The sequence below is a fragment of the Heterorhizobium halophytocola genome (assembly GCF_017873095.1).
Lineage (GTDB): Bacteria > Pseudomonadota > Alphaproteobacteria > Rhizobiales > Rhizobiaceae > Allorhizobium > Allorhizobium halophytocola.
The window spans coordinates 1-55,369 of the sequence record NZ_JAGGJU010000006.1 but is presented as its reverse complement, the minus strand read 5'-3'; the positions used below and the strand labels follow the sequence as shown (position 1 = coordinate 55,369).

Here is a 55,369-nt window from a genome sequence, read left to right as displayed (position 1 = left end):
ACGTCGCCAAGCGCGAAGATGCTCGGCACATTGGTGCGCGAATATTCATCGACCTTGATCGCGCCCCTAGCATCGACCTCGACGCCGGCAGCCTCGAGCCCGAGACCATGCGTTGCCGGATCGCGGCCGAGCGCCAGCATGATCTGGCCAACCGACAGGGTGCCGCTATTCTTGGTGCGCGCGCTCAGCATGCCCCCGGCGGTCTTTTCGACCTTCTCGATGACGTCGTGGCAGAGGATGCGGATACCCTTGGCCTCCATCGCCTCGTGCAGGCCGCGGCGCATGTCGATGTCGAAGCGCGAGAGGATTTCCGCGCCGCGATAGATCAGCGTTGTGTCGACGCCAAGCCCGGTGAAGATATTGGCGAATTCGACGGCGATATAGCCACCCCCGGCAATCAGGATCGACTGCGGCAGCGCCTCCAGGTCGAAGGCCTCGTTGGAGGAAATGCAGAGCTCGTGGCCGGGCAGCGCCTCGTGCGGATTGGGCGTTCCGCCGACGGCAACGATGATCCGCTCGGCGGTCACTTCCCTGCCGCTATCGGTCAGGCGCACGCTGTGGGGGCCGGTAAGCTCCGCACGGGTCGACAGGATGTCGGCGCCGGCATTCTCCAGCCCCTTGCGGTAGAGCCCTTCGAGCCGGTCGATTTCCTTGTCCTTGGCCGCGATCAGCGCCGACCAGTCGAACTTGCTCTCGCCGACCGTCCAGCCGAAGCCCTCGGCATCCTCGAAATGCTCGGCAAACTGCGAGGCATAGACGAACAGCTTTTTCGGCACGCAGCCACGGATGACGCAGGTTCCGCCATAGCGATATTCCTCGGCGATCGCGACCCGCTTGCCCAGACTGGATGCCACCCGCGCGGCGCGCACGCCGCCGGAGCCGCCACCAATGACAAAGAGGTCGTAATCGTATGCGGACATGGCTGGGCTCCAGGCTGAAAGGGCGACCGGCAGGGGAAAAGGTGAACGGTCGTCTGAAATGGGATGAGGCCCGACGGATGCCGGGCCTCGACTAACATAGGGACTGGATGCGGGCCTGTTAAGGCTTCGGTGCCTCGGCGGTCGAAGCGCCTTCCTTGCCGACCAGCTTCAGCATGTCTTCATTGGTCTGCTTGTTCAGGTCCCGCGCGATGCCGGATGCCCAGATATCGGCGGCCTTGGCCATTTCGCGCAGCGCGACGGGGCCGTCCTTGATGAACTTCTTGCCGGTGTCGCTGTTGTAGAAATCGGCGATCTGCTTCAGCTCTTCCGCGGTGAAGGACTTGGCGTAGACCGACGCGGCTTCCTGCTCGAGATCGGCGCGACGCGGAGCAAGCGCCAGGGCGTTCTTGTCGACCGAGGCGGAAATTTCTTCCTCCAGGTTCGGATAGGTGAGGATCAGCTCGCGCTTCTGCCGATCCGCCAGGCCCGGCAGGATGTTGTCGAACTGGTTGGTCAAGCCAAGCGCGGAAATCGCAGCGCGGGCTGCCTGGATCTGTTCGTCAGACGCGTCCTGTGCCTTGGCGGACACGCCCAGCAGAACCGATCCGATCACCAGGGCGGCCGAGGCGGCGCGACCGAAGCTTGTTTTCCTCACCATGAATAATGCTCCTGTTTAGACCTGTTTTTCGACCACGCGCGCCCCTTGGGGACCGGCAATAATCGCAAGGGTGGCCAGATTGATGAATAGTCCGTGTTCCACGACCCCGGGGATGGCGTGGAGCGCGTGCCCTAGCGCCTCTGCATCAGGAATGCGGCCAAATGATGCATCGAATATGAAGTGCCCGCCGTCTGTCATGAAGGGACCGTCATGCGATCCGCGCAGCGTCAGATCGCCGGTCAGGCCCAGCCGCTCGGCCGCGCGCTCGATGGCGATCCGGGTCGATGCCTGGCCGAAGGAATTGATCTCGATGGGCAAGGGGAAAGCGCCGAGCGTGTCGACCATCTTGGTTTCGTCGGCAATGACGATCACCTTGGATGACGCAGCCGCGACGATCTTCTCGCGCAGCAGTGCACCGCCGCCACCCTTGATCAGCCGCAGCGCCGGATCGACCTCGTCGGCACCGTCGATGGTCAGGTCGAGTTCCGGCAGTTCGTCGAGGGATTTCAGCGAGACACCGAGTTCGACACAGAGCCTGGCGGTGCGCTCCGATGTCGGTACGCCTTCGACCGACAGGCCGCCTGCCACTTTCTCGGCCAGCAGGCGGACGAATTCTTCCGCCGTCGATCCCGTACCGATCCCGAGCCGCATGCCATCTTCGACATGCGCCAGTGCCGCCTGCGCGGCTGCGATCTTCATTTCGCGGGCGTCCATCGCGCCGTTTACTCCGTCCGTTTCCGTCGAGATGCTGTTTACACGGCTGATTGGCCGAGTGAAAGCCCTTTTCGGGCGCCGTCAACGACTTGCAATCAAGAGCCCCTTCCCCTAATCGCCGGGGGAACCGGAAAGAGGCCCAGAGCATGTCAGACACCACTGCCACCATCGTCTTCGATCTCGACGGAACGCTTGTCGACACGGCGCACGACCTGATCGACAGCCTGAATTTCACCATCGCAGCCCACAACCTGGCGCCGGTGACCTATGACGACATCACGCATCTTGTCGGCCATGGCGCCCGGGTGATGATCGAGCGCGCCTTTGCCCTGCGCGGCATCGACCTGCCCGCCGAGGCGCTCCCGGCGATGATGCAGCGCTTCGTGGCGCATTACGGGGAAAACATGCCCGGCCATAGCCGTCCCTTCGACGGGCTGACGGAGGCGCTGGAGCAGCTGCGCCAGGCCGGCTACCGGCTGGCCGTCTGCACCAACAAGATGGAGAGCCTGGCGCGTCCGCTGATCGAGAGCCTCGGTCTCAGCGGCCATTTCGCGGCGATCAGCGGCGGCGACACCTTCGCCCAGCGCAAGCCGCATGGCGATCACATCCGGCTGACGGTGGAGATGGCGGGCGGCGACCCGAGCGAGGCGGTGATGGTCGGCGACAGCATCAACGACATTCTCGGTGCCCGCAATGCCGGCGTGCCGTCGATTGCCGTGCCCTTCGGCTATTCGGACGTGCCGGTCGAGGAGCTCGGCGCCACCTGCATTATCGCAAGCTACAACGAATTGACGCCCGAACTGGTCGGGCGTCTGTTGTCGTCACGCTAGTCTGGAGGCGGCAGCGGGTCTTGTCAGACCCCGCTCTCCCGCACGCTGCTCGTCGCGTCAAAGGCCTTCTGCGTATAGGCATCGCGGTCGTAGACGTCGTTGAAATACTGGATCTTGCCGTCCTTGTCCGGCCAGGCCGTGAAATAGGCGACGTAGACCGGGATATCGGCCTTGACCGGCAGAGCCTTGTTCTGGCCGCCTGCAATTTCCGACGCCACGTGGTCGACGCTGGTGCCGAGCACGGCAGCGGCCATTTCACGCGGATGCTGGAGCCGGACGCAGCCATGGCTGAGGGCCCGTGCATCGCGCTGGAAGAAGCTCTTCGACGGCGTATCATGCATGTAGATCGCATGGGCGTTCGGGAACAGGATCTTCAGCTCTCCGAGCGCATTCTTGCCACCCGGCGGCTGGCGAACGCCGACCGACTTGTAGCTGGAATCGTTCCAGTTAACCTGCGTCGACGATACCTTGCGGCCCTTGTAGGTTGTCTCGTAGCCGATCTGGTCGAGATAGCCGGGGTTGCGACGCAGCTTGGGCAGATATTCGTTGACGATGATCGACTGCGGAATGCCCCAATAGGGATTTACTTCGACGGTCTCGATCTTGTCCTGGAAGAAATAGGTCTGGGTGCGCGGGCCGCCGACAACGACGCGCATCGACAGCTTTTCCTTGCCGTTCTCGGCATAGACCGCACGATAGGCCGGCTGGTTGATGAACACGTAGCGCTGGCCGAGATCGTCCGGCAGCCAGCGCAGCTCTTCCATCGCCACGATCAGCTTGTGGATCTTTTCCGCATTGCTGTCACCGACAAGCTTGCGCACGGTTGCCGGGCCGACGACACCGTCCGGCTTCAGGCCGACTTCCTTCTGGAAGTTCTTGACCAGGCCGACCAGTTCCGGCGTGTAGTCCTGACCGTCGGTATAGCTTGCAAGCACGACCGCGTTGTCGGTCTTCAACGAATCCGAGCCGGACCGCTTGATCGCGGCAACGACGTTCGGCAGTTCGGCATCCTGCTGGCCGGGCTTCAACAGCAGGTTGGCGTCGATCTCGATCCGGTTGGTATTGCCGTCCTGTTCGCGCAGGCGGGCAAGCTCGTGCTTCATCGCCTGAAACTGGGAGCTCTGCGGATCGCGGGCCCGAAGATAGGCGGAGACATCCGGGCTCAGCCGCAACAGGTTGAGCACCGGCTTCAGCTTCACCGGCTTGCGCTTGAAATCGTAATAGTCGGAAATCTTGTCCGGCTCGATGCGACCGCGCTGGGTGTCGGCCACATAGGTCAGCGCCTTGGACGACAGGGCCACTTCGAACTGCATCAGGCCGCGACGGTAGCCGTCCTCGTCCGTCGCCTTCAGCGCGTCGTTCGGCATATCGACCGCGTAGTCACGCGGATCGAGACCGACCGTGTCGGCCTCGGCGAGAAACGCCATGACGGCCTTGGCCTTGTCGTTGACGGCTTCGCCATCGGTCCACAGTAGCGGCTTCTTGGCGCTGTAATAGGCTTCGACCGCATCGGCCACATCGTCGGTCGTCTTGACCTTCACCTCGGACAGATAGGCACGGCCGTTCTCGTCGGCCGAGATCGAAGCCGTGGTGGTGACGTCGGAGGCGGTCTCTGCCGCAAACAGCGATGCCTTGACCAGCCGAAGCCCGTCCGGGCGATAGGCCTTGTAGGTCGGACCGGTCACCGTCGGCAAAGGCTCGGGATCGTCGTCGAACTGCGGCGCAGCCGGGTACCGTTCCTGACCGAACACGTTCTGATTGCCGCGGACCTGTTGGTGACCACCCCGTCCCGGGCCACCGCGCAGGATGTCGAGCAGCGTGGTAGCGCTCGCGGTCGAGGTCATCAGGGTGGAGGCGGCGATGGATGCGACCAGCGCGGTCGCCCAGACGGATTTTTTGGTCGAGTAATGCAATGTAAATTCCCCAATCGACCGGGTCATGCGGCCTGTCCGGAGTGTTGTTTGCTGGTGGCTTGGCGTAGCCCATCGGACCACAATTGGAAAGCGTAGCCCACATAACAAGTGCCGCGAAACGTCACATCTGCGTGACACCGTGACAGATGCGCAACGACGCTTTCCACCAGCCCGATGTTAGCAAAGCCTCCGGTTAAGTTTCAGTTAACGCGAACACTCGAATTCTCGTCAATCAACAGGATGGCGGGACCGTGACGCCGCCCTTTCGACCGGTGATTCGCTCCCCCGGCGGACGGAATTTGCGCAGCTGAAGGACGGAATGGTTTAACACCGCAGAGGCTTTCCTATATCAGTCGGATAACCTCTCTCCGCCGTCCCGGACGTCCGTGCCCCCACGTCCCGGTCGGCACCCGATGTTTCCCCTCGCCCGCCGTTGCGGCGAGCCTCAAGCCCCGCAAGGAGACTGATCCCATGTCCTCAACCCGCACCGAAACCGACACATTCGGACCGATCGAGGTTCCGGCGGACCGCTATTGGGGCGCGCAGGCCGAACGCTCGCGCGGCAATTTCAAGATCGGCTGGGAAAAACAGCCGCTGTCGGTGGTGCGCGCGCTCGGCATCGTCAAGCAGGCGGCCGCCCGTGCCAATATGTCGCTCGGTGGCCTCGAGGGCCCGATCGGCAATGCCATCGTCAAGGCGGCCCAGGAAGTGATCGACGGCAAGCTCGACGATCACTTTCCGCTGGTCGTGTGGCAGACGGGTTCCGGCACGCAATCCAACATGAACGCCAACGAGGTGATCTCCAACCGCGCCATCGAAATGCTGGGCGGGACCATGGGCACCAAGAAGCCGGTCCATCCGAATGACCACGTCAACATGAGCCAGTCGTCGAACGACACCTATCCGACGGCCATGCACATCGCCTGCGCCGAGCAGGTGACGCACCACCTCATTCCCGGCCTCAAGCATCTGCAGCAGGCGCTCGACGCCAAGGCGAAAGCCTTCGCCGACATCATCAAGATCGGCCGCACCCATACGCAGGACGCCACTCCACTGACGCTCGGCCAGGAGTTTTCCGGTTATGCCGCGCAGGTCGCCTCGGCGATCCGACGCATCGAGACGACGCTTGATGGCCTCCTGGAACTGGCCCAGGGCGGCACCGCCGTCGGCACAGGCCTGAATGCACCCAAGGGTTTTGCCGAAAAGGTCGCGGAAGAAATTGCCGCGATCACCGGCCTGCCCTTCGTCACCGCGCCGAACAAGTTCGAGGCACTGGCTGCACACGACGCCATGGTCTTTGCCCATGGCGCGATCAATGCGGCGGCTGCCGCCTGCTTCAAGATCGCCAACGACATCCGCTTCCTCGGCTCCGGTCCGCGCGCCGGGCTCGGCGAATTGGCACTGCCGGAAAACGAACCGGGCTCGTCGATCATGCCGGGCAAGGTCAACCCCACCCAGTCGGAAGCGATGACGCAGGTCTGCGCCCATATCTTCGGCAACCAGGCGGCGATCACCTTTGCCGGCAGCCAGGGCCATTTCGAGCTTAATGTCTACAATCCGATGATGGCCTATAACTTCCTGCAATCGGTCCAGCTTCTGGGCGATGCGGCGGTCTCGTTCACCGACAATTGCGTGGTCGGCATCGAGGCGCGGGAGGACAACATCAAGAAGGGCGTGGAGAATTCCCTGATGCTGGTCACCGCGCTCAATTCGAAGCTCGGCTACGATGCCTGCGCCAAGATCGCCAAGACCGCGCACAAGAACGGCACGACCCTGCGCGAGGAAGCCGTCGGTGGCGGCTATCTTACCAATGAGGAGTTCGACGAATATGTCCGGCCGGAACTGATGATCGGCCCGAAATAAGCGTCAACGCGCGCCCTGCACCGCCGGTCATGCCGGCTCGGCGGTGCAGCACACGACCTGGTCGCGCCCGCCATCCTTGGCAAGGTACAGCGAGGCGTCCGCCAGGCTGAGCAGGCGCTGCAGCTCGGGCGAGCCGCTCTCGCTGGTCACCACACCGAAGCTCGCGGTCACCGCCCCGCGACCGAGCGGCGCGATATCGCTGTCCCGCAGCAAAAGCCGCAGCCGCTCGGCAATCAAGCGGGCATCGTCATGGCCGGTGGCGGGCAGCACGATGACGAATTCCTCGCCGCCCATGCGGGCAGCAAAGTCGCTCGGGCGAATATGGCTGCGCAGCAGATTGCCGATCGCCACCAGCACCCGGTCGCCGATCTGGTGGCCGTGGCGATCGTTGATCGCCTTGAAGTGATCGATATCAAACATCACCAGACTGACGACATTCTGCAGGCTGTCTTTCTGTACAAGACTTTCCGCCCCCCGCTCCATCAGGGCCCGGCGATTGGCAAGGCCGGTCAGCGGGTCCTCCGTCGCCTCTTGGCGCAGCCGCAGGATCAGCCCGTCGAGCTCGCGCGTCAGTTCCGATACCTTGCGGTCCAGTTGCCCCACTTCGTCACCGCGCTTGGCGGCCACCGACGTCATCGGCTTGCCCTGACGGTAATCGTCGATGGCCCGGGTCAAGCGCATCAGCGGGCTCAGCAGCAGCCAGGTCAACCCGAGACAGAACAGCGTGCCCGCAAGCGTCGCCGAAAGCAGCACCCAGAATGCCGGATCGGAAAAGGCCGCGCGCATGCTGCCGAGATAGACCAGCATGGCGATCAGCGGCAGGTGGACCGACACGAAGCTGACGGCGAAAATCTTGGCCAGAAGCGACCGCGACATCACGGCAACGACAGATCTTCCGATGGGCATGCATACCTCGAAGCATTGCGAACAGGGGCCCATGGTTAGAGACAGCCGGCGCCCATGGAAAGCAGAGCGTCGCAGAAAAAACCGGATAGAGCCACGAAAGGCATCAGCGGTGCGGCCGGATCCTGCAATCGCTTCGGCCAATGGATACATCGCAGCCGCAGCCTGAAAGCCCGTAAAGCCCGGACGGCATGCCCCGTAATGTGACAGCCTCGCCTGCCTGCGGCCGCGCCGGTAACGGCGTGCTCACCATGGTGCCCATGCATGCGCCCGCTGATTGCAATTCAGGCCGATTTCGGAGCCGGCGGGGATTTCGAATTGCATCGCGATCCGCTAATATGATTCGCATGGTTCACCTCTCGAAAAAGACCCTGACCGTCTATCTCGACCCGGACATGCTGGACCGGATCGAGGCGCTCGTGGCGCGCGGGCTTTATCCGAATTCGAGCGCGGTTGCCGCAGAGGCCTTCAGTCTGCTGGAAAGCGAGCTCAAGCAGCGCGCCTTCGAACAGCAGTTGCGGCGAGCCTATGAGGTGTGCCAGGCAGCCAATATCCCACCCGCCCGCAGCATGACCGCCTTTCTCGAAACGCTCGGCGACAACGCCTGAAAGCCTGTCCTCCGCCTGCCGGAGCAAGGGGTGCGGCAAATGTGGCAGAGATTAAGGCAGACATTGCAATTCCCGCGACTGGCTCGTAAAGCGACGGCAACGATTCATTCCAGAGGAATCTCATGGCCGACGATCTCTTTCCCCTTGGACCCGACCAGACCCCCTACCGCCTGCTGACATCCGACCACGTCCAGACCGCCAGCTTCAACGGCCGGGACATGCTGATGGTCGAGCCGGAAGGGCTGAGACTGCTGGCGGAATCGGCACTTTCCGACATCAACCACCTGCTGCGGCCGGGCCACCTGAAACAACTCGCCTCGATCCTCGACGATCCCGAAGCGACCGACAATGACCGCTTCGTTGCCTATGACCTGCTGAAAAACGCCAACATCGCCGCCGGCGGCATCCTGCCGATGTGCCAGGATACCGGGACGGCGATCGTCATGGCCAAGAAGGGTCGCCGCGTGTTTACCGAAGGCGGCGACTATGCGGCGCTCGCCGCCGGCGTGCGCGACGCCTACGAACACCGGAACCTGCGCTATTCGCAGCTGGCGCCGCTGTCGATGTTCGAGGAAAAAAATACCAAGACCAACCTGCCGGCCCAGATCGATATCTACGAGGAAGGCGAGGACGCCTACAACTTCCTGTTCATGGCCAAGGGCGGCGGCTCCGCCAACAAGACCTTCCTTTACCAGGGCACGCCCTCGCTGCTGAGCAAGGAGCGGATGATCGACTTCCTGAAGGACAAGATCCTGTCGCTCGGCACGGCAGCCTGTCCTCCCTACCATCTGGCGATCGTCATCGGCGGGCTGTCGGCGGAAATGAACCTGAAGACGGTCAAGCTCGCCTCCGCCCGCTATCTCGACGAACTGCCGACGCAAGGGTCCGAAAGCGGCCATGCCTTCCGCGACATCGAGATGGAGAAGGAGATCCACAAGCTCACCCAGTCGCTGGGTGTCGGCGCCCAGTTCGGCGGCAAGTATTTCTGTCACGATGTGCGCGTCATCCGTCTGCCGCGGCACGGCGCCTCGCTGCCGATCGGTCTTGGCGTGTCCTGTTCCGCCGACCGCCAGGCCAAGGGCAAGATCACCAAAGACGGCATCTTCCTTGAGCAGCTGGAAACCGATCCGTCGAAATACATGCCCGAAATCGACGAGAGCGCCCTCTCCTCCTCGGTCGTCAAGGTCGATCTAAACCAGCCGATGGCAGACATTCTCGCCGAACTCTCGCGACATCCGGTCAAGACCCGGCTTTCGCTGACCGGCACGATCATCGTTGCCCGCGACCTTGCGCATTCGAAGATCCGCGAACGGCTGGAAAACGGCGAAGGCATGCCGGAATACATGAAGAACCACCCGGTCTATTACGCCGGCCCGGCCAAGACACCGACCGGGTATGCGTCCGGCTCCTTCGGCCCGACGACGGCCGGCCGCATGGACTCTTACGTCGACCAGTTCCAGTCCTTCGGCGGGTCCATGGTGATGCTGGCCAAGGGCAACCGCTCGCGCGCCGTGCGCGAGGCCTGCAAGTCCCATGGCGGCTTCTATCTGGGCTCGATCGGCGGCCCGGCCGCGCGTCTCGCCCAGGACTGCATCCGCAAGGTCGAGGTGCTCGAATATCCCGAACTCGGCATGGAAGCGGTCTGGAAGATCGAAGTCGAAGACTTTCCAGCCTTCATCGTTACCGACGACAAGGGCAATGATTTCTTCCAGGAATTCAATCTCTAGTCGCAGCCGGCAGGGCAAGAACACAACGACACCGACCCGGGCACTATTGCCCGCGTCATCGAATACGCAAGTACGGACAACAAGAAGACCACTCATCAACTAGAGTCGATTCAGGCGCGCGCCAAATAATACTGAAAAAGGAAAACTTAAACCTTTCCCAATGATTTGCGCGTAAGAGAATATCGATTGCTGAAATGACTCAAGGCTTCCGGGGGGATGCCGATGACAACAACAAGCAGGCCGACAAAAGCGTCGAATGCGGACATTCCGACGCAGGTTATGTATGCGATGCGGACGATGGGGATCGCGCCCATCCCGCGGAACTACGAACTATTTTACGAGGTTTTCATCGGTGCGAACCCGGCTCTGAGCCGTGATTTTGCAGCGCTCGGATCCCAGGTCACCCAGGCGGATCTGGATGCATTGGGAGAGGCCTATTTCGCGCGCCCGCAAAGTGTGGTCGTCGAGGGCATTCACGGCCGCATCAGCGACGAGCTTGAAAACCTGCTGCACATGCTCAAGCAGGAACAGACCTCGCTCGACAGCTACCACCGGGTGCTCGGCGAAACCTATCGGCGGATCACGTCGAAGAGCAATACCAGCGCCGATATCCTGCGCAATGCCATCACCATCCTCACGGAGGCGACGGACCGCAAGAAGCAGCAGGGCGAGACCACCGCCAACAAGATCACCCGCCGGTCGCAGGAGATGGACAAGGTCCGCCAGGAACTCGACGAGTACAAGCGGATCGCCAATACCGATTCGCTGACGCGGCTTGCCAATCGCCGCGCCTTCGACGAGCGGCTGGCCCTGGTCTATTCCGCCGTGCAGGACGGCCGCCCGCGTGCGCTCATCCTGCTCGACATCGACCACTTCAAGCGGATCAACGACAGTTACGGCCATCCGGTCGGCGACAAGATCCTGGCAACCGTCGCCAGCGTCCTGCGCGCCAATGTGCGCAGGGACAGCTTCATCGCCCGCACCGGCGGCGAGGAATTCGCCATCATCATCGAGGGCATCGGTGCCGACGAAGTGCTCTGCCTGTGCGAGCGCATCCGGCTGTCGCTGGAAACGACGCAGTTCAAGAATTCCAAGGCCGGCTATAATTACGGACCGATCACCATTTCGCTCGGCTATTGCATGGCGTCGCAGGCGCAGGGCGACAGCGATCTGTACGGCCGGGCCGACATCGCGCTGTACCGCGCCAAGCAGGAAGGCCGCAACCGAACCTGCGCCTTCGAAGAGGACCACGACATCGAGGCGACCAAGAACTGGATGCTCTATCGCCGCTGAGGATGGGGACCCGGGAAAGACGGTCAGCTGCGACAATTACCACATGGTCTGGGCCGCCCGCGCGGCCCATTCGCGGTCATAGGTCTCCTGGTCGAATCCGGCCTTGGCCGCCTTCAGCAGTGCGCCAGGCGTCGGCAGAGACTGCGGATCGATCACCCGGTCCTGCGCCCACAGCCCGGCCCGCATGACGGCGCGGGCGCATTGGAAATAGGCTTCCACAACCGTGACGACCACCACCGTGCGCGGATGCTTGCCGTCGCGCTCGAAGCTTTGCAGCAGGTCCGGCGCCACAGACACCTCGCCCGTACCGTTTACCCGCATCACCGTGCTGGAACCGGGGATCAGGAACATCAGGGCGACGCGCGGGTCGCGGACGATATTGGCAAGCGAATCGATCCGGTTGTTGCCGCGCCAGTCCGGCAGCAGCAGCGTGCGCTCGTCCGCGATCCGGACAACGCTCTCCTCGTCGCCACGCGGCGAACAGTCGAGCCCCTCCGGCCCGACGGTGGCAAGCGCCATGAAGGGACTGGCGCCGATGAGCGTCTGGTATTCCGCCGTCAGGACGCGGGTGACCTTGGCGACGGAAGCCTCCGTCGGTTCGGCGGCATAGATCGCCCTCAGGTCTTCGATGCTGCGCAGAATGGTCATGCCCGGAATCCCTGTGCTGTTTGCTCTCCCCGTCCTAGGCGGGGGCCATTGCAATTTTATGACCACCTTTCAGACCGTTGCAAGCGGCGTCTGGTATTGCCGGATCATCAGGAAACGGGCGATCTCGGCCGTCACATCGGGCGCGCTGACGATGCGGCGGTGCCCGTAGCCATTGGCCCAGTGGAAGTCGATATGGCTGCCGATGCCTCCGTAACGGCGGGCGTGATGCGGTCCGACCTCCTTGTCGTCTTCGGCATGCACGACAAGCATCGGCCGCTTCGCCCGTCTGGCGACGTTCGACATGTCGAAATCGCCGATCGGCCGACCGCCGACTTCGGCGGCGCGATCCAGCAGGGCCGCCCGCGACGCGGCATCGAGGCCGATCATGGCGGAGAAGTCGGCAAAGACCTCCCCGACCTCCGAGGGCGCGCCGATCAGCACCAGCCGGTGCGCCATCAGCGGCGGCACATGCCGGAACAGGCCGCCGACGGCCGCCATCACCGACAACCCGCCGAGGGAATGGGCAACCACCGCGTCGAAAGGCCCCTGCTCGCGCTCGACTCCGACAATGGCTTCCGCCGCCATCGCGATGTTCAGCGCCCTACCATAGGAGCGGCCGTGTCCGGGCAGATCCATCAGCACCACATCGGCGCCGTGCGCCTGCAGGCCGGATCCGAGTTCGGCCAGATATTCGGCGCGCGAGCCCCAGCCGTGAACGACGAGAATCTTCGGTGCCTTCAGACCGGTTGTTAGCCGATAGGTTGCGATCTCCCCGCCGGGCACGGTGACCATGGCGTGCTGCGCACCGGATAGCCGCGCCCTGCCGGAGGCGAGGACTGCGGCGGCCTTTTCGCCCTTCGGCTTTCGGGACGGTGTGCGGCAAAACAGGAAAAACGCCAGACGTCCCGCAGCCCGCGGCGATATCTTGCCCAGCCCGCCAAACCCGATCCGGGTGACCTTCAGCCAAAAGGATGCCATAGTCGGATTCCCGTTTTATGTTCAACGTTGAACAATAAAGTACAAGCATGAACAAAAATCAAGCTCTTCCCTTCGAGCATCCGCGCTTTAAGAGCTGGATCGCGGTCGGCCGCGCCTGTCAGCTGATGCAGCAAACCATGGCACGGCTGCTCGCTCCCCTCGACATCAAGCCGCCGCATCTGGATATTCTGGTCAATCTCTACCGTTTCGAAGGCATCTCGCAGCAGGAATTGGCCCGCAAGCTGCTGGTCGGCCGCTCGAACATGAGCATGCTGCTGCCGCAGATGGAAAAGCGCGGCCTGCTGGAGCGGCGCGGCGATCAGAAGGACAAGCGGGTGCTGCGGCTATATCTGACGGAGGACGGCCGCGCCCTGACGCTGAAGGCCATGGCGATCCAGACGGACGTGATCGAGCGGTCGCTGTCGGTCGCCCCGATAGAGCAGTGCCTGCAGGTGGCGGAGGTGATGGAAAAACTGGCAGCGCGGCTGCAGGCAGACGAGGACGAGGCTATCGCCTGACACCTTGACGTGATGTCAGCGCGGATCGCGCTGCAGGCCCTTTTCGGCGAGCGACTTTTCGTAGTCGGCGAATTTTTCCGCGCCGGTCTCGCCGAGTTCCCGCAGATAGATCCAGGTGAAGATGCCGGTATCGTGGCCGTCGTCGAAGCCGATACGGACGGCGTAGTTGCCGGTCGCGGTCATCGTTAAGATCGCCACATGCCGCTTGCCGGGCACGGTCACCTCCTGCCCCGGCCCATGGCCCTTCACTTCGGCCGAGGGCGACAGGACGCGCAGCATCTCGGCCGGCAGGGTATAGGTCGCACCGTCATTATAGGTGACCATCAAGGACTTTCGGTCCTTCGACACTTTCAGTTCTGTTGGCCAGGATAGGCTCATCGGACCGCGGCTCCTTCGATTGTCTTGCGCTGACCTAGTGCGCCCGGCCATCCTGCACAAGACAAATTGATCATAGGACGCCAATGGTTTCCTTGACGTGGGCAGTCGGGAGAACCAGATTATGGTTCAACCTCATGGAGATCCGACTTGGAACACGGCACAGGACAATTCGGCGATGCTGCGGCCCTTGGCCAGAGCGCTGCCCCGATGATCGACCCCTTTGGTCGCGCCGTCACCTATCTGCGGGTCTCGGTGACGGATCGCTGCGATTTCCGCTGCACCTATTGCATGGCCGAGCACATGACTTTCCTGCCGAAGAAGGATCTGCTGACGCTCGAAGAGCTCGACCGGCTTTGTTCCGCCTTCATCGACAAGGGCGTGAAGAAGCTGCGGCTGACCGGCGGCGAACCGCTGGTGCGCAAGAACATCATGCATCTCGTCCGATCGCTCGGCCGCCATCTCGACAGCGGCGCGCTCGAGGAACTGACGCTGACCACCAACGGCTCGCAGCTGCCGCGCTTCGCCTCGGAGCTTTATGATTGCGGCGTGCGCCGCATCAACGTCTCCATCGACACGCTGGACCCGGACAAATTCCGCCAGATCACCCGCTGGGGTGATCTCGACCAGGTGATGAAGGGTATCGATGCTGCGCAGGCCGCCGGCCTCAAGGTCAAGCTCAATGCGGTAGCGCTCAAGGGGTTCAACGAGGACGAAATTCCCGACATGATGCGCTTCGCGCACGGCCGCGGCATGGACCTGACCCTGATCGAGACCATGCCGATGGGCGAGATCGAGGAAGATCGCACCGACCGCTACCTGCCGCTCTCCCAGGTTCGCCAGAGGCTGTCGGAACAGTTCACGCTGACTGACAACGCTTACCGCACCGGCGGCCCCGCCCGCTATCTCGATGTCGCCGAAACAGGTGGCCGGCTCGGCCTCATCACGCCGCTTACCCATAACTTCTGCGAAAGCTGCAACCGCGTGCGCCTCACCTGCACCGGCACGCTCTATATGTGCCTCGGGCAGGACGATGCGGCCGACCTCAGGACCGCACTGCGCGCCTCCGAGGACGACGCCTATCTCTCCAACGTCATCGACGAGGCGATCGGCCGCAAGCCGAAGGGGCACGACTTCATCATCGACCGGAAGAGCAAGGGCCCCGCCGTCTCCCGCCACATGAGCGTCACCGGCGGCTGACACCGCCCTGCCGGATAGCTGACAGGAACAGCGCCGATTGCGTCTCCGTAGACCTGCGAGAACCCTCTATACTGACCAGCGCTCTGCCTCGACATAGGTTTTGGCCTGGCGGCCACCGGTCTTGAACTTCTCGATCTTCTCGGAAAGCGTCGTCACACGGTCGCGCAATCCTTGAATTTCGGCGTTGTTCTCCTCGACCATGGCCGCATTGCGCTGGGTAATCAGCTCGACATCGTTGACCGCCCTCGACACCTCGCCGATGCCGTCGGCCTGCTGGCGCGCTTCGCCGCTGATCTTGGCGACCAGCGTGCGCACCTCGCCGATATTGGCGATCATCGTCTGCAGCGCCGTGCCGGTCTCCTCGACCAGCGCCACGCCATTGCGCACCTGCTGGCCGCTGGATGAAATCAGCCCGCTGATCTCCTTGGCGGCACCGGCGCAGCGCTGGGCCAGTTCGCGCACTTCCTGGGCGACGACGGCAAAACCCCGGCCCGCCTCGCCGGCCCTGGCCGCCTCCACGCCGGCATTCAACGCCAGCAGATTGGTCTGGAAGGCGATCTCGTCGATGACGCCGATGATCGTCGCGATCTTTTCCGAAGACCGGCTGATCTCGCCCATGGCGGCCACGGCCTTTTCCACCACCTCGCCCGAGCGGCTGGCATGGCTGGCGGTCATTTCCACCGTGCTGGAGGTCGAGGCGGCACTGGTGGCCGTCGAACGCACCACTTCGTCGAGATGCTTCAGCGCATTGACGCTCTCTTCGAGCGCCGCCGCCTGCTGTTCTGTCCGGCGGGCCAGATCGTCGGCCGATACGGCCAGATTGCCGGTGCCGGCATTGATCTCGTCCGCCGTGATCCGCACGTCGAACAGCGTGGCCCGCAGGGCGTTGACCGCTTCGTTATAGGTTTCGGCCATGGCGATGAAGTCGCGCGACAGATCGGTGCGCATGCCCTGCTCCAGATCGCCTCTGGACAATGCCCCGAGCACCGCCGAGAGCGCATCCAGCGCATTGCGCTGCTCGGCCTCGACCCGCGCCCGTTCGGCTGAACTGCGTTCCATCTCGGCGCGGGAGCGTTCACGCACCGCCTCGGCCTCCTGCTCGAGGCGCCGATTTTCCACCGCCGCGTCCCGAAAGACCGTGACCGAGCGGACCATGTCGCCGATCTCGTCACCGCGATCGCGTCCCTCGATCGGTACCGACAAGTCGCCACCGGCAAGCCGGCCCATCACATCGGTGATCTTTTTGAGCGGTGCGCGCAGGGTTTCGACCAGCATCAGCCCGCCGGCAATCGCCATCAGCGTGCCAACCACCATGGCGATCACCGAGATCGTGCCGGAGCGTTCGCTGTCGGCGCGCCCGCTTTCCTGCGCCTGGGAGACGAAGCCGTTCAGCGCCGTCATGCCGTTGGCGATGGCGCCCTTGCCGGCGGTGCGGGCATCCGTCCAATCTTCCACGTCGCCCAGCAGGGCATCCCCATGAGCCACGATCGAGGCGATGACCGGCGCGACACGTCCGGCGAAATCGCGCATGCTGCTATTGGTGCCGCCGGTGCGTGAGACCTCTGCCGCCGCCGCCGTATAGGCATCCAGCCGCTCCTGCACCACGGCACGGGTGTCGGCGCTCGGCGCCAGCCGCAGGCGTTCGATATGGATGCCGAGCGTATCGAGCACCCGCAACGCGTCCTGGGCATGGCCCAGCAATTCCTTCTGCTCGGCGACGAGCTTTTCGAGCGAGACGAAACGCCCGGCCGCCGTGTCGGCATTCTTCGCCGCCTGCTTGGCCAGCCGGTCGCCCTGCGGCACCAGTGCAGCGATGATCGGCGTGGCGCCGGCAATCTTCATCTCTGCCGGCGCGTCGTTTGCGGCAATCGCCTCGAGCTTGGCGTTCAGATCGCCGACCTTGCCCATGGCCTTCATCGCCTTGTCGGAGACGCTCTCGCCCGCTTTTGCCAGTTCCTTGCCGATGGCCCCGGCATAAAGGCCGATCAGACCGGCGCGCTTGTCAGGCTCGCCCGCCTTGTCGAAGGCCGCCTGCAGCTTGGCGATTTTCTCGGCGATCCCCTGATACCCGGCGGAATCGAAGAGCAACCCCTTGGCGAATTCTTCCTTCTCGACGAAGTTGTCGCGAACGATGGCGATCTGCTTGTCGACCTTTTCGCTCTCCGCCTTCAGGTCGGCGAGATCCTTTTCGAGGGCCTCGCTGATCTCCAGGCGGTCGGCTGCCGTCGTCCAGAGCCGGGTCACCGAATCGGCCATGGCCGGTGCGACCGCGCGGACATTTTCAAGCAGGGACGCGTCCTGCTGGCCCTGAACCAGACCTTCGAGCTGGACAATGCCCTGCTTCTGCTTGTCGATCGCGGCGGCCAGCGCGTCACGGCTCTCTTCGGTCGGCTGCAGGGTAAAGGCCTGGAAGGCAGACTGCAGGTCCTGCAGGTCGCCGATATTGCCGATCGTCGCGCGCGTCACGGTCATGTGCCCGTTCAGCACCCTGGCCGTATGGTAGCCGAGAAGCCCCACCCCGGCCATCAGCAGCACCAGCGGCACGACGAACAGCAAGACCTTGGTGACGATGCGTCGCCCGCGCAAAAGCCTGTCGATAAAAGTCATCGCTACCCCATTGCGCCGTGCGGCGATCGCAGTTGTCCCCAAGAATAGGAGACAATGTCCACGTGCAGGGTTGAGATTTCCCTAAACCCCGAGGGCCAGTACCTTCGGGCAAATTCTTGCCGGCCGGTATGTGCACGCACAATTGTCGTCTTGAAGAACTTGTTTCGTCGATAGACTTGGCTATGAGTAAGACCGGAGCGAGGGGACGAATTCATCACATGGCATTGTCGAACAATACCAGGGGCGCGCTGCTGATGGCGCTCGCCATGGCCGGTTTCACCTGCAACGACGCCCTGACCAAGACGCTGGCCGCCGACCTGCCTGCGGGGCAGATGATGCTGGTGCGCGGCGCGATCATGACCTGTCTGCTCGTCGTGATCGCCGGTCAGATGGGCGCGCTCAGGCAGTTGCGCACGCTGCTGCAGCCGATGGTTTTCCTGCGTGTCGGCTGCGAAAGCCTTGCCACCATCGCCTTTCTCAGCGCCCTCGGCCAGTTGCCGCTCGCCAATATCTCGGCCATTCTCCAGTCGCTGCCGCTGGCGACCACGCTCGGTGCCGCGTTGATCTTCCGCGAGCCGGTCGGCTGGTATCGCTGGGGCGCGATCATCGTCGGCTTCTGCGGCATCCTGCTGATCGTCCGTCCCGGCGCGGAAGGCTTCACCACGGCATCGCTGCTGATGCTGGTCAGCGTGTGCGGCGCCGCCGGTCGCGATCTGGCGACCAAGCGCGTGCGCGCCGGCACGCCGTCGATCGGGGTCACCCTGGCCACCGCATCGGGGGCTGTGCTGGTCGGCAGCTTCATGCTGGTGCCGACCGGCGGCTGGCAGCCGATGTCCGGCAATGCGCTCGCGGTACTGGCCATCGCCGCGCTGCTTTTGGTCGTCGCCCACCAGTCGATCGTGCTGGCCATGCGCACCGCCGATGAAATCTCGTTCATCGCCCCGCTGCGCTACACCAGCCTGCTCTGGGCCGTCTCGATCGGGGTGCTTGCCTTCGGCGAGCAAGTCGATCCGCTGATGGCGCTCGGCGCCCTGGTGGTCATCGCCTCCGGTCTCTACACGTTTTACCGCGAGAAGAAGCGCAAGCTTCCCCGGCCGGTGGCGCAGGAGCCGACCCCGACATCCTCGGCACTCTAGCGGCACCGGCCGGCCTTGCCCGTGGACAATGCGGCACCGGTGCTGGCGCGGGACGCGCAGGTTTCCTAACGTCACCTCATGGACACCTGTCCGATGGAGATCAGCATGCCCTCACCCCGTCGCCTCGCCGTCATCCTTTCCGGCGGGCTCTCCCGTCGCATGGGCGCTGACAAGGTCGGCGTGCGCCTTGGCGGGCGGCCGCTGCTCGCCCATGTGATCGAGAGGCTCACCCCGCAGGTGGATGCAATGGCGCTGAATGCGCCGCAGAGCCCCACAGGCTTCGAAGCGCTCACTCTGGTGCCCGACACCCTGCCCGACCGCCTGGGGCCGCTTGCCGGCGTTCTGGCCGCCCTGCGCCATGCGCAAGACCTGGGTATCACGCGCGTCCTGACCGTCTCGATCGACTCCCCCTTCCTGCCCGGGGATCTGGCCGATCGCCTGGCAGCGCGTGCGGAGGATTCCCTCGCCATTGCCGTCGCCGCATCGGGGGGACGGAGCCATCCGGTGATCGGGTCCTGGCCCGCCCGGCTTGCCGATGAGCTTGAGGCATGGCTTGCCGACCCGGCGCATCGCCGCGTGACCGATTTTCTCGCCCGCCACGCCGTTGATGTCGTTGAGTTTGCGCCGCTCGTCCTCGGCGCACATGCGGTGGACCCGTTCTTCAACATCAATACGGCCGAAGACCTGCGGCTGGCAGAGACCTTTCTTCAGGAGCCTGAACCATGACAACGCCCCGCGTCTTCGGCATTTCCGGCTGGAAGAATTCCGGCAAGACCGGGCTTGCGGTGCGGCTCGTGGAGGAATTCACGCGGCGCGGCTACCGCATCTCGACGATCAAGCATGCCCATCACGACTTCGATATCGACAAGGTCGGCGCCGACAGCTACCGCCACCGGCAGGCCGGCGCCCATGAAGTGACGATCGTCTCCGGCACGCGCTTTGCCATCATGCACGAGCTGCGCGGCGAAGCCGAACCGAGCTTCGAGGAAATCCTGTCCCGCATCGCGCCCTGCGACCTCGTTCTGATCGAGGGCTACAAGCGCGAGCCGATCCCCAAGGTCGAGGCGCGCCGGCTGGAGGCGAACAACCGCGAACCGCTGGCGCCGAGCGATCCGCACATCGTCGCGATAGCGGCCGATCACCCGGTCGACGACGACCGCCTGCCGGTGTTTGATCTCGACGACACGGCCGCGATTGCCGATTTCATCAGCCGGACGATCGGCCTGCCGCCGCTCTGAAAAGCGCCTGCTTCAGGCAACGAAAAGGCCGCCGGTGCAGCACCGGCGGCCTCAGCTTGCTGACAAACCTCTTTGAGGTCTCCGCGCAGCTTGTTTGATTCCGATCCGTTCTGGTTTCGATTCAGAGACGTTCCGTGAATCTGATGGGAAGGCTAAAGCTGAATAGGGTTTGTCAGCAGTCTGAGGCCGCCGGTGCAGCACCGGCGGCCTTTTTCTGTTCTCACGATGGCCTGTCGTCTCAGTTCTTCGAGGCGACCGGGCGAACCAGCGGCGTTACGCGGCGGATGGTCACGCGGCGGTTTTCCTGGGCCGGTCCATCGGTGTTGACCTTCAGGAACTGCTCGCCGTACCCCTGCGTCACCATGTTTTCCGGCGGGATCGAATAGACGTCGGTCAGGACGTCGGCAACTGCCTCGGCCCGCTTGTCGGAGAGCACGAGGTTCGATTCGTCCGAACCGACGGCATCGGTATGGCCCTCGATCAGGAAGGTCTCTGCCGGATCCTTGTCGAGCGCCTTGTTGATGGCGTCGGCAACTTCCTTCAGCGTGCCTGCCTTGTTCATCGAGATTTCGGCACTGCCGGTGTCGAAGGTGATCGTGTCGAGGTCGATGCGGCGCATCTTGTCGCGAATACGGGCCGAGTTACGGACCTCATCGACGGAATAGACGCGTTCGACACGCTCGACCGGCGGCTGCTCCAGGAACTTGTAGTAGTCGCGGTCCGGATCTGTGGTCGTGTCGATGATGTAGTCACGCACCGGGATCTGCAGCACCATCGGCGGCAGGTCTTCGGCCGGGTCGCGATAGACCGGACGACGGTCGTCGTCGGCGTAGTAAAGCTCCGGCGAGAAGAACAGCACATATTCACGGCCGCGGCGGTCGATGCGCGAACGCTGGACGAGATCGCCGTAGCGGTTGCGGATCGAGACGATCTGGTCGCCATTCTCCTTGGTCACCGTCTCGCGAACGCGGCCATTCGGCAGCTGATCGTATTCCGGTGCCCGGCCATAGCGCTCGAAGCGGCGGTTGTCGTCATGACGCACGACGATATTGTCGCCGAACTCGATGATCAGGCGATTGTCGACCTGGCGGCTGTCGCCATCGTCATAGCGGTCGCGGTAGCGCGGACGCTCCGACAGACGCTTGCCCTTCTCTTCGTCGACCTTGGCGATCGGACGCTTGGAATCAGCCTTCACCTGCGCCTCTGCATCGGACTTCGGCGGCGGACGACGTTCCACCTCTTCGCGCTGCTTGCGACGCTTTTCCTCGCGGGCATCGCCCTTGCGGCGGTCACCGCCATCACGGCGGAACGAACGCTTGTCGCTGTCGAGCACGGGCGCTCCGTCCTCGACCGGCAGCACAACGGTGTCGTTGGTGGCCGACGGATCCTTGGCGATCTCTTCCTTGCGGGCCTGGTCTTCCGGGGTGTTGCCGGTCGGCGAAGCTTCGGAAGCCGCGGCATCGGTCTTGGACGCATCGTCAGGCGAAGCGGCAGGTGCCAGCGTGCGCTGTTGCGCCTCAGGCTGCTTCTGCTCCTCGGTCTGCTTCTGCCCTTCGGCCGGCATCCGCTTCTTGCGCGGCGCCTCGGCCTTGGGCTCTTCCGCCTTCGGCGCCTCTGCCTTTGGTTCTTCCGCCTTCGGCTCCTCGGCCGACTTGGCCTCCGGTGCGGCCTTCAGTTCTTCAGGCTTTTGCTCCGGCGTGGCAACGGGTTCCTCGGCAGCCTTCGGCGCGGCGTCCTGCGTTTCGGCCTTGGGCTCTTCGGCCTGCGGCGCGGCCTCGCGGGTCTCGGACTTCTTCTTGCGCTTGCCTTCCTGCTTGCGCGCACCGTCACTGTCTTCCGGTGCGGCAGCCTTGGGGCTTACCTCGGGCTCTACAGCCTTGGGCTCCGGCGCGGCTTCCGGCTCGGGCGCAGCTTCGCGCTTGGGAGCGGCTTCGCGCTTCGGCTTTTCGGCCTTGGGTTCCTCGGGCGCGGGTGCCGGTTCGGCAGCCTGCGGCGCTGCCTGCTCGGGCTGGGCTGCGCCCTGATCGGCCTGCGGCTCGGCGTCCTTGTGCTTGCGGCGCTCGCCGCCTTCACGCTTCTTCTTGCCGCCCGGCTGGCAGTCGGCCGCGTCCTGGCCGTCGGCACAGGGTTCGGCCTGGGCGAGGATGATCCGGCCCTCAGCGGCACCGGGTGCTGCGGCGAGCGCATTGAGGCCGCCATTGGCGGCGGCCGGCGCGGCAACGGCACTGACCGGCATTGCAAACGGCGTTCCTGCCTGCAGCGACAGGGCCGTGAAAGCCAGAAGCGCGGCGCGGCTCGTTTTCCATTTCGTTGACATGGGATCTCCTCTCCTTGGAGCTTTTGTTTTTGGTGCGCCGGGCGCACCATCTCCTGTCCGTCGGCAAGCCGATCTCGCAGGTATGATTTCGGAAACATGGGGAGCCGCGGCTGAATGCGACGTGAACGGATGGTTCATGAAAGCTGTGACGATCCTGATGCCCCTCGTTCCGTCCGGCCGTCCCGCAGGCCCCGGTGTCTCCCCGCATCTGCCGTTCCGCCCGGGGTCCGAGGGTCTCGGCTTGTCCGTGATCGTCTGCATTTGCGACTTGATTAACTCGCATTGAGAGGAATGGTTTCAAAGGCACATGCGCCACCCCGCCGGGCAGGCAGCAGTGCCCGCGCCGGCAACCATCGATAAAATAACCATGTCGACGGTCTTTGCTGTTGATTTTCGCGGCGAATGCATAGGAATATCGAGCCAAGTCGGGCAAAACCCGACGGTCGCCAATAATGTCCAGCATGGACGGATAACCATGCGGACACCACCAGAGAGGTTCCTTATGCGCAACTCCATCAAAAGCCGTGTGCTCGCCGCCGTGTCGCTCGCAGCTCTGTCGCTTGCAGCCGGCCAGGCCTTCGCCGACGGCGAAAATTACGTCATCGGCACCGACTCGACCTATCCGCCCTTTGAATATGTGGACGCCAGCGGCAATTTCCTCGGCTTCGACATGGATATCGGCCGCGCCCTCTGCGAGGAGATGAAGGCCGAATGCACCATCGTCTCGAATGACTGGGACGGCATCATCCCGGCCCTGCAGGCCAAGAAGTTCGACATGATCCTCTCGTCGATGTCGATCACGGCCGAGCGCGAGAAGGAAGTCGACTTCACCGACAAATACTACAACACGCCGCCGGCGGTTGCCGTACCGAAGGACAGCGACATCAAGGACGTTGCCGGTCTCGCCTCCAAGACGATCGGCGCCCAGTCCTCGACCACCCACGCCAACTATGTCGAAGCCCACATGAAGGACAGCGAGCTGAAGCTTTATCCTTCGGCTGACGAATACAAGCTCGACCTGTCAAACGGCCGCATCGACGCCGTCGTCGACGATATCGTCGTGCTGACGGAATGGGTGAAGTCGGAAGACGGCGCCTGCTGCAAGATCCTGACGGCGCTGCCGATCGATGAAGAGATCAACGGCAAGGGTGCCGGCATTGCCGTGCGCAAGGGCGATCCGCTGAAGGAAAAGCTCAACAAGGCCATTGCCGCGATCCGCGAAAACGGCACCTACAAGAAGATCCAGGACAAGTATTTCGACTTCAACGTCTACGGCGACTGATCTGCCATCCGGCCGGCGGCTTGGTGTCGCCGGCCTTTTCTACCCAAAAAAATAAGCGGCAAGACCGCAAGGGGATCATGAATGGACGACGTACCGGCCTCGGGCGCGTCACTGTGGCAAAACATAGTCGGCTGGATCGACCCGCTTTGCGGGCATCTCGGCATCTTCAACTGGTTCGGCTCCGAAGCCATCCTGTCCTGCGGTGACAAGGGCTGGGGCGACGATATCGCCACCGGCATCGTCGTCACCATCACCCTGGCGCTGGCCACCATGCCGGTCGGCCTGCTGCTCGGCTTCTTGCTGGCGCTCGGCATGCGGTCACAGGAAAAGAGCCTGCGGCTTGCCGCCGGCATCTACACCACCATCTTCCGTGGCCTGCCGGAACTGCTGACCCTGTTCATCGTCTATTACGGCGCCCAGATCCTGATCCAGGCGGCCCTCGCCGCCATGGGCGTCGACACCCGCGTCGAGATTAACGCCTTCGTGTCCGGCATGATCGCGCTCGGCGTCGTCTCCTCGTCCTATTGTGCCGAGGTGATCTTCGCGGCCTTCCAGGCTATTCCCAGAGGCCAGTTCGAAGGTGGCCATGCGCTCGGCCTGCATCGCGGGCAGATCATGTCGCTCGTCGTCCTGCCGCAACTCGTGCGCATCGCCCTTCCCGGCATCACCAATCTCTGGATGATCCTGCTGAAGGATACCTCCTACGTGTCGATCATCGGGCTTGCCGACGTGCTGCGCCAGACGGGGGTTGCCGTCCGGGTCACCAAACAGGCCTTCCTGTTCTACTCGATTGCCTGTCTCATCTATCTGGTGCTTGCCATCATCTCGTCGGTCGGCATCGGCTTCATCGATCGCTGGGCGCGCCGTTCGGAGGTCTCCCGATGAGCATTGCCGAAACCCTGATCCCGCCCCGCCCGGCGCCCATCATCGAAAGCGCCGGCATGCGGCGTGGGCAGCTGGCAGGCTACGGCATCCTTGCCATCTGGCTGCTGCTGGCGATCTCGCTGATCTGGATGGTCGTCAGCGGCTGGGATGGCGACTATTTCGTCAAATACGGTCCGCGCTACCTGCACGGTCTGTGGACGACGATCTGGATCGTGGCCGTGTCGATCGCCATCGGCGCCGTCATCTCCCTGCCGATCGCCTTTGCCCGGCTGTCGAAAAACCGGCTGATCAGCAGCCTTGCCTTCGGCTATGTCTATCTGTTTCGCGGCACGCCGCTGCTGGCCCAGCTCTATCTCGTCTATTACGGTCTGGGCAGTTTCCGGCCGGAACTGCAGAGCGTCGGCCTCTGGTGGTTCTTCCGCGAGGCGATCTATTGCGGCATCTTCACCATGGCGCTGAACACGGCCGCCTATCAGGCCGAAATCCTGCGCGGCGCCATCGACAGCGTTCCACGCGGACAGCACGAGGGCGCCGCGTCTCTCGGCATCGGCAAGGTCGTCGCCTTCCGCAAGATCATCCTGCCGCAGGCGCTGATCGTCGCCTTGCGCCCCTATGGCAACGAGATCATCCTGATGATCAAGGGATCCGCCGTCGTCTCCGTCGTCACGGTCTTCGATCTGATGGGGGAAACGCGCTATGCCTTCTCACGTACCTTCGACTACCAGACCTACCTCTGGGCCGCGATCTTCTATCTTGTCATCGTCGAGGCGCTGCGCCATGTCTGGCTCTCCTTCGAGGGCCGGCTGACACGTCACCTGAAGCGCTAGATTTTCGGCAAGCCTTGCTCAAGCATTTTTTGTTCTCATGATCGGTGCAGACCCGGAAAAAAATCGGGGCGCGAACACGGGAACAGCTTCGACGAGGTACATCATGCCGAGCGAAATGGAACTGATGCTTGAGGGCTACGGACTGACCACGGCCCAGATACTCTACCGCCTGCCCGATCATCGCATGCTGCTGCAGACCTATGTCTGGCAGGACTATGATCTGGCGCCGGACTTTCCGCAGATGAAGAGCTTCCTCAAATTCTGGGAGGAGACGCTCGATGGCCCGCTGCATTCCGTGCGCTACGTCCATCGCAAGCTGATCGCCCCGAATGAATGGCGCGCGCTGCAGGGCGAATTCATCCTGCACTGAGCCTCATGCCGGTCACACATGCACCTCGCCATAGGCGAACTCGCCGTCATCCGGCTCGCGGTGGACGGCGACGTAGATGATGGCCGCATAGATCACCGCGACGATCGCAAGCACCGCCCAGCCCGGCACGGGGCCGAGCGCGGCGTTGTGGACGAATTCGCCGAACGACCAGACGGTATCGGTGCGCGGCTGGTCCGGCAAAAGCTTCGGGGTCGAGATCTTCAGCAGCCAGGCGGCCAGCAGGATCATGTACATCCAGACATAGTTGCGGCGGATGCGCCTGGAAACGGCCTCGCGGCGCGGCATCAGGAAGCGCGGCGAGCGCAGGCTTTCGGCGATCTGCTCGGCCCAGTCGGCATTGAGTTCGGCCTTTGGAGAAAGCGCCTGGGCGAAATAATAGCGCTCCAGCTGGCGTACCCTGGCCCGATAGACATCGAAGAACCGGTAGCGGCGTGCCTCGATCAGCAGGAACAGCGAGATCAGCAGCATGGCGAACAGCACGACGCCATGGTGTGACGAGGGTGTCGACAAGGATACCGACAGCAGGCCGGCCACAACCGTGATGGCCCAGTTGGACGTCCGGTCGATGCGGTCGCGCCAGCTGGTCATCCGGGCAAGCTCGCCGCGATAGTAGTGAATGATGACGGTCGCCTTCTCGCCGGAGGTCTGCGGCAGCCGCGGCGGCGTGGGCAGGGCTTCTCCACCGACCTCTCCCAGAGCGTCACGCATCTCCATTGCCGCCTCCCGATGTCATGTCCGGCTTCAGCTTTCAATTGTCAACGATCCCCCCCGCTCCCGGTTCCCTCACCCGGTCCGATCTGCCCGATTGCAAAACTGCCATCGAACCGGTAGAGCGCAACGATATTTTCCACGCCGGAGTGATGTCATGGCCAAGATCGACGAAGAGAAGCTGGCGGAAGCCTATAACCGGGCCCTTTCGCTCGAAAAGGCCGGCGATATCGACGCTGCCGTCGCGGCCTATCAGGAATGCCTCGACATCGATCCGGAAGACCATGGCGGTGCGGCCGTGCGGATGGCAGCACTCGGGCGCGGCGAGACCCCGCCCCGCGCGCCGGACGCCTATGTCGAGACCCTGTTCGACCAGCATGCCGAAGCCTTCGAGGACATTTTGGTCGAGCAGCTCGGCTACGCGGTGCCCATGCTGGTGCGCCAGCGCCTGCAGGCTTTGGAGCTCGGGCCGTTCAAGCGGATGCTCGATCTCGGCTGCGGCACGGGCCTCACCGGCGGCGCCCTGCGCGACATGGCCGACGACATCACCGGCATCGATCTGTCGGAAAACATGGTCGAAATCGCCCATGAGAAGGACCTCTACGAAACGCTCTATGTGGCGGAAGTCGAGGATTTCCTCGAGGACAATGACGACGAACCTTTCGATCTCGTGACCGCGACCGACGTGCTGCCCTATCTCGGCGCGCTGGAGCCGCTGTTCTTCGGGGCTGCCGAAAACATGGTCCGCGGCGGCCTCTTCGTGTTTTCGTCGGAGACCCTTTCCGAGACCGACGGCCAAAACTACCGCGTCGGCCCGCACCAGCGCTTCCTGCACACCGAGCGCTATATCCGCGAACGGCTGGACGCCACCGGTTTCGAACTCGTCGAGATCACCGAGATCAATGTGCGCATGCAGGACGGCCAGCCGAGCCCCGGCCATCTGGTGGTCGCGCGGCTGAAGCCTCACTGAGGCGAACCGACAAGCGCCTTGTTGTGCTTTCGCTTCGCCGCCTTCTGCTTTAAGTCTTTGTCCGACAACGACATCAAGCGGAGGAAATCGCATGGCAAAGGTGGCATTTATCGGTCTGGGCGTCATGGGCTATCCCATGGCTGGCCATCTGAAGGCAAAGGGCGGCCACGCGGTCACGGTCTACAACCGGACGAAGGCCAAGGCCGAAAGCTGGGTCCGGGAGCATGGCGGCAATCTGGCCGAGACGCCGGCAGAGGCGGCGCGCGATGCCGACTTCGTCTTCACCTGTGTGGGCAATGACGACGACCTGCGTTCGGTCACCATTGGCGAGAACGGCTGCATCGCCGCCCTGAAGCCCGGCGCGATCCTGATCGACAATACGACCGCTTCGGCCGAAGTCGCCCGCGAACTGGCCGATGCCTGCGTCGCCAAACAGGCAGGCTTCATCGACGCGCCCGTCTCGGGTGGCCAGGCGGGCGCCGAAAACGGAGCCCTTACCGTCATGTGCGGCGGCGACGCGGCCACCTTCGACACGGCAAAGCCGGTGATCGACGCCTATGCCCGCATGGTCGGCCTGATGGGCCCGGCCGGTTCCGGCCAGCTCACCAAGATGATCAACCAGATCTGCATCGCCGGCATCGTCCAGGGCCTGGCCGAAGGTATTCACTTCGGCAAGAAGGCCGGCCTCGACATCGAAAAGGTCGTCGACGTCATCTCCAAGGGCGCCGCCGGCTCCTGGCAGATGGAAAACCGGCACAAGACGATGAACGACGGCAAATATGATTTCGGCTTTGCCGTCGACTGGATGCGCAAGGATCTCGGCATTGTTCTGTCCGAAGCCCGGCGCAATGGCGCGACCGTTCCGGTGACCGCCCTCGTCGACCAGTTCTATGGCGAAGTCCAGAAGCTCGGCGGCAATCGCTGGGACACGTCTTCCCTGCTGGCCCGGCTGGAACAGAAGTAATAGCCACCTTCTTTACGCCCGCCGCAGGACAGGCGCACCGCGCGCATCGACGACGGACGGGGCGGCGGGACCGCCTCAGTCCTCGTTGCTCTTGCCGGCGTCGAGCGTCATATAGTCGAGCGGCAATTGCGTGGTGTACTTGATCTGCTCCATCGCAAAGGCCGACGACACGTCGCGGATCTCAATCTTAGCGATCATCCGCTTGTAGAAGGCGTCATAGGCGGCGATATCCGGCACCACGACGCGCAGGAGATAGTCGACATCGCCGCTCATCCGGTAGAATTCGACCACCTCGGGAAACTCGCTGACGACTTCGGAGAAGCGCTTCAGCCATTCGATCGAATGGCTGTTGGTGCGGATCGAGACGAAGACCGTCACCTTGGTGTTGACCTTGGCCGGATCGAGCAGGGCCACGCGCCGGCGGATCACGCCCTCCTCCTCCATCTTCTGGATTCGGCGCCAGCAGGGCGTCGTCGACAGACCCACCTTTTTGGCAAGGTCCGCCACGGCCAGAGTGGTATCCTCCTGGAGGATGCGCAGGATCTTTCGGTCTAGTCGGTCCATGATATGCCTTTCGAAGTCCCAACCGGTATAAACCGGATTCGCTGCCGACGAAAAGCGCCGACTACCCCAGTCTGACCGCAACTTCCCGTTTGAGCACAGGCAATACTGCCTCCTCGAACCAGGCATTGCGTTTCAGCCAGCCCGTGTTGCGCCAGCTCGGATGCGGCAAAGGCAGAACCCGAGGCTGGATATCGTTGGCCAGGAAGCTTTCCCGCCATTGCCGCACGGTCTCGGTCATCGTCTTGTGCCGACGACTGCCCAGATGCCAGCGCTGCGCATGCTGGCCGATCGCCAGAACCAGTTCGATCTGCGGCATCGCCGAAAGCACCCGCGCGCGCCAGAGCGGCGCGCATTCGCGCCGCGGCGGAAGGTCGTGGCCGTCAGTATCATAGCCCGGAAAGCAGAAGCCCATCGGCACAATGGCGAAATTGTCCGGCGCATAGAAGGCTTCACGATCCACGCCGAGCCAGCTGCGCAAGCGGTCGCCGGAAGCGTCGTTGAACGGCAGGCCGCTCTCATGCACCCGGAGGCCCGGCGCTTGGCCGGCTATTAAGATTTTAGCCCTGGCGGACACCACGCAAACCGGGCGCGGCTCGTGCGGCAGGCGCCTGATTTCGCCGCCGGCCGGATCGTCGCGGCACGTCCGACAGCGCGCAATCGCCTGCCGCAACTCGTCGACATCCCCCATAAAGTCATGTTCCCCATAGGCTTAGATGAAACTGCTAATGCGCGGACGACAATCGCTATCCGGACAAAAAGGCGAGCTTTGGATCTTTTTGCCCAAATCACCAACAAATCCTTTCTTGAAAGCAACTTCTTAACACCCTGCCGACTACACTGACCGGGAAACGGCCAACCATTGCCAGCGATGACCCACGAAACGAGTTCCTCAACAGACAAGAATGTTGTCGACCTGACCCGCAAGCACCGCAACAAGGCGGTGTCGCGAACCGTGCGCTCGACACGCGAGCGACTGCAGTCGACCCATTCGGGGGGACCGGCGCTGAGCTGCGACGTGCTGAAAGCCTACATACAATCCGTCCTGCACAGCGCCGCGATCATTCCCTTTCTGGCTCTTCTGGTCGGCGGCATCGGCACCTATGTCAGCGCCTCCCCGACGCTGGCGATCTGGACCCTGTTCACCCTGTCGATCCATGCGCTGAACGTCCTGCTGGCGCGCAAGGCGGCGCGCAGCGAGATTACCCCGCTGACCCTCGGTCGCTGGACCCGGACCCTGATCCTCAGCCAGTGCGCCATGGGCGTCTGCTGGGCGATGTTCTCCTTCCAGAGCTGCGACACCTGCAGCGGCGACACCTTCACCTTCTACAAGGGCGCCGTGCTGCTCGTCGTGCTGTCGGTCACGGCGATGTCCAACATCCTGCTGCGCCGCGCGGTGCTGTTCGCCTTCATCCCGACGGTGATGGCGCTTGTCAGCCTGTCTCTGATCACCCGCGACCCGCTGCAGATCGGCATCACCGCGATGTTCACCACGGCGATGATCTTCTTCATCTACGTGACCGATCGCCTCTACCAGAACAGCCTGTCGCTCACCTCGTTCCAGAGCGAGAAGGACGACCTGATCGCCGAGCTCGAAGTGGCGAAATCCATGTCCGACGAGGCGCGCCGCCGGGCCGAGGAGGCCAATATGGCGAAGTCCCGCTTCCTGGCTTCGATGTCGCACGAACTGCGCACGCCGCTGAACGCCATTCTCGGGTTTTCCGAAGTCATGGCCAACGAGGTTCTGGGGCCGCTCAACAACGCGCTCTACAAGGAATATTCCGGCGACATCCACCGTTCGGGCCAGCATCTTCTGAATCTGATCAACGAGATTCTCGACCTCTCGCGCATCGAGGCCGGCAAATACGAACTCAACGAGAGTGCGATCAGCCTGCTGGAACTGGCCGAGGACTGCCTCGGCATGGTCCAGCTGCGGGCGCGCGCCAAGAACATCTCCATCGGCCATCAGTTCGAGCCGCATCTGCCACAGGTCTGGGCCGACGAGAAGGCCGTGCGCCAGGTGGTGCTGAACCTGCTCTCCAATGCGGTGAAATTCACCCCCCAGGGCGGGGAGATCATGCTGAAGGTCGGCTGGACCGCCGGTGGCGGCCAGTATGTCGCCATTCGCGACAATGGCCCCGGCATTCCGGAAGAGGAGATTCCGGTCGTCTTGTCAGCCTTCGGTCAGGGCTCGATCGCGATCAAGAGCGCCGAACAGGGCACCGGTCTCGGCCTGCCGATCGTGCAGGCCATCCTGTCCAAGCATGGCGGCGAGTTCAAGCTGAAGTCGAAGCTGCGCGACGGCACAGAAGTCATCGCCATCCTGCCGTCCAGCCGCGTCCTGCAGAGCCTGCCGGCGATCAGCGAGACCCCCGCGGTCACCCCCCGCAAGCGCCAGTTCGCCTGAGCATCCCGGTCCGATCCGGCAGACCACCGGGCGCGGTCAGAAGAACAATCCGCCGATCACCACATAGAGCGCAAAAAGCCCGTTCGACACCAGCATGCAGAACACGGCGAAGGATCCGAGATCCTTGGCGTTGCGGCCGACCGTGGAAATCTCGGGCGAGATGCGGTCGACCAGCTCCTCGATCGCCGTGTTCAGTGCCTCTACGGCAAACAGGATCGCCATCAGCACGACGAAGCCGATGAACTGGAGGAAGGTCGCGCCGACAAGCGCAAACACGACAAGCCCGGCTGCAAACGCGATCAGCTCGTGGCGGAACGCCGCCTCGCCGAGCAGCCGGCGAAAGCCCTGGGACGAATAGCGGGCGGCGGCGAACAGGTGGTCGAGCCCGACCTTCTTCTCGAATACCGGCTCGGCCTTGACCGTCTCTTCCGCCTCGACAGACATCTTCCCGGGATCAGTGCGCATCGGTCTTGTTCGCAACGCCGGCCATTTCAAAGGTCGCCATGCCGGAATGGCAGGCCGCGGCAGCCTTGACGATACCGGCAGCAAGCGCCGCACCGGTGCCTTCGCCAAGACGCATGCCGAGTGCCAGCAGCGGCGTCTTGCCCAGCCTCTCTATCGCCTTCAGGTGGCCGGGCTCTGCCGAAACATGACCGATCAGGCAATGGTCGAGCGCGGACGGATTGATCGCCTTCAGGATGGCACCGGCAGCCGTCGAAACATAGCCGTCGAGCAGAACCGGCACGCGCTGCATGCGCGCGGCCAGGATGGCGCCGGCCATGGCGGCGATCTCCCGTCCGCCGAGACGGCGCAGCACCTCCAGCGGATCCGACAGATGTTCCCGGTGGAATTCGACGGCACGCTTCACCGCATCGATCTTGCGGGCCAGCACTGCGCCTTCCGAGCCCGTGCCCGGTCCCACCCAGTCCTCGGCCTCGCCGCCGTAAAGCGCAAGATTGATGGCGGCCGCAATCGTCGTGTTGCCGATCCCCATCTCGCCGATCGCCAGCAGATCGGTGCCGCCGGCCACGGCCTCCATGCCGAAGGCCATGGTCGCCGCGCAGTCGCGTTCCGACAGTGCCGGCTCGGTGGTGATGTCACCGGTCGGATAATCCAGCGCCAGGTCGAAGATCTTCAGGCCGAGGTCGTAGGTGACGCAGATCTGGTTGATTGCCGCACCGCCGGCTGCAAAATTGTCGATCATCTGCTTGGTGACGGACGGCGGAAATGGCGTCACGCCGTGCCGGGTCACTCCATGATTGCCGGCGAAGATCGCCACCAGCGGACGGTTGACCGCCGGTGCACGGCCGCTCCAGGCGGCAAGCCACATGGCGATTTCCTCCAGCCGGCCGAGCGCCCCCGGCGGCTTTGTCAGCTGGCGGTCCCGGTCACGCGCGGTCACGAGGCTTGCGGTCTCCGGGCCGGGAAGGTCCTTCAAAAGCGCGCGGAAATCGTCGAAGGGCAGGCCGGTGACACTCATGTGCAATGCTTTCTTGTCTTCTCGGTTCGTTTGATGCTTTGTGCCTGTCATAATCAGCCGACCGCGTGGCGACAACACGAAAAGCGACATGCAAGGGTCTGCCAGAGGAGAGTTTTCGAGCCCCATGGATCTTGACGGGTATTTTCGCGACACCGGCCGTGCGCTGGCCTTCCTCACCCGCCTGCCGGTGCCAGCCGTAGCATTCGAAGGCCGACCGAGCAGCCTGTCGCAACAATCGGCGACATTCCCGGTGGCCGGCGCCATCGCCGCCCTGCCCTCGGCCCTGCTTTTCGGCCTGCTTCTTGGCGCCGGCTGCAACGGGCTGCTGACGGCCCTGCTCGCCGTCGTGCTGCAGATCGCCATCAGCGGCGCCCTGCATGAAGACGGACTTGCCGACTGCGCCGATGGCCTGGGCGGAGGCGGGGACCGCGAGCAGCGCCTCTCGATCATGAAGGACAGCCGCGTCGGCACCTATGGCGTCATCGCGCTCATCGTCTCGATCGGGTTGCGCGTCGCAGCGCTTGCCGCGATCGGCACAGTCCTTACGGCCTTTGCCACCGCTCTAGTGCTGCCGGTCGTGGCCGCGCTCAGCCGTGCCGCCATGGTCTGGCATTGGCATGCGCTGGCATCCGCAAGGCCGCCAGGCGCCGGCGTTGCAGCCGGCGCCGGCGTGCCCGACAAGGATGCCACACTGGCGGCCGTGGCCGTTGCCGCCCTGATGGCGGTCGCATCCATGGTGCTGGCCCTGCCCTTTCACGGCCTGATCGTTGCGATCCTCGCCACTGTTGCCGCGACGTTCGCCTTCACCTCACGGGTCCGTTCGCTGCTCGACGGGCACACCGGCGACACGATCGGCGGCTGCCAGCAGGTCGCCGAGGTCGCGGCCCTCGCATGCCTTGCCCTCGTCGTCTGAAATCCCAATATTAAGATGGACATGAACGAAGGCCGGCAGGCGCTGTTACGGCGCAATGGAGGTCTCGATGACGGAAGGCCCTATGGAATCACCCTGTATCCTTGTCTGCGCCATGGACGACGACAAGACCGGCTACTGTTTCGGCTGCGGGCGCACGCGCGACGAGATCGCGCAATGGATCGCCTATAGCGACGCCGAGCGCCGATCGATCATGCAGGCCCTGCCCGCCCGCCTCGAAACCATCGAGCGCAAACCTCGCCGTGAAACCCGGCGCAGGCGTCTGGCCCGTGGGAAGGATAACGTCCTTGAGGGATAGATTCCTGATCCTGGTCTTTGCCATTCTCGGCATCGGCCTTGCGATATTGCTCTACAACAACGAGAGCGGCCAGAGCTTCGGCATAGCCAATGACCGGTTTGGCAGCATGGTGGCGCTCGCCCCCTTCGCAGCCCTGCTGTCGATCGGCGTGCTGCGCAGCGGCAGGCTTCTGCCGACCCGCCTGCTGCAGCTCCTGGTCTGGGTCTGCGTGGTCGTCGTGCTCGTGGCTGGCTATGGCTATCGCGACCAGTTGCAGGATGTCGGCAACCGGGTCATGGGCGAACTGATACCCGGACGGATGGAAGTCGCCCGCAGCGGCAATGGCGGCCAGTCCGTCATCCTGCGCAAGCGTCTCGGTGGACATTACAAGGCCGAGGTGACCGTCGGCCCCGCCACCCTGCCGATGCTGCTCGACACCGGCGCCACCTCGATTGCACTGACTTATGGGGATGCGATCCGCGCCGGCATCGATCCCGACAGCCTGTCGTTCACCCGCACGATCTACACCGCCAACGGCCGGGCGCTCGCAGCCCCGATCCGCCTGCCGAGCGTCGCCCTCGGCCCGATCGTGCGCCACGACGTCACAGCGGTCGTGACCGAAGAGGGCCAGTTGCAGGAAAGCCTGCTTGGAATGAGTTTCCTCGAAACGCTGAGCGCGGTGGAAATGCGCGCCGATCGTGTCACCCTCAAGGATTGACGGCGAACGCCGCGGCCGGCGTGGCGGATGTCAGGCCGGAATGCGCTTCTGGCTAGCCTGGATCTGCACCAGCGTGTCGAGGTTCTGGTTGACGCGGCAATAGAATTCCTCGTCGATGAAGGGGCGCAGCATGAAATCGTTGCCGCCGACCTTGAGGAATTTCGCCGACAGCAGGCGACTGGTCGACGAACTGACGCCGATGATGCGCAATTCGTGCGAGCCCCGGGCGCCGCGAATGCGCCGGGTCAGTTCGAAACCGTCGATATCCGGCATGTTGTAGTCGGTGACGACCAGGCCGATATCCGGGCTCGATTTCAGGATCTGCAGCGCCTTGGCGCCATCTTCGGCGCTGCTGACGCGGAAATTGTAGCGCTTCAACCGGCTGGTCAGCAGCGTGCGTGCGGTGATGCTGTCGTCGACGATCAGGACATGATGGCGATGATTGGTGAGAAAACGATAGATTGCCTCGGCCAGCATGTCGACGGCGAAGATATTGTCCTTCAGCACGTAGTCGACAATGTCCTTCTTCAGCAGTCGATCGCGCGCCGCCTCGCTCAGCGTGCCGGTAAAGACGATGGTCGGCACGTTGCAATCGACCAGATATTCAAGCGCCTCGCCATTGTCGGCGCCCGGCAGATTGATGTTGGAGACAGCCAGCGTGATCGGCTCATCGGCCATTTCGTTGGCGACCTGCAGATCTTCGAAGGTCCGGCATATCTCGACTTCGAGTTCGAACAATTCCTTCAGACGCGTCGAGATCATCGACGTGAATACATTGGAATCCTCGGCCACGATGATCCGGGCGTTGGGAAATTTTTCGCCGGAATACTGCACACCGGAAACGCCGAGCTCTGCCATGATATACCTTTACTGAAAACAGTTTCAATCAGCTGAGCATACGGCGAACCGCTTAGAGAAGCGTTAAACACTAAATCCATAGATAAAATAACAAAATCGCATCTAGTCTTCGCAGGGAAACCGCGGCGATATGCCCGGGAACGCCGGCACCGTGCCGACACGCCCCGCAAGACTGCGCCTGTCCCTGATCGGCACAGAAAGACGGAAATAAAGCGCCCCGCCTCTCAAGACTTCTCGCTGTCGCCGTTCATGTCGCCGTCGATCCCGTCGTCCTCGTCCGGCAGGGCGCCGGTCTCGAACAGTCCGCGCTGCTCCGGCGTTGCCGACGAGCGACGCGGCGCCTGCTGCATGGCGGCAGCCGTGGCGGCCGCCGTATCCGCATCCGCCGCGCGCTGTCCCTGCACGAAGAAGTTGACGTCGCGTTGCGGGAACGGGATCGAGATCCCCTCCGCCTTGAACCGCTGGAAGATCGCAACGCGCACGCCGTTCTTGACGCCCAGGCTGTCGAGGATATCTGGCACGAAGACGCAGAGCTGGAAGTCGAGCGACGAATCGCCGAAGCCGAGGAAGATGACGAAGGGCTCGGGATTGGACAGCACGCCTTCCTGCTCGCGGCCGACTTCGCCGAGAATGCGGATGACCTCGTTGGGATCGGCGTCATAGGACACGCCGATCGGCACGTCGATACGCGCCAGCCGGTTCCGGTGGGTCCAGTTGCCGACCGAGGCGTTGATCAGTTCGGAATTCGGCACGATGATCGACTGGCGCTGGAAGGTCTCGATTTCGGTCGCCCGCACCGAGATCCGCCGGACGAACCCCTCGGTCGCCCCGGTGGCGACCCAGTCGCCCACCTTGAACGGCCGCTCGGCCAGCAGGATCAGCCCGGAGACGAAATTCTGCACGATGTTCTGCAGGCCGAAACCGATACCCAGCGACAGTGCACCGGCAACCAGCGCCAGGCTCGAAAGATCGATGCCGGCCGCCGAGATGCCGATCAGGCCGGCGATCGCCGTGCCGATATAGCCGGCCACCGTGCGCACCGAATTGCGCACACCGGTATCGACCTGCGAGCGGGCCATGACATTGCCGTCCAGCCAGTTCTGCAGCCAGCGGGTGGCGAGCAGCCCGAGCGCGAACAGCAGGACCCCGGTCAGGATGCCGACCAGCGAGATATGGATGCTGCCGATCGAGATCTCGGTGAAGATGCGATAGATCAGCGACTGCAGGTCCTCGCGCCGGAACCCCCATGACAGCAGGATCAGCGGTAGGCCGATGAACACGACGAAGACATAGATCAGCAGACCGACGGCGATGCCCGTCTGGTCGAGCGCCACGTCGGAGAGCGAAAACCGGCGCTGCAACGCCTTGCCGACCAGGGTCTCGCCGAACCGGTCGGCCGCCGAAATCGCGCGGCCGGAGAGAAAGCCGATATACATCGTCGTCAGCACGCCGCCGGTCGCGATGATCTGGCCGGCGAGAAAACGCGCAAGACCGACATAGCCGATCGCCGCCGTCAGCACGAGAATGGCGCCGATCACCCGCATCAGGATCGCCAGCGTCCGCGGCCATGCCACCCCCTTGGCTTCCGGATCACCATCGGCCGGCAGCACCGGCTTCATGAACGAGGTGAAGAACATGATCAGTCCGACCAGGACGGACGAGAGAAAGCTCTTCATCACGGTCAGCACCAGCGGCGAACTGAGCGCCTCGGTCAGGGCTGCGACGACGAAATCGAGACCGATCAGCACGACCATCAGCATGATCGAGATCCGCACGTTCTTCGCACCGCGATTGGAGAGCCTGACCAGCCGCCAATGCGGCCTGTTGGGGGCGAGCACGGCGCTGGACAGCAGCCAGATGAACACGACCAGTCCGACGAAGCTGAAGCAGGAGGCGGCAATCGGTGCGATCTGAGCGGTCAGCACGCCGAAGGTCTTCAGGAAGAAATAGCTGGCAACGAGAAAGGCGCCCAGCGCCAGCGTCGGCATGATCGTCGACCAGAAAGCAATCGAGATGCGGCTCAGATAGCTCGGATCGTCCTTGCGCGGTGCGCGGCGCAGCACCGAGCCGAACAGCCAGTACTCGGCAAAATGCAGCAGAAGCGCCGTTGCCAGGGACAGCATGAGGGCGATGAACAGCGGCACCTTCTTGGAAACCCAGACGCCTTTGGCCCAATCCGAAATCAGCTTCTCGCCGCGAACGAAATCGGACGATACCGAGCTCAGCGCCTGGTTTGCGAAGTTCGTCGAGATGTCGGTATGCTCCAGCAGGCGGGCGGTAAACAGCTGCCGGCGAACCGCCATGATCGAATTGGAGAGATCCGTGCCCTGTGTCGCCAAGTCCTGTGCCTGGCCGCTGACCGCGTTCAGCTGGGCCTTTTCGTCGTTGAGCTTGGAACGCTCCTGCGCCACCTCCGGCGCCTCTGCAGGCTCGCCGTCCTTGGGCGGTTCGCCCAGTTCGCCCAGCCGCTTGCTGACCTGATCCAGCCGGGGTTTGAGATCGGCGGTGATCTGCTGCAGGTCCTGAACCGTATCATCAACCTTCGCCTTGATGCTGGTCAGTGTGGCGTCGTCTTCCTCGTCTGTATCGATCTGCTTGCGCAGCGCTGCCAGTTGCGCCTTGTCCTTTTCGAGCTGGCTGCTCGCCTGGCTCAGCACATTGTTTTGCGTCATTGGCTGGGCCGATGCGCCGGGCAACACCATTGCGCCCACCAGCAGGGCAAGCAGAAGAGTGATCAAGGACAAGGGTGAGCGGCGAAGCATTGCTGGCAAGACGTTTCCTGACATCTGATCTCGAAAGCCTTAGTCGGTCGCTGCGAAAAGCCCGACGGAATTTCGTTTTCTGTTGTGACGCATGCGCGTCCCGGTCCTGTTGTGACGCATGCGCGTCCCGGATGCGGCCTGCCCGTACGGCTGCCGTCCTTGCCGCAGCCTATGGACAAGGAAGGCGGCGGCATGGTGGCATCAAACGATCTGCCGATCACGCGCCCGGCTGCAACGCCCATCGGGAATCGCCGCAGGATATCCCCTCGTTTCGCCTCTGGCGCTTCTCCGCGTCAATCGCCTGCGATGCGTTTGCCTTGGCTGTCCTCGTGAAAAACCACCTCGAAGCCCTCGAATTGCGGCCCGCCGAGATAGTTGACCTTGCTCTGCCCGGCATTGGCATGCGCAGCCCGAAACTGTTCCGATCGGGTCCAGTCGAGGAAATGCGCTTCGCTTTGCCAGACGGCGTGCGAGGCATAGAGCGTGTGGTCATCCTTGGCCGGTCCCTTCAGCAGATGGAACTCGATATAGCCGGGCACTTCGGCAAGCCGCCCCTGGCGCTCGCGCCAGACCGTCTCGAAGGCCTCCTCGGAACCTGGAACCACGCGAAACCGGTTCATCGCAATGAACATCGTCATTCTCCCTTGTTTCAACCCGACCGACATTCAGAGCCGGTTTCGGGATCGTGATCCGACGATAGCCGATATCTTGGCGATCGCCGCGCAAGATCAAGCCCCCCGCGATCCTGCGCCGAACCGGGTTATCCACAGCAATCCACAGGAACATTTCCTATCGGAATTATGTCGAGCGCGAACAGTCAGCGAACAAAGCAAGAATTCGGCCTTGAACACAGCTCTTATACTATCCGAGCGCCGACCCGCGGATCATGCCGGCAAGCACCTTTGCGGCCTTGTCGGAGACCGGAACGGCGCGGCGCTTGTCCAGATCGAAGACGATCGCCACGCAGCGCATGACGGCGACCAGATGGCCATCCACGGCATCGACGACGAGCGACTCGATCTCCTGGGTTTTCGATCCATACCCCGTCAGCACACCCGACAGCCGAAACGCCCGACCGACGCGCGGCCAGCGGACAATGTCGATCCGGGTCTCCAGCATGGCGCCACCGGGACGGGCCGGCACCGGGTCCGCATGGTCGATGACCGCCCCGCGATAGGGCCGCATAAGCCCACCCATGCTATCGGCAAGCCTTGCGATCGGTTCCTCCGCCCGCATCAAGCCGTTTTCATCGACGCTGTCCTCCATCCATGCCCCGGCACCGACGATGCGCAAAGCGCCGCTGTCGGGCTTCACCGTCTCGCCCGGCAGCGGTTCGATGCCGAAGCTTCGCGGCTGCAGCGTGTTATCCGGCGCGACGGACAAGGTGTCGGCCTTCGACAGGACGGCAGTGTCCAGCGGCTGGAGGATCCCGCTCTCCAGATCCTGTGCACGGGTCCGCAGCACGAAGGCTGCGAAGCGCTGCGGCTCGTCGGGATCGCAAAGCGCGGCCTGCAGCAGCAGACCGTCCTGGTCGCAGGCGATAACGCCCATGTAAAGGGCCAGCGGTTGGGCCACATGAACCTCGGTCAGGAAACGGGCATGGATCTGCACCGCCCGCAGCGCCTGCCCCTGATGTCCGGGATGCCGTGTGAAGCCGAGGTGATTGGCAAAGGCCTGAAGCCCCTCGGCCAGCCGCTTGATGTAGAACCGGGTGTTGAGATGGCCCATGTGGTCGCATTCCCACTGGCTCGCCGTTCCCTGCCACACGAGCGTCATTGCACCCGCATGCTCGCCAGATCGACCCGTCATCCCCGCACCTCGACACCTGTTTCCGCCCGGCAATGAAGCGCGTTTGGCGCAGCCTTGCAAGGCCGGCGATGGCCGAGGTAGCGACCGTCAAGACGCGACGAAACCGCGTGCAATGATCTCATGCACGCAGTCAAATCACTGAACTAAGTCTTTGAAATAATGGTGGGTGATGTAGGGCTCGAACCTACGACCCGCTGATTAAGAGTCAGCTGCTCTACCAACTGAGCTAATCACCCGTAGCCACCTTCCGGCGGCGTGAGGGGGCATATAAAGGGCATCTCGAACCTTGTCCAGCGCCTTGCCGAAAAAATGTTGCGCCACGGTGAAAAAACTTCCGCGGCGGTCCTGCCGAAGGTCAGAGATCCAGCGTGCCCGACGCCACTTTCAGCGCCCTGCCGCCGATGCGGGCGCGGGCGATCTCGCCGTCCTTGCTGTCGATATGCAGGTGAATATAGGAGGGGCGGCCCATCTCGACGCCCTGCTCGACGACGACCGGATGATGCCCATCCGGCAAGCCGTCGAAATGCTGGATCGCACCGGACAGGGCTGCGACCGCCGATCCCGTTGCCGGATCCTCGCTGATGCCCATGCCGACGGCGAACATCCGCGCGTGGAATCTGGCGCTGTGATTGACCCCGCCGCGACAATACACATAGGCCGAGACGAGCCCGCCATCGGCAAAGGGCGCGACCTTCTCCCAGAGCACCGGATCATATTCGACGCTTTCCACCGCATGGACATTGTGGAGCGGGACAACAACGAACGGAACGCCGGCCGTCCAGACCGACGGCACGTGGTTTTCAAAGCCGATATCGGTGATCTTCAGCGACAGCGCATCGGCCAGCCCCTGACGGTCGAGCGTATGGTCAAGCCGCTGCGGCACCCGGGGCAGATCGAATTCGGCAAAGCCAACCTGTCCCCGACGCAATCGCACCGCGCAGCGCACCGGTCCGACATTCTGCTCGAGCACGGAAACCAGATCGAGATCGCCGTCATCGGTGCCATATTGCCGTTCGGCCAGCGCGATTGCCGTTCCGACGGTCGGATGCCCGGCAAAGGGCAGTTCGCGCCCGGGCGTGAAGATTCGCAGCCTGGCGCTATGGGCGGGATTTTTGGCCGGCAGCACGAACACCGTCTCCGACAGGTTGAGTTCGCGGGCGATGGCCTGCATCGCCGCCTCGTCCAGCCCGTCGCAATCATGGATCACGGCAAGCGGATTTCCCGCCAGCCGGCGTTCGGTAAAGACGTCGTAGATCGAGTATTCACGCGCCACGCCTGCCTCCAAAGCGACCGCAAGGCCTCCGGTCGTCGAATATCAACCCCTTTTACTTCTCCAGAGAATTCGGCCCGGTCAACCCCTGCCGGCGAAAAACCATCGCAGCAGCGGCGGCATGGCCACGTTGTAGTGATGCGCGTCCGGATCGGCCGAGCGGATCGCCACGGCACCGGATATCTCTTGGTCGGCGGCGTTCAGCCGGTGATCTTCGATGGCGGCCAACAGGTCGTCGGCCGACGCCTCGAAGCGGAAAATCCGGTAGATCGCAAGGGTACGGCCGGCATGCGAGGCCAGCAGACGGCCATCGTCTTCGGCAGCCGCAAGGTCGAGGCCGGTCTCCTCCCGTACTTCCCGCACCATATTGCCGAGGAGATCGCAGCGCCCGTTCACCACATCACTCGCGTCGAGCGAGCCCGCAGCGCAGTAGACCTGACCGGCATTGGCCGTGTGATCGGCCATCCGGATCGCGATGATCGCGCCGTCGCCGGACACGACCACCGGCAGGCCGAAGAGGTGAAAGCCGGTGGCGGGCGCGCTTCGACGCCACCAGAGGAAGGTCGAGTAAGGCACGAGGTGGCCCGTGGCCCGGACGCCGGCCGCGTCCACCACAAGCTCGCGCTGCAGCATCACCTGGCCGTCGAACATCGCCGGCTTTTGTGCCTTTTCGCGCAGCCAGTTACCCGCAGCCTTCGCCTTCTGCGCCTCATGGAAAGGGTGCTCGCCTGGGTCCACCCTGAGATCGACCGAGGCGATTTCGAAGACCGTGTTTTGCGCAGCCAAACGAGAGAAAGGGGTCATCTGATCCATAAAACAAGGTCCTGAAAGGGGCTGTCGGCGTCGCGCCGCGAGCGCAACCTGGATGCAGGCGGCAAACCGTGGCAAGGCCGATGGAAATGCGGCGGTTCGGCGGGCGGGGTATCATAGATTTTCTGCCATGCCATGACAGCGGAAAATATCCGCCCCATGCCGCACCGCAACCCTTGAGATATTACCTGACAGAAAAGCAACCATCTGTCACAATGCCAACATGCATGGCATCTAGATTTACCGTCCGGACTGGCCGGAAGGAGAAGCAGCATGATCAAGAATTATCATGTTCTGAAAGGTGTTGCGTCCGGACTGGAGCTCGACGACGACGACAGCCCGCATATCGAGATCCGCATCGAGGCCGATGGCGTCAGCTATCGAATAGCGGTCAACGCGCGCTCCACGGTGCCACCGCATGATCTGCTGTTTGCCCATGTCGTGGGTTTCGAGGCGCCCATCCTGGCGGGCCTTGCCGGTCTGCCCATGGGACTGACGGACCTGCGTGGCGACCATCCGGAGCTTGCCATCGACTATGTCCGCGGCGGCCTGATCGAGCGCGACGACCTGCAGGTGGCGCCGTTTCAGCTCTCGGGCCCGCGCAACGACCTGCGCGAATTCATCGAACCGCTTATCGAGGATTCGCTCGACGACGACACCATGCATTTCTATGCCTTCGGCGAGCGCTGGGGGCCCGAAGCGGACAAGAAGGATGCCTATTTCGATTTCCTGCCGGGAAACGGCATCCACGACATCCACATGAATCAGGGCTCGGAAGGCAGCTTTGCCAGCGACAACGGCCCCAATCAGGACGGCGCCCTGCTGATCCACGATACCGTCAGCAACGACTGGATCGCCATCTTCCTCGCCTTCCAGACGCAGAACTGGAACACCGATGCGGCCACCGGCCATCCGCTGTCCGGGGCGCAGGCCGGCCAGGGCCGTGGCGAGGGAACACGCAGGCCCCAGCCCGTCCTCGCCTCGTCGGTCCGCATCCTCGCCGCTCTGATCAACCCGATCAACGAGCCCGACGGCAGCGAGCGCGAAAGCGTCACGGTGATCAACCGCTCCGACATGGATGTCGATCTGGACGGCTGGCAGCTTGCCGACGCCGCCGATCGCCGCCAGGGGCTTTCCGGCAGGCTTGCAGCGGGTGACATCCTGACCGTCATGCTGGCCGGCGGCGAAGGGCTGCCGCAACTGCGCAACAAGGGCGGCGACATCCTGCTCTATGCGCCGAGCGGGCTTGTGGCCGACCGGGTATCCTATGGCCGGAGCGAAACCGCCAACGAAGGCTGGACGACGCTGTTCTGAGCCGCGGCAAGGAAAAGGCCCCTCGCCTGCCCGTGCTGGGACGGCGCGGGCGGCGCAACGCACGCGTTTGTCCCTGTCTGCCCTCTACGACAGTCGCCAGCCATGGCGTATCGCAAGCGACAAACGCTCACCGACCGACAAGGACGTCCGGCAGTAGAATGCGACCTCCGCGCCCGCGTCGAGCCTGGCGCGGGCGCTGTAGCGCTCGCCTTCGAAGACGATCGACGTGACGCGGGCATCGAGCCCCCCGCCAGCCACCTCGACATCCTGTGGCCGCACCAGCACGTCGACATGACAGACGGCGTCATCCGTGCGCGCCAGCGCGCGCCCGATCCGTTCGCCGTCATAATCGCGCGCAGGATAGCCGTCATCGGCAAGCGCGAGGATGACGCCCTGCCCGATCAGCCCGCCGACCAGCCGTCCGTTCGGCCGCGCATAAAGTTCGGCCGGCTGCGCCATCTGCAGCAACCGTCCCTGCGACATCACCGCGACATCGGTAGCCAGCACCATGGCCTCTGCCTGGTCATGGGTCACATAGATCATGGTTGCGCCCGAGCGCTGGTGAAAACTGCGGAAGGTCTCTTCCATCTCCTGACGCAGGTGCCGGTCGAGATTGGCCAGCGGCTCGTCGAGCAGCACGACGTCGGGCTGCATCACCAGGCAGCGCGCCAGCGCGACCCGCTGGCGTTGGCCACCGGAAAGGTCTGCAGGGCGACGTTCGGCATAGGGCAGAAGATGGACGCTCTGCAGCGCATCCACCACCCGTCGCCTGTGCTCCTCGCCCGAAATGCCGCGCACCTTCAGCGGATAGCCGACATTCTGCGCGACGCTCATATGCGGCCAGAGCGCATAGGACTGGAACACCATCGCCATATTGCGCCGTTCGGGCGGCACCACGCCGACTGCGTCCGACAGCAGCCGGTCGCCGAGCCGGATCTGCCCGCCCGTCGGCGTCTCGAAGCCGGCGATCATCCGAAGCAGCGTGGTCTTGCCGCAGCCGGACGGGCCGAGCAGCGCCAGAAAGCCGCCTTCCCCCAGGTCGAGAGAGAAATCGACCACGGCCGGCCGTGCATCGCCGAACTGTTTTGAGACCCCGTCCAGACTCAGTTTCGCCACGGCAGAACTCCTCTCGGCAGGCGTGCCGCCAGGCATTCCAGGAGCAGCATCAGAACGACCACCATGCCCACCACCAGCACCGACAGGGCGGACGCCAGGTTGTAGGAGCCACTGTCGTCGAGATTGAAGATCGCCACGCCCAGCGTCTGCGTGCCCGCAGACCAGAGCAGGGCCGACACGGTCAGCTCGTTGCAGGCAATAAGGAAGACCAGGATGACCGAGGCACCGGCAGCCGGCGCCAGCAGCGGTAAGACGATGTCGCGCATGCGGCGGGCGAACCCGGCGCCGCTCAGCCTTGCCGCTTCTTCGAGCGACGGGTCGAGCTGGCGCAAGGCGCTGGCCACCGGCTTCAGGCTGACGGCAAAGAAGGACGAGAAATAGGCGATGACGATGATCCAGATCGTACCGTAGAGACGAATGCCGACGACCGGCAGGGGCGCTGCGAGCAGGAGAATATAGGCGACTGCCACGACGATGCCCGGCAAGGCATAGGGGATCTCGATTGCAGCCGCGAGAAGTGTCCGCCATCGCCCGCCCATCCGCTCCAGCGTATAGGCGGCAAGCACGGTGACGACCAGCAGGCCGAGGGCGCTGACGGTTGCCAGAAACAGCGAATTGGCAAAGGCGGTCCGGGTCACCGCCTGTCGCAGCAATATCTCGCCATAGGCGGCGAAGGTGACCGTCTTCAGGCTGAGCACCACGCCATAGGCCGGCACGAGCGAGGCCGCGACGAGCGCCAGCAAGGGTGCGAACAGCATGCCGATCAGGCCGAACCACAAGGCCGCCTCGATCGGCCGGCGCAGCCGCCCGAGCGGAAAGGCGGCCACCTGACCGCTAAGCGCGATGATCCGGTAGTCGCGGCCTTTCAGCGCCCTCTCCTGTACCACCAGCCCTGCCATGGCGATGACGGCGATCAGGCCGGACAGCATGGCGATATCGCCGAAGGTGCCTGTGCCGAAGCTGGCAAACCGGCTGTAGATCAAGGTCGGCAGCGTCAGGATCGAGGCCGGCAGTCCGAGGATCGCCGCGATGCCGAAATTGCCGATGCCGGACACGAAGGCGATCGCCGCCCCGGCGATCAGCCCGGGTGTCGACAGCGGCAACACGATGTCGCGCAGTACCTGGCCCGGAGACGCTCCGGACATCCGCGCCGCATCGACCGCGTCGCGCGGCAGCGCCATCAGCCCAGCGCGCAGCGTCAGGAACACCAGCGGCGCATGCTGCATGCCAAGCAGCAGCGCGATGCCGCCGATCGAATAGAGCGGCTGCGGGCTCCCCAGTGGCGGGGCAAGGCCCAACGCCTTCAATAGCGGGCTCGACGGGCCACTCATGCTCACCCAGGAGAGAGCCGTGACCTGCGGCGGGATCATCGTCGGCAGCATCAGGCAAAAGCTGATCAGGCCCTTGCCGCGCATATCGGTGAGGGTGAGTGCCAGCGCGTAGATGCCGCCGATTGCCACTGACAGCATCATTCCGATCGTCGCCGTCGAGAGAGAATTGATTAGCGCGTGCCAGGTGCCGGGCTCTGCAAACAGCGCCCATGCGCCGCCGCGCACCGCCGAGACGGCGCCGACGGTTGCAAGCCGCAAAAGCGGCAGGACGCAGATCACGCCGACGACGGTCAGTACGAAAGGCAACAGCCAGGCAGGCTGGCTGTTTCCGGATGTCTGTCGAGATGCCATGTCAGTCCTGGGCGCCATTCCGACGAAAGCGGCAGGCACTTTCGCCGGAATGGCGTAACAACGGAGGGGATAGGGCTACGCAGGCGAAACTGTTTTATCGCCTGAAATGCCCTAATTGGTGCCGAAGATCGTCGAGAAGGTCTTGAGGTCCGCATCGCCGTTCTTCACCGCCTTGGCGGCATCGATCGGCAGCACCTTGAAGCTGTCGCGGGCCGGGAAACCGGCCGGCATCGGCATGCCGTCGCGCGCCGGGATATAGCCCAGATCGACAAAGCCCTGCTGTCCCTTTTCGGACAGCACGTAATCGACGAATTTCTGCGCCGCCTGCGCATGGCGGGTGCCCTTGAGGATCGCGACCGGTTCGGTCACTGCCGTCACGCCCTCTTTCGGGAAGACGAATTCGACCGGTGCACCCTTGGCCTTTTCGCGGATCGGCATGTAGTCGACGACGACACCATAGGCCTTTTCACCGGACGCCACGGCCTTCAGCACGCCGCCATTGCCGCCGCTTGCGGTGGCGCCGTTTTCCTTCAGCTTCCTGTAGTAGTCCCAGCCGAAGCCATCGACGCCGGTCAGCGTCTGGGCATGGATCAGTGCGGCGCCGGAGGTCAGCGGGCTCGGCATCGCCACCAGGCCCTTGGCCTCGGGCTTGACCAGGTCCATCCAGCTCTCAGGTGTCATCGAGGCCTGCGTGTTGTACATGATGCCGGTGGTGATCAGCTTGGTCGAATAATAATAGCCGTCGGCGTCATAGAGCGACGCATCGTAATGGCTGGCTTCCGGCGACGTGTAGGCCATCAGGTCGCCCGCCTGCTTCATCCGCTCGAGCGTGACGGTGTCGGCGATCAGCAGCACGTCGGCTGCGGGATTGCCCGCCTCGATCTCCGCCATCAGCCTGGCCATCAGCTTTGTGGTGCCGTCGCGGACCCAGTCGACCTGGATGTCGGGATAGGCCGCCATGAACCCGTCCACCGTTGCCTGGGCATCCTCGTTGGGCTGGCTGGTATAGAGGGTAAGATCGGCGGCCCCGGCGCCGCCCACCATGCCGGCGAGCGAAACCGTCGTCATCAGCATCAGGAGCACGTTTCTCATCAGTCGTCCTTTCGGTTGCGCGATGAGGCTCCTTAGGCCGCGGTCATAACACGTATGTGACACCCGCGGTCCCCCGTTGTAGAGACGCGGGCGGGGCGACAGGCCTGCGGCCCGCTCGGCCGCGATGTTCGCGACATTCCGACGGGGGGAGACTTCGGTGCCAGCAGTGCAGGTGGTCTGGCTCAAGCAGGGCTGCGCGGGCGGGCATGCGCGCGTTGCCGGGTGCTGGCGGTCGATGCCGTCACATTGGTGACACATCGGGCGCGAGCGACTTTTTCGCCGGCCATTATCGTCACATTTGCGCAACCGTGCTCGGCACGCGACAGCGCGCCCGCTGTTGCAGGACGATAAGTATAAAGCCAGTATATCTCAGTAGATATGCGGATAGCAGAAAAGGGCGAAGACCCGGATTGCGGGGTCCGGGTCTTCTATAATGGTTTGGCAGGCTGAAGGGCGGACTTACGACGCTAACCAAACCACTATTCTCCATCGGCGGCGGACCGATGGAACACCTCTTTCGAGGTGCAAACTGGCGTTACCGCGCCAGCTTGTCCTTGCAATCCAACGTCTTGGCAAAGAACGGCACGTGACAGCGAAGGTCGCCGCCGCCGTGGCTGTCACCGCCCCGGACAAAGGTCAGGAAGCGGTTGTTTTCGCGACCGGAACCCTTGCCGGCAGAGCCGGACGACGAGCTGGCCGACGAAGCCGAAGACGAGGAAGAAGAGGATGACGAAGAGGAGGAGGAGGCAGACGACGACGCCGAGGAAGACGCGGACGAAGAGGCCGATGCAGAGGAAGAAGATGAGGAATGTGAAGAGGATGAGGACTTGGAACCGCCGCAGCCATGGCTGCTGGAACTATGGCCGCCCGAGCGTCCCCCGCCCCCATGGCCGCCGTGACCACCGCGGTCACCGCCTCTTGCGAAGGCGTCCGGAGCCGACGCCGCCAGCAAAGTCGCTCCAAGAACAGCGACGACAATATCCATCTTCTTCACGTGTATCCCCTCGAAATCAAATTGGTTAACAACCAGTTAATGTGGGGATATTCTTAGTTACCGTGGGCCAAAGTCTTCAATAAACCAAAGATCACGTTAGCTAGTTAGCATACAACCAAATGGCGAAAATCAGTATTCCTGCACTATTCCGGCCACAAACGCGCCATATTGCCGTATCGTAAATTAGGCAAAACTAGGCCTTAAGCTTCCAATCCGTGCGGAATCGGACTCGAATGCGGCAAAACGGGCGCAGTATTACGGAATTGTAATTCGGAAGATTTTTACGCGGTCATTTTGGGGCAGAACCGTGTCACGCCCTGCGAATTGGCGACAACTGGGCGTGAATAAGGCGCACACGTATCATATTGAGACATATCACCAAATTAGCCGAAATTTGCGCCAGACATCACGTTTTCACCATGAAACCTTGGCGTGTTCTCGCCTGTGGATATCCACCTGCAGACGCGGGCCAAAACGCCCTGTTTCGGCCGCCTGAAACCAAATGTCGCAGCCGCGCGCTGATTCAAGCCCTCGAAGATCGTTTTCTGCCGACACTTTTCGACCCCATCCTCGCCCGAGCCGGCGGCATCGAGGGCCAATGCTGGACGGGCGGCATGCCGAATTGCCGCGATGGACCGCGTTCCGGTCTCCCTGGTTCGCAAGCGTCGGGAAGGCCCGTCCGGTTGACGGCCCCTCCCCTGTTCCCGATTCCTGCCGATCGAAGCCGACGGCCCTCAGGCAGCCAGCGGCAGGGCGTTGGCGACCAGACGGCCGAGCCTTGCGATCCCTTCTCCGATCACAGCCTCATCGGCGCAGGAGAACGACAGCCGGATGGTGTTGGCGCCGGACCTGTCGGCGAAGAAGGCCTGCCCCGGCACGAAAGCCACGCGCTCGGTCTCGATCGAGCGCACCAGCAGGGCCGCGCCGTCGATCCCCTCGGGCAGCGTCACCCAGACGAACATGCCGCCCTGCGGCGTCCCCCATGTGGCACCGGGCGGCATGTGGCGCGCCAGGGCGCCAAGCATGGCATCGCGACGGCTGCGATAGGCGTTGCGGATCGTGTCGACCTGCGCCTCGAAATGGCGCGTCGCCACATGCTCGATCGCCATCTGGTTCAGGCTTGGCGAATGCAGGTCGGCCGCCTGCTTCATCAGCACCAGCTTGGCGATGACCGGGGTTGCGGCAACGACGAAACCGACCCGCAGGCCTGGCGCCAGCGTCTTTGAAAAACTGCCGCAATAAATCGTGCGCGCCTGCTCGATCGATCCCTTGGCGGCGATCTCCAGTGCCAGGATCGGCGGCACCGGTTCTCCGTCATAGCGCAGTGCCTGATAGGCGGCGTCCTCGATGACGGCGATATCCAGTTCTTCGGCCAGCGCCAGAACCTGTTCACGCCCCTCCCGGCCGATCGTCTCGCCGGTCGGATTGGCGAAATCGGCCGACAGATAGGCAAATTTCACCGCCCCGCCCTTGGCCGTCGCCCCCTCGCGGTAGCTCTCCGGCGTGCGGTTGCCGGCCGGGATCAGCTGGTCGTAATGCGGCTCATAGGCGTTGAAGGCCTGCAGCGCGCCCAGATAGGTCGGCCAGCCCACCAGTGCCGTGTCACCGGGCGACAGCATCAGCTTGCCGAGATAATCCAGCGCCTGCTGCGAGCCCGAGGTGATGAACACGTTGTCGACGGTACAGGCAATGCCGATCTTTTCCATCTCGCCCGCCAGCCATTCGCGCAGCGGCAGATAGCCCTCGCTCACCGAATACTGCAGGGAGGCCTGCGCATCACTGCCGGCGAAGATGTCCGCCATCGCGGCCTCGAAGGCCTCCCGCGGAAACAGTGCCGGATCGGGAATGCCGCCGGCGAAGGAAATGATGTCCGGTCGGTCGAGCAGCTTCAGCAGCTCGCGGATTTCCGATGCGCGCATCCGGGTGGAGCGCGATGCAAAGACCTGTTCCCAATTCAGCATGGGGGGTTTCCTCAGAGGTTGTTATCCGAGGAGTTCACCATGAGGACCGAAATAAGTCAACAACACTGACCTATAATGCAACGCAACAAATTCACCGGATCAGCCGAGGTCGAAGCGCAGCTGCGGCGAGCCCGGCTTGACGACGGGATCGGCCGGCTGCGCGCCCTGCCCGAGGGCACCCGCCACCAGCGTGCGCACCGTCCACAGCACGACATCGCGCGCTTCCCGCTGCTTCAGCCCGCAAGCGTCCTTCAGCGTCACCAGCGTCTCGATCCCGCAGGTCAGGCCGAGCGCCATCACAAGTCGGCGAAAGTCCCGCTTGCCCAGCGCGTCTTCGACCGGCGCCAGGGCCTGCGCCAGCCATTCGGCCCGGCGGTCGCCCTTCGTCGCGCCATCCGGCTGGCCGATACTGGCAGCCAGCAGAGCCCGGAACACCACCTCGTCCGCCTCCAGCATGGTCATCACCTTCGTCACCAGATCGCTCACCCGGTCCGCGGGGTCTTCCCCAGGCCTGGCGGGCGCTATCGAGATCTCTGCCCGCGGCCTTTCCTCGACGAGCGTCCGCAGCAGGTCTTCGGCCGTCGAGAAATATCGGTAGGCGGTCGCCCGCGAGATGCCCGCATGGTCGGCCACGTCCGCAACCGACGGCAGACTGCCCTTGCCGACCAGGTCTTCGGCCGAACGCAGCAGTTCGCGCCGTGTCCGCTTCTTTTGGTTGATCCGCTCGAAACTCTTTGAATGTTCGCCCATATCGCCCCACAAACGAGATGTATTTCTCATTAAAAGAATGCTTGCCCTTGACGAGAACTATCTCAACTCAGGCGCCGCCATTCAAGCAAGCCGGTCGCATCATCCCCAATTCCTGCGGGATGATCCGGCAGCCATCGGCCCGCATCGCCGGCCTTGCATGAAAAAGAGGCCGGAGCGTCTGCCCCGGCCTCTGGCCGTCTCATCCCTGCAACGCGCCTGCGCGCGCCGGGCGATCAGTTCTTGGTCTTATCGACCAGCTTGTTCTTGCCGATCCAGGGCATCATGCCGCGCAGCTTCTCGCCGACTTCCTCGATCTGGTGGCTGTCGTTCATGCGACGGATGCCCTTGAAGCGGGCGCCGCCGGCACGGTATTCCTGCATCCAGTCCGAGGTGAACTTGCCGGTCTGGATGTCGGTCAGCACGCGCTTCATCTCGGCCTTGGTTTCCGCCGTGATGATCCGCGGACCGGAAACATATTCGCCCCACTCGGCCGTGTTGGAGATCGAGTAGTTCATGTTGGCGATGCCGCCTTCATAGATCAGGTCGACGATCAGCTTCACTTCGTGCAGGCATTCGAAATAGGCCATTTCCGGCGCATAGCCGGCTTCGGTCAGGGTTTCGAAACCGGCGCGGATCAGCTCGACCAGGCCGCCGCAGAGAACGACCTGCTCGCCGAACAGGTCGGTTTCGCATTCCTCGCGGAAATTGGTCTCGATGATGCCCGAACGACCGCCGCCGACGCCGCAGGCATAGGAGAGTGCCAGCTCAAGCGCATTGCCGGAAGCATTGTGATGCACGGCCACCAGGCACGGCACGCCGCCGCCCTTCTGGTATTCGCCGCGCACGGTATGGCCCGGGCCCTTCGGCGCGATCATGACGACGTCGAGTGTGTCCTTCGGCTCGATCAGGCCGAAATGGACGTTGAGGCCGTGGGCAAAGGCGATGGCTGCGCCATCCTTGATGTTGCCGGCGATCTCGTCGCGGTAGATGTCGGCCTGCAACTCGTCCGGCGTTGCCATCATCAGCAGGTCGGCCCAGGCGGCAGCCTCGGCAACCGTCATCACCTTGAAGCCGTCGGCCTCGGCCTTCTTCGCCGTCGCCGAACCGGCACGCAGCGCGATCGCCACGTTCTGGGCGCCGCTGTCCTTCAGGTTCAGCGCGTGGGCGCGGCCCTGGCTGCCATAGCCGACGATGACGACCTTCTTGGATTTGATCAGATTGAGGTCTGCATCACGATCATAATAAACGCGCATGGTCTTCCTTCCCTATAGATGTCCGTTGTGAAGTTTATCAGTCTCGCCCGCACCCGTCCGGTCGACGGAATGCGATGCGCTCAGCGCCTTTTCGGTGCCGTAGAGAGTGATGAAATAGCCGACGGCGCGGTGCGCCCGTGCGGCAAAATCGCCCGTGGCGGACTTTTCGCCCAGCAGCAGCCGCACATGCAGGTCCTGCACGGTCAGCCCGTAGAGTGTGCGATAGGCTTCCTCGCCATCGGAAAAACGCAAGAGCCCGTCGCGCTGTCCGGCATCGATCAGCCCGCGCGCGCGCCGGTCGATCTGGCGACGGCCGCGTTCCAGCAGCAGGATGCCGATCTTGGAGCCGTCGCGGCTGAGCTGGCCGATCGCCAGCCGGTTGAGGGCGACGGAGACGTCGCCCGCCAGCACGTCCAGCAGGTCGTGGGCGAAAATTTCGAGATGCTCGATCAGCGTTGCGGCCGTCAGGCGTTCGCCCGGCCGCTCGACGGTCCGCACCTTGCTTGCCTGGAACGAGATCATCGCCGACAGCAGGCCGTCGCGATCGCCGAACCATTTATAGAGGCTTTCCTTCGAGCAGTTGGCGGCCCGCGCCAGTCCGGCCGTGGTCAGCGCCTTGTCGCCACCTTCCACCAGAAGCCGCAAGGCCTCGCCCAGCACGGCACTCTGCCGGGGCGTGAACTCTGCATGTCTGGTTGCGTCGGTGATCAAATGTCGGACTCCATTCAGTACCGTACCGTACGGTTCCGCAATTCAATAGGCCGCTCCGCTTTCGCCGTCAAGCGTCAAAATGCGGGGAACAGCAGATGAAACCGTCCGTCGACAGGTCGAATGAAGGCTGGGAATGACCGGATTCGTTGTCGTGCGAAATTAATTTCGAAGATCACATTTATATGATCCGACGAAATATCCGGCTGATTTTGCTGCAGAAAATCCGTGAGGCACCACCTTCAAGTCGAACCGATCGGTTCGATGGATGAAACCTATCCCTTGTCTGGCGCATTTCCCCGCCACACATCGAGTGCATCGAACCGCTGAGTTCGATCATTCAGACGCAACAGGATCCGGACCATGAGCCACCAAGGCCCCGCCACCCGGATCGGAATTTGAGACACAGGAAGGATACCACCATGAAGACCATTCTCGCAACCGCCGCCGTTCTCGCCGCCCTTGGCACATCCGCTGCCTTTGCCGGCCCGATCCAGTCCGGCGCGACGCTGTCGCAAGCCCCGATCGGCTCGACCGTGTTCAACGAGTATTTCGCCAACGGCAAGCAGGTTCACGAAGTCTACAAGGTCAACAGCGACCGCACCCTCGACCTCGTCACCCGCACCGCAAACGATCACTAATCCCGCTGAAACTTTCCCGGGGTGACCATCGTCTACCCCAGGGCACAGCAACGATCACCCAACAGGAGACAAGATCATGAAAACCGTTCTCGCATCCATCGCCGTTCTCGCCGCTCTCGGCACCTCCGCTGCCTTTGCCGGCCCGATCCAGTCCGGCGCCACGCTGTCGGAAGCGCCGATCGGCTCGACCGTGTTCAACGAATACTTCGCCAACGGCAAGCAGGTTCACGAAGTCTACAAGGTCAACAGCGACCGCACCCTCGACCTCGTCACCCGCACGTCCAACACACACTAAAGCCTGACGGCTGCCCGGGTCTGGCCCGGGCGCCGCCGACGCCCCAATGAGACGCATAACCCCGTCCATGGCTGCCCCGCCCCATCGACAAGACAGCCGGGACCCCAAAGGAAGAAGGATACACATCATGAAAACCGTTCTCGCAACCGCCGCCGTTCTCGCAGCCCTTGGTACCTCTGCCGCGTTCGCCGGCCCGATCTCCTCCGGCGCCATGCTGTCGGAAGCCCCGATCGGCTCGACCGTGTTCAACGAATACTTCGCCAACGGCAAGCAGGTCCACGAGGTCTACAAGGTCAATTCGGACCGCACCCTCGACCTCGTCAGCCGCACGGCCAACAACCACTAAATCTGCATGTTTGACGGCCGCCCGGGCCTGCCCGGGTGCCGCCGACAGACAGATCCTCCCGAGACGCATACCCGTCCACGGCTGCCCCCGCCCCATTAACAAGACAGCCGGGACCCCAAAGGAAGAAGGATACACACCATGAAAACCGTTCTCGCCACCGCCGCCGTTCTCGCAGCCCTTGGTACCTCTGCCGCGTTCGCCGGCCCGATCTCCTCCGGCGCCATGCTGTCGGAAGCCCCGATCGGCTCGACCGTGTTCAACGAATACTTCGCCAACGGCAAGCAGGTCCACGAGGTCTACAAGGTCAACAGCGACCGCACCCTCGACCTCGTCAGCCGCACGGCCAACAACCACTAACAAGACCAGGTCCCCCCACGCACCCGGCATCCCTGCCCCTGGGTGCGTCACGAAGGCCCCGAAGCGAAAGCCTCGGGGTCTTCGCGTCCGTGGAGTGGTCGCTCCCTGCCCTTGCGGTCTGCATGGATCCACGCCTGTCACCAATCGTTTCACCCGTCCCGCCATAACCACCCCACACTGTGCCCACCCCCTCCAGCTTTCCTGCGCTCCGCTGCGGGCCTGGCCGGCTGCCGGACACCGCGGAACCGGCGCTCGAACCGGATTTCGTTGTTCACAATAATCAATCTCTTCGTTCACAGTTATATGAATGAAACAGTCAAGCCATTGGTATTGCGTGACATTTCTCGTGAGGCAGGTACACAACATCGAACCATTCGGTTCGATTTGCAAAAATACCCCTTGCAAACCGCGTCGAACAGGACCAGATACAGCTCATCGAACCAAGCAGTTCGATATAGAAAATAACAAACACCCCGCGCAGGGCCGGAGCCCTCCCAAGATATC

At 63.3% G+C, this 55,369-nt stretch carries 55 protein-coding genes and 1 tRNA gene (1 of these 56 cut by a window edge); 26 read left to right on the top strand and 30 right to left on the bottom strand.

Features of this window, described 5'->3' with window-relative positions:
- From gor to rpiA, 3 genes are all read right to left on the bottom strand, one after another.
- A protein-coding gene (gene gor, locus J2Z17_RS11930; RefSeq protein ID WP_209945248.1) for a glutathione-disulfide reductase crosses the window boundary here: on the bottom strand, positions 1-920 show its 5' portion. 469 nt of this gene lie to the left of the window's left edge; 920 of the gene's 1,389 nt are visible here — the first part of the coding sequence; its start codon is at positions 918-920; its stop codon lies off the left edge, out of view.
- 118 nt (positions 921-1,038) lie between these two features.
- A complete protein-coding gene (locus tag J2Z17_RS11925) occupies positions 1,039-1,578 on the bottom strand; it encodes a DUF2059 domain-containing protein (RefSeq protein ID WP_209945246.1) in 540 nt (179 codons plus the stop codon).
- A 15-nt stretch (positions 1,579-1,593) separates the two neighbouring features.
- On the bottom strand, positions 1,594-2,292 hold the full coding sequence (gene rpiA, locus J2Z17_RS11920; RefSeq protein ID WP_209945244.1) for a ribose-5-phosphate isomerase RpiA: 699 nt from the start codon (positions 2,290-2,292) through the stop codon (positions 1,594-1,596).
- Between the two features lie 146 nt (positions 2,293-2,438).
- Between rpiA and gph the strand changes: the two genes are divergently transcribed.
- Positions 2,439-3,122 carry a phosphoglycolate phosphatase gene (gph, locus tag J2Z17_RS11915; RefSeq protein WP_209945242.1) on the top strand — a complete coding sequence of 228 codons (684 nt, stop codon included), beginning with the start codon at positions 2,439-2,441 and terminating at the stop codon, positions 3,120-3,122.
- 23 nt (positions 3,123-3,145) lie between these two features.
- Here gph and J2Z17_RS11910 read toward each other — a convergent pair whose 3' ends face one another.
- On the bottom strand, positions 3,146-5,062 hold the full coding sequence (locus J2Z17_RS11910; protein WP_209945240.1) for a L,D-transpeptidase family protein: 1,917 nt from the start codon (positions 5,060-5,062) through the stop codon (positions 3,146-3,148).
- A gap of 444 nt (positions 5,063-5,506) precedes the next feature.
- Between J2Z17_RS11910 and fumC the strand changes: the two genes are divergently transcribed.
- A complete protein-coding gene (gene fumC / locus J2Z17_RS11905) occupies positions 5,507-6,898 on the top strand; it encodes a class II fumarate hydratase (protein WP_209945238.1) in 1,392 nt (463 codons plus the stop codon).
- 27 nt (positions 6,899-6,925) lie between these two features.
- On the opposite strand, the gene J2Z17_RS11900 is transcribed toward fumC, so the two are convergent.
- Positions 6,926-7,804 carry a GGDEF domain-containing protein gene (locus tag J2Z17_RS11900; protein ID WP_209945236.1) on the bottom strand — a complete coding sequence of 293 codons (879 nt, stop codon included), beginning with the start codon at positions 7,802-7,804 and terminating at the stop codon, positions 6,926-6,928.
- Positions 7,805-8,139: 335 nt separating this feature from the next.
- On the opposite strand from J2Z17_RS11900, the gene J2Z17_RS11895 reads away from it, so the two are divergent.
- The 3 genes from J2Z17_RS11895 (at position 8,140) to J2Z17_RS11885 (ending at position 11,429) form a co-directional block, all read left to right on the top strand.
- Entirely contained in the window at positions 8,140-8,409 is a 270-nt protein-coding gene (locus tag J2Z17_RS11895; RefSeq protein WP_209945234.1) for a ribbon-helix-helix domain-containing protein, read from the top strand.
- A gap of 122 nt (positions 8,410-8,531) precedes the next feature.
- Positions 8,532-10,136 carry a fumarate hydratase gene (locus J2Z17_RS11890; RefSeq protein ID WP_209945231.1) on the top strand — a complete coding sequence of 535 codons (1,605 nt, stop codon included), beginning with the start codon at positions 8,532-8,534 and terminating at the stop codon, positions 10,134-10,136.
- A 222-nt stretch (positions 10,137-10,358) separates the two neighbouring features.
- Entirely contained in the window at positions 10,359-11,429 is a 1,071-nt protein-coding gene (locus tag J2Z17_RS11885) for a GGDEF domain-containing protein (RefSeq protein WP_209945229.1), read from the top strand.
- A gap of 36 nt (positions 11,430-11,465) precedes the next feature.
- On the opposite strand, the gene J2Z17_RS11880 is transcribed toward J2Z17_RS11885, so the two are convergent.
- The gene (locus tag J2Z17_RS11880) at positions 11,466-12,077 is read right to left on the bottom strand and encodes an MSMEG_1061 family FMN-dependent PPOX-type flavoprotein (protein WP_209945227.1); all 612 of its coding nucleotides are present in this window, start codon (positions 12,075-12,077) and stop codon (positions 11,466-11,468) included.
- 69 nt (positions 12,078-12,146) lie between these two features.
- Positions 12,147-13,055 (bottom strand): alpha/beta fold hydrolase, encoded by a 909-nt coding sequence (locus J2Z17_RS11875; RefSeq protein ID WP_209945225.1) that lies wholly within the window; start codon positions 13,053-13,055, stop codon positions 12,147-12,149.
- Positions 13,056-13,102: 47 nt separating this feature from the next.
- On the opposite strand from J2Z17_RS11875, the gene J2Z17_RS11870 reads away from it, so the two are divergent.
- The gene (locus J2Z17_RS11870; RefSeq protein WP_209945223.1) at positions 13,103-13,573 is read left to right on the top strand and encodes a MarR family winged helix-turn-helix transcriptional regulator; all 471 of its coding nucleotides are present in this window, start codon (positions 13,103-13,105) and stop codon (positions 13,571-13,573) included.
- Between the two features lie 15 nt (positions 13,574-13,588).
- Here J2Z17_RS11870 and J2Z17_RS11865 read toward each other — a convergent pair whose 3' ends face one another.
- Positions 13,589-13,951: a gamma-butyrobetaine hydroxylase family protein gene (locus J2Z17_RS11865; RefSeq protein WP_209945221.1), complete on the bottom strand. Its 363-nt coding sequence runs from the start codon at positions 13,949-13,951 to the stop codon at positions 13,589-13,591.
- Positions 13,952-14,158: 207 nt separating this feature from the next.
- Between J2Z17_RS11865 and moaA the strand changes: the two genes are divergently transcribed.
- Positions 14,159-15,148, top strand: coding sequence for a GTP 3',8-cyclase MoaA (moaA, locus tag J2Z17_RS11860; protein ID WP_209945721.1), 990 nt, complete (start codon positions 14,159-14,161; stop codon positions 15,146-15,148).
- Positions 15,149-15,214: 66 nt separating this feature from the next.
- Here the strand turns inward: moaA and J2Z17_RS11855 are convergent, their stop codons facing one another.
- Positions 15,215-17,755, bottom strand: a complete 2,541-nt coding sequence (locus J2Z17_RS11855) for a methyl-accepting chemotaxis protein (protein ID WP_209945219.1) — start codon at positions 17,753-17,755, stop codon at positions 15,215-15,217.
- A gap of 218 nt (positions 17,756-17,973) precedes the next feature.
- Between J2Z17_RS11855 and J2Z17_RS11850 the strand changes: the two genes are divergently transcribed.
- The 3 genes from J2Z17_RS11850 to mobB all read left to right on the top strand — a co-directional run bounded on the left by J2Z17_RS11850 (position 17,974) and on the right by mobB (position 20,129).
- On the top strand, positions 17,974-18,891 hold the full coding sequence (locus tag J2Z17_RS11850; protein WP_209945216.1) for a DMT family transporter: 918 nt from the start codon (positions 17,974-17,976) through the stop codon (positions 18,889-18,891).
- A 93-nt stretch (positions 18,892-18,984) separates the two neighbouring features.
- Entirely contained in the window at positions 18,985-19,617 is a 633-nt protein-coding gene (gene mobA, locus J2Z17_RS11845) for a molybdenum cofactor guanylyltransferase MobA (protein WP_209945214.1), read from the top strand.
- Positions 19,614-20,129 (top strand): molybdopterin-guanine dinucleotide biosynthesis protein B, encoded by a 516-nt coding sequence (mobB, locus tag J2Z17_RS11840; protein WP_209945212.1) that lies wholly within the window; start codon positions 19,614-19,616, stop codon positions 20,127-20,129. Before mobA ends, mobB begins: the two co-directional genes overlap by 4 nt.
- 238 nt (positions 20,130-20,367) lie before the next feature.
- Here the strand turns inward: mobB and J2Z17_RS11835 are convergent, their stop codons facing one another.
- Positions 20,368-22,446 (bottom strand): OmpA family protein, encoded by a 2,079-nt coding sequence (locus J2Z17_RS11835; RefSeq protein ID WP_209945210.1) that lies wholly within the window; start codon positions 22,444-22,446, stop codon positions 20,368-20,370.
- A 502-nt stretch (positions 22,447-22,948) separates the two neighbouring features.
- Between J2Z17_RS11835 and J2Z17_RS11830 the strand changes: the two genes are divergently transcribed.
- The 4 genes from J2Z17_RS11830 (at position 22,949) to J2Z17_RS11815 (ending at position 25,810) form a co-directional block, all read left to right on the top strand.
- The gene (locus J2Z17_RS11830; protein WP_209945208.1) at positions 22,949-23,728 is read left to right on the top strand and encodes a transporter substrate-binding domain-containing protein; all 780 of its coding nucleotides are present in this window, start codon (positions 22,949-22,951) and stop codon (positions 23,726-23,728) included.
- A gap of 81 nt (positions 23,729-23,809) precedes the next feature.
- Positions 23,810-24,613: an ABC transporter permease gene (locus tag J2Z17_RS11825; protein WP_209945206.1), complete on the top strand. Its 804-nt coding sequence runs from the start codon at positions 23,810-23,812 to the stop codon at positions 24,611-24,613.
- Positions 24,610-25,440, top strand: coding sequence for an ABC transporter permease (locus J2Z17_RS11820; protein WP_209945204.1), 831 nt, complete (start codon positions 24,610-24,612; stop codon positions 25,438-25,440). Before J2Z17_RS11825 ends, J2Z17_RS11820 begins: the two co-directional genes overlap by 4 nt.
- A 103-nt stretch (positions 25,441-25,543) precedes the next feature.
- The gene (locus tag J2Z17_RS11815; RefSeq protein ID WP_209945202.1) at positions 25,544-25,810 is read left to right on the top strand and encodes an usg protein; all 267 of its coding nucleotides are present in this window, start codon (positions 25,544-25,546) and stop codon (positions 25,808-25,810) included.
- A gap of 12 nt (positions 25,811-25,822) precedes the next feature.
- Here the strand turns inward: J2Z17_RS11815 and J2Z17_RS11810 are convergent, their stop codons facing one another.
- On the bottom strand, positions 25,823-26,545 hold the full coding sequence (locus tag J2Z17_RS11810; protein ID WP_209945200.1) for a DUF2270 domain-containing protein: 723 nt from the start codon (positions 26,543-26,545) through the stop codon (positions 25,823-25,825).
- Positions 26,546-26,696: 151 nt separating this feature from the next.
- Here J2Z17_RS11810 and J2Z17_RS11805 point away from each other — a divergent pair, with 151 nt between their 5' ends.
- Together J2Z17_RS11805 and J2Z17_RS11800 are read left to right on the top strand one after the other, a co-directional pair.
- The gene (locus tag J2Z17_RS11805; protein ID WP_209945198.1) at positions 26,697-27,509 is read left to right on the top strand and encodes a methyltransferase domain-containing protein; all 813 of its coding nucleotides are present in this window, start codon (positions 26,697-26,699) and stop codon (positions 27,507-27,509) included.
- A 91-nt stretch (positions 27,510-27,600) separates the two neighbouring features.
- On the top strand, positions 27,601-28,473 hold the full coding sequence (locus tag J2Z17_RS11800; protein WP_209945196.1) for an NAD(P)-dependent oxidoreductase: 873 nt from the start codon (positions 27,601-27,603) through the stop codon (positions 28,471-28,473).
- A 75-nt stretch (positions 28,474-28,548) separates the two neighbouring features.
- Here J2Z17_RS11800 and J2Z17_RS11795 read toward each other — a convergent pair whose 3' ends face one another.
- Positions 28,549-29,037, bottom strand: a complete 489-nt coding sequence (locus J2Z17_RS11795) for an Lrp/AsnC family transcriptional regulator (protein WP_209945194.1) — start codon at positions 29,035-29,037, stop codon at positions 28,549-28,551.
- Between the two features lie 61 nt (positions 29,038-29,098).
- The gene (locus J2Z17_RS11790) at positions 29,099-29,725 is read right to left on the bottom strand and encodes a uracil-DNA glycosylase family protein (protein ID WP_209945192.1); all 627 of its coding nucleotides are present in this window, start codon (positions 29,723-29,725) and stop codon (positions 29,099-29,101) included.
- Between the two features lie 180 nt (positions 29,726-29,905).
- Here J2Z17_RS11790 and J2Z17_RS11785 point away from each other — a divergent pair, with 180 nt between their 5' ends.
- Positions 29,906-31,441 (top strand): sensor histidine kinase, encoded by a 1,536-nt coding sequence (locus tag J2Z17_RS11785; protein WP_209945190.1) that lies wholly within the window; start codon positions 29,906-29,908, stop codon positions 31,439-31,441.
- Positions 31,442-31,477: 36 nt separating this feature from the next.
- On the opposite strand, the gene J2Z17_RS11780 is transcribed toward J2Z17_RS11785, so the two are convergent.
- Both J2Z17_RS11780 and cobT read right to left on the bottom strand, forming a co-directional pair.
- Entirely contained in the window at positions 31,478-31,885 is a 408-nt protein-coding gene (locus tag J2Z17_RS11780; protein ID WP_209945188.1) for a diacylglycerol kinase, read from the bottom strand.
- Positions 31,886-31,895: 10 nt separating this feature from the next.
- Positions 31,896-32,921, bottom strand: a complete 1,026-nt coding sequence (gene cobT / locus J2Z17_RS11775) for a nicotinate-nucleotide--dimethylbenzimidazole phosphoribosyltransferase (protein ID WP_209945186.1) — start codon at positions 32,919-32,921, stop codon at positions 31,896-31,898.
- A gap of 124 nt (positions 32,922-33,045) precedes the next feature.
- Here cobT and J2Z17_RS11770 point away from each other — a divergent pair, with 124 nt between their 5' ends.
- The 3 genes from J2Z17_RS11770 (at position 33,046) to J2Z17_RS11760 (ending at position 34,847) form a co-directional block, all read left to right on the top strand.
- Entirely contained in the window at positions 33,046-33,834 is a 789-nt protein-coding gene (locus tag J2Z17_RS11770) for an adenosylcobinamide-GDP ribazoletransferase (protein ID WP_209945184.1), read from the top strand.
- Positions 33,835-33,916: 82 nt separating this feature from the next.
- Positions 33,917-34,150: a DUF1289 domain-containing protein gene (locus J2Z17_RS11765; protein WP_209945182.1), complete on the top strand. Its 234-nt coding sequence runs from the start codon at positions 33,917-33,919 to the stop codon at positions 34,148-34,150.
- Positions 34,140-34,847, top strand: a complete 708-nt coding sequence (locus J2Z17_RS11760) for a retropepsin-like aspartic protease family protein (RefSeq protein WP_209945179.1) — start codon at positions 34,140-34,142, stop codon at positions 34,845-34,847. Before J2Z17_RS11765 ends, J2Z17_RS11760 begins: the two co-directional genes overlap by 11 nt.
- Positions 34,848-34,877: 30 nt before the next feature.
- Here J2Z17_RS11760 and J2Z17_RS11755 read toward each other — a convergent pair whose 3' ends face one another.
- From J2Z17_RS11755 to J2Z17_RS11725, 7 genes are all read right to left on the bottom strand, one after another.
- Positions 34,878-35,705 carry a response regulator gene (locus J2Z17_RS11755; protein WP_209945177.1) on the bottom strand — a complete coding sequence of 276 codons (828 nt, stop codon included), beginning with the start codon at positions 35,703-35,705 and terminating at the stop codon, positions 34,878-34,880.
- Positions 35,706-35,929: 224 nt separating this feature from the next.
- Entirely contained in the window at positions 35,930-38,377 is a 2,448-nt protein-coding gene (locus J2Z17_RS11750) for a mechanosensitive ion channel domain-containing protein (protein ID WP_209945175.1), read from the bottom strand.
- A gap of 383 nt (positions 38,378-38,760) precedes the next feature.
- The gene (hmuQ, locus tag J2Z17_RS11745; protein ID WP_209945173.1) at positions 38,761-39,099 is read right to left on the bottom strand and encodes a heme-degrading protein HmuQ; all 339 of its coding nucleotides are present in this window, start codon (positions 39,097-39,099) and stop codon (positions 38,761-38,763) included.
- Positions 39,100-39,328: 229 nt separating this feature from the next.
- Positions 39,329-40,276, bottom strand: coding sequence for an acyl-ACP thioesterase (locus J2Z17_RS11740; protein ID WP_209945171.1), 948 nt, complete (start codon positions 40,274-40,276; stop codon positions 39,329-39,331).
- Positions 40,277-40,436: 160 nt separating this feature from the next.
- Positions 40,437-40,512: transfer RNA gene (locus tag J2Z17_RS11735), tRNA-Lys, on the bottom strand.
- A 119-nt stretch (positions 40,513-40,631) separates the two neighbouring features.
- Positions 40,632-41,549, bottom strand: a complete 918-nt coding sequence (locus J2Z17_RS11730; protein WP_209945169.1) for a PhzF family phenazine biosynthesis protein — start codon at positions 41,547-41,549, stop codon at positions 40,632-40,634.
- A 78-nt stretch (positions 41,550-41,627) separates the two neighbouring features.
- On the bottom strand, positions 41,628-42,359 hold the full coding sequence (locus J2Z17_RS11725; RefSeq protein ID WP_209945167.1) for an NUDIX hydrolase: 732 nt from the start codon (positions 42,357-42,359) through the stop codon (positions 41,628-41,630).
- Between the two features lie 270 nt (positions 42,360-42,629).
- Between J2Z17_RS11725 and J2Z17_RS11720 the strand changes: the two genes are divergently transcribed.
- The gene (locus J2Z17_RS11720) at positions 42,630-43,670 is read left to right on the top strand and encodes a DUF2278 family protein (protein ID WP_209945164.1); all 1,041 of its coding nucleotides are present in this window, start codon (positions 42,630-42,632) and stop codon (positions 43,668-43,670) included.
- Between the two features lie 84 nt (positions 43,671-43,754).
- Here J2Z17_RS11720 and J2Z17_RS11715 read toward each other — a convergent pair whose 3' ends face one another.
- The 3 genes from J2Z17_RS11715 to J2Z17_RS11705 all read right to left on the bottom strand — a co-directional run bounded on the left by J2Z17_RS11715 (position 43,755) and on the right by J2Z17_RS11705 (position 47,539).
- Positions 43,755-44,786, bottom strand: a complete 1,032-nt coding sequence (locus J2Z17_RS11715) for an ABC transporter ATP-binding protein (protein ID WP_209945162.1) — start codon at positions 44,784-44,786, stop codon at positions 43,755-43,757.
- On the bottom strand, positions 44,774-46,468 hold the full coding sequence (locus J2Z17_RS11710; protein WP_209945160.1) for an ABC transporter permease: 1,695 nt from the start codon (positions 46,466-46,468) through the stop codon (positions 44,774-44,776). The genes J2Z17_RS11715 and J2Z17_RS11710 overlap by 13 nt, the downstream gene beginning before the upstream one ends.
- A gap of 111 nt (positions 46,469-46,579) precedes the next feature.
- Positions 46,580-47,539 (bottom strand): ABC transporter substrate-binding protein, encoded by a 960-nt coding sequence (locus tag J2Z17_RS11705; protein WP_377300085.1) that lies wholly within the window; start codon positions 47,537-47,539, stop codon positions 46,580-46,582.
- Between the two features lie 689 nt (positions 47,540-48,228).
- On the opposite strand from J2Z17_RS11705, the gene J2Z17_RS11700 reads away from it, so the two are divergent.
- Entirely contained in the window at positions 48,229-48,459 is a 231-nt protein-coding gene (locus J2Z17_RS11700) for a hypothetical protein (RefSeq protein ID WP_209945156.1), read from the top strand.
- Between the two features lie 829 nt (positions 48,460-49,288).
- Here the strand turns inward: J2Z17_RS11700 and J2Z17_RS11695 are convergent.
- The 4 genes from J2Z17_RS11695 to J2Z17_RS11680 all read right to left on the bottom strand — a co-directional run bounded on the left by J2Z17_RS11695 (position 49,289) and on the right by J2Z17_RS11680 (position 53,229).
- Positions 49,289-50,515 (bottom strand): aminotransferase-like domain-containing protein, encoded by a 1,227-nt coding sequence (locus tag J2Z17_RS11695; protein ID WP_209945154.1) that lies wholly within the window; start codon positions 50,513-50,515, stop codon positions 49,289-49,291.
- A 99-nt stretch (positions 50,516-50,614) separates the two neighbouring features.
- A complete protein-coding gene (locus tag J2Z17_RS11690) occupies positions 50,615-51,295 on the bottom strand; it encodes a TetR/AcrR family transcriptional regulator (protein ID WP_209945152.1) in 681 nt (226 codons plus the stop codon).
- Positions 51,296-51,498: 203 nt separating this feature from the next.
- Entirely contained in the window at positions 51,499-52,518 is a 1,020-nt protein-coding gene (gene ilvC, locus J2Z17_RS11685; protein ID WP_209945150.1) for a ketol-acid reductoisomerase, read from the bottom strand.
- A 12-nt stretch (positions 52,519-52,530) separates the two neighbouring features.
- A complete protein-coding gene (locus J2Z17_RS11680; RefSeq protein WP_209945148.1) occupies positions 52,531-53,229 on the bottom strand; it encodes a TetR/AcrR family transcriptional regulator in 699 nt (232 codons plus the stop codon).
- A 419-nt stretch (positions 53,230-53,648) separates the two neighbouring features.
- Here J2Z17_RS11680 and J2Z17_RS11675 point away from each other — a divergent pair, with 419 nt between their 5' ends.
- The 4 genes from J2Z17_RS11675 (at position 53,649) to J2Z17_RS11660 (ending at position 54,865) form a co-directional block, all read left to right on the top strand.
- Entirely contained in the window at positions 53,649-53,867 is a 219-nt protein-coding gene (locus J2Z17_RS11675) for a hypothetical protein (RefSeq protein WP_209945147.1), read from the top strand.
- A 76-nt stretch (positions 53,868-53,943) separates the two neighbouring features.
- Positions 53,944-54,162 carry a hypothetical protein gene (locus J2Z17_RS11670; RefSeq protein ID WP_209945145.1) on the top strand — a complete coding sequence of 73 codons (219 nt, stop codon included), beginning with the start codon at positions 53,944-53,946 and terminating at the stop codon, positions 54,160-54,162.
- A 127-nt stretch (positions 54,163-54,289) separates the two neighbouring features.
- On the top strand, positions 54,290-54,508 hold the full coding sequence (locus J2Z17_RS11665) for a hypothetical protein (protein WP_209945143.1): 219 nt from the start codon (positions 54,290-54,292) through the stop codon (positions 54,506-54,508).
- A gap of 138 nt (positions 54,509-54,646) precedes the next feature.
- Positions 54,647-54,865, top strand: coding sequence for a hypothetical protein (locus J2Z17_RS11660; protein ID WP_209945143.1), 219 nt, complete (start codon positions 54,647-54,649; stop codon positions 54,863-54,865).
- A gap of 316 nt (positions 54,866-55,181) precedes the next feature.
- On the opposite strand, the gene J2Z17_RS11655 is transcribed toward J2Z17_RS11660, so the two are convergent.
- On the bottom strand, positions 55,182-55,369 hold a 188-nt coding region (locus J2Z17_RS11655), incomplete at its 5' end, for a hypothetical protein (RefSeq protein WP_209945141.1).

Excerpts from the sequence above, each read along its gene's own strand:
- J2Z17_RS11925 (WP_209945246.1), bottom strand. The coding sequence starts at position 1,578 with ATGGTGAGGAAAACAAGCTTCGGTCGCGCCGCCTCGGCCGCCCTGGTG.
- rpiA (WP_209945244.1), bottom strand. The coding sequence starts at position 2,292 with ATGGACGCCCGCGAAATGAAGATCGCAGCCGCGCAGGCGGCACTGGCG.
- gph (WP_209945242.1), top strand. The coding sequence starts at position 2,439 with ATGTCAGACACCACTGCCACCATCGTCTTCGATCTCGACGGAACGCTT.
- J2Z17_RS11910 (WP_209945240.1), bottom strand. The coding sequence starts at position 5,062 with ATGACCCGGTCGATTGGGGAATTTACATTGCATTACTCGACCAAAAAA.
- fumC (WP_209945238.1), top strand. The coding sequence starts at position 5,507 with ATGTCCTCAACCCGCACCGAAACCGACACATTCGGACCGATCGAGGTT.
- J2Z17_RS11900 (WP_209945236.1), bottom strand. The coding sequence starts at position 7,804 with ATGCCCATCGGAAGATCTGTCGTTGCCGTGATGTCGCGGTCGCTTCTG.
- J2Z17_RS11895 (WP_209945234.1), top strand. The coding sequence starts at position 8,140 with ATGATTCGCATGGTTCACCTCTCGAAAAAGACCCTGACCGTCTATCTC.
- J2Z17_RS11890 (WP_209945231.1), top strand. The coding sequence starts at position 8,532 with ATGGCCGACGATCTCTTTCCCCTTGGACCCGACCAGACCCCCTACCGC.
- J2Z17_RS11885 (WP_209945229.1), top strand. The coding sequence starts at position 10,359 with ATGACAACAACAAGCAGGCCGACAAAAGCGTCGAATGCGGACATTCCG.
- J2Z17_RS11880 (WP_209945227.1), bottom strand. The coding sequence starts at position 12,077 with ATGACCATTCTGCGCAGCATCGAAGACCTGAGGGCGATCTATGCCGCC.
- J2Z17_RS11875 (WP_209945225.1), bottom strand. The coding sequence starts at position 13,055 with ATGGCATCCTTTTGGCTGAAGGTCACCCGGATCGGGTTTGGCGGGCTG.
- J2Z17_RS11870 (WP_209945223.1), top strand. The coding sequence starts at position 13,103 with ATGAACAAAAATCAAGCTCTTCCCTTCGAGCATCCGCGCTTTAAGAGC.
- J2Z17_RS11865 (WP_209945221.1), bottom strand. The coding sequence starts at position 13,951 with ATGAGCCTATCCTGGCCAACAGAACTGAAAGTGTCGAAGGACCGAAAG.
- moaA (WP_209945721.1), top strand. The coding sequence starts at position 14,159 with ATGATCGACCCCTTTGGTCGCGCCGTCACCTATCTGCGGGTCTCGGTG.
- J2Z17_RS11855 (WP_209945219.1), bottom strand. The coding sequence starts at position 17,755 with ATGACTTTTATCGACAGGCTTTTGCGCGGGCGACGCATCGTCACCAAG.
- J2Z17_RS11850 (WP_209945216.1), top strand. The coding sequence starts at position 17,974 with ATGGCATTGTCGAACAATACCAGGGGCGCGCTGCTGATGGCGCTCGCC.
- mobA (WP_209945214.1), top strand. The coding sequence starts at position 18,985 with ATGGAGATCAGCATGCCCTCACCCCGTCGCCTCGCCGTCATCCTTTCC.
- mobB (WP_209945212.1), top strand. The coding sequence starts at position 19,614 with ATGACAACGCCCCGCGTCTTCGGCATTTCCGGCTGGAAGAATTCCGGC.
- J2Z17_RS11835 (WP_209945210.1), bottom strand. The coding sequence starts at position 22,446 with ATGTCAACGAAATGGAAAACGAGCCGCGCCGCGCTTCTGGCTTTCACG.
- J2Z17_RS11830 (WP_209945208.1), top strand. The coding sequence starts at position 22,949 with ATGCGCAACTCCATCAAAAGCCGTGTGCTCGCCGCCGTGTCGCTCGCA.
- J2Z17_RS11825 (WP_209945206.1), top strand. The coding sequence starts at position 23,810 with ATGGACGACGTACCGGCCTCGGGCGCGTCACTGTGGCAAAACATAGTC.
- J2Z17_RS11820 (WP_209945204.1), top strand. The coding sequence starts at position 24,610 with ATGAGCATTGCCGAAACCCTGATCCCGCCCCGCCCGGCGCCCATCATC.
- J2Z17_RS11815 (WP_209945202.1), top strand. The coding sequence starts at position 25,544 with ATGCCGAGCGAAATGGAACTGATGCTTGAGGGCTACGGACTGACCACG.
- J2Z17_RS11810 (WP_209945200.1), bottom strand. The coding sequence starts at position 26,545 with ATGGAGATGCGTGACGCTCTGGGAGAGGTCGGTGGAGAAGCCCTGCCC.
- J2Z17_RS11805 (WP_209945198.1), top strand. The coding sequence starts at position 26,697 with ATGGCCAAGATCGACGAAGAGAAGCTGGCGGAAGCCTATAACCGGGCC.
- J2Z17_RS11800 (WP_209945196.1), top strand. The coding sequence starts at position 27,601 with ATGGCAAAGGTGGCATTTATCGGTCTGGGCGTCATGGGCTATCCCATG.
- J2Z17_RS11795 (WP_209945194.1), bottom strand. The coding sequence starts at position 29,037 with ATGGACCGACTAGACCGAAAGATCCTGCGCATCCTCCAGGAGGATACC.
- J2Z17_RS11790 (WP_209945192.1), bottom strand. The coding sequence starts at position 29,725 with ATGGGGGATGTCGACGAGTTGCGGCAGGCGATTGCGCGCTGTCGGACG.
- J2Z17_RS11785 (WP_209945190.1), top strand. The coding sequence starts at position 29,906 with ATGACCCACGAAACGAGTTCCTCAACAGACAAGAATGTTGTCGACCTG.
- J2Z17_RS11780 (WP_209945188.1), bottom strand. The coding sequence starts at position 31,885 with ATGTCTGTCGAGGCGGAAGAGACGGTCAAGGCCGAGCCGGTATTCGAG.
- cobT (WP_209945186.1), bottom strand. The coding sequence starts at position 32,921 with ATGAGTGTCACCGGCCTGCCCTTCGACGATTTCCGCGCGCTTTTGAAG.
- J2Z17_RS11770 (WP_209945184.1), top strand. The coding sequence starts at position 33,046 with ATGGATCTTGACGGGTATTTTCGCGACACCGGCCGTGCGCTGGCCTTC.
- J2Z17_RS11765 (WP_209945182.1), top strand. The coding sequence starts at position 33,917 with ATGGAATCACCCTGTATCCTTGTCTGCGCCATGGACGACGACAAGACC.
- J2Z17_RS11755 (WP_209945177.1), bottom strand. The coding sequence starts at position 35,705 with ATGGCAGAGCTCGGCGTTTCCGGTGTGCAGTATTCCGGCGAAAAATTT.
- J2Z17_RS11750 (WP_209945175.1), bottom strand. The coding sequence starts at position 38,377 with ATGACGCAAAACAATGTGCTGAGCCAGGCGAGCAGCCAGCTCGAAAAG.
- hmuQ (WP_209945173.1), bottom strand. The coding sequence starts at position 39,099 with ATGTTCATTGCGATGAACCGGTTTCGCGTGGTTCCAGGTTCCGAGGAG.
- J2Z17_RS11740 (WP_209945171.1), bottom strand. The coding sequence starts at position 40,276 with ATGACGGGTCGATCTGGCGAGCATGCGGGTGCAATGACGCTCGTGTGG.
- J2Z17_RS11725 (WP_209945167.1), bottom strand. The coding sequence starts at position 42,359 with ATGGATCAGATGACCCCTTTCTCTCGTTTGGCTGCGCAAAACACGGTC.
- J2Z17_RS11720 (WP_209945164.1), top strand. The coding sequence starts at position 42,630 with ATGATCAAGAATTATCATGTTCTGAAAGGTGTTGCGTCCGGACTGGAG.
- J2Z17_RS11710 (WP_209945160.1), bottom strand. The coding sequence starts at position 46,468 with ATGGCATCTCGACAGACATCCGGAAACAGCCAGCCTGCCTGGCTGTTG.
- J2Z17_RS11695 (WP_209945154.1), bottom strand. The coding sequence starts at position 50,515 with ATGCTGAATTGGGAACAGGTCTTTGCATCGCGCTCCACCCGGATGCGC.
- J2Z17_RS11690 (WP_209945152.1), bottom strand. The coding sequence starts at position 51,295 with ATGAGAAATACATCTCGTTTGTGGGGCGATATGGGCGAACATTCAAAG.
- ilvC (WP_209945150.1), bottom strand. The coding sequence starts at position 52,518 with ATGCGCGTTTATTATGATCGTGATGCAGACCTCAATCTGATCAAATCC.
- J2Z17_RS11675 (WP_209945147.1), top strand. The coding sequence starts at position 53,649 with ATGAAGACCATTCTCGCAACCGCCGCCGTTCTCGCCGCCCTTGGCACA.
- J2Z17_RS11670 (WP_209945145.1), top strand. The coding sequence starts at position 53,944 with ATGAAAACCGTTCTCGCATCCATCGCCGTTCTCGCCGCTCTCGGCACC.
- J2Z17_RS11665 (WP_209945143.1), top strand. The coding sequence starts at position 54,290 with ATGAAAACCGTTCTCGCAACCGCCGCCGTTCTCGCAGCCCTTGGTACC.
- J2Z17_RS11660 (WP_209945143.1), top strand. The coding sequence starts at position 54,647 with ATGAAAACCGTTCTCGCCACCGCCGCCGTTCTCGCAGCCCTTGGTACC.